The 57,671-nt window shown below is 70.8% G+C and carries 52 protein-coding genes (2 of these 52 cut by a window edge); 25 read left to right on the top strand and 27 right to left on the bottom strand.

Annotation, left to right across the window (positions count from 1 at the left end):
• Both ACXR2U_RS01805 and ACXR2U_RS01800 read left to right on the top strand, forming a co-directional pair.
• On the top strand, window positions 1-3,372 hold the 3' portion of the coding sequence (locus ACXR2U_RS01805; RefSeq protein WP_458823208.1) for a hypothetical protein. 2,247 nt of this gene lie to the left of the window's left edge; the window shows 3,372 of its 5,619 coding nt (coding positions 2,248-5,619); the start codon falls outside the window, past its left edge; the stop codon is at window positions 3,370-3,372.
• 49 nt (window positions 3,373-3,421) lie between these two features.
• On the top strand, window positions 3,422-3,946 hold the full coding sequence (locus ACXR2U_RS01800; protein ID WP_458823207.1) for a hypothetical protein: 525 nt from the start codon (window positions 3,422-3,424) through the stop codon (window positions 3,944-3,946).
• A gap of 1,389 nt (window positions 3,947-5,335) precedes the next feature.
• Here the strand turns inward: ACXR2U_RS01800 and ACXR2U_RS01795 are convergent.
• The gene (locus ACXR2U_RS01795; RefSeq protein WP_458823206.1) at window positions 5,336-9,523 is read right to left on the bottom strand and encodes an MBG domain-containing protein; all 4,188 of its coding nucleotides are present in this window, start codon (window positions 9,521-9,523) and stop codon (window positions 5,336-5,338) included.
• Window positions 9,524-10,326: 803 nt separating this feature from the next.
• Here ACXR2U_RS01795 and ACXR2U_RS01790 point away from each other — a divergent pair.
• Together ACXR2U_RS01790 and ACXR2U_RS01785 are read left to right on the top strand one after the other, a co-directional pair.
• On the top strand, window positions 10,327-12,234 hold the full coding sequence (locus ACXR2U_RS01790; RefSeq protein ID WP_458823205.1) for a collagen-like domain-containing protein: 1,908 nt from the start codon (window positions 10,327-10,329) through the stop codon (window positions 12,232-12,234).
• Between the two features lie 114 nt (window positions 12,235-12,348).
• Window positions 12,349-12,963 (top strand): TetR/AcrR family transcriptional regulator, encoded by a 615-nt coding sequence (locus tag ACXR2U_RS01785; protein ID WP_458823204.1) that lies wholly within the window; start codon window positions 12,349-12,351, stop codon window positions 12,961-12,963.
• Between the two features lie 390 nt (window positions 12,964-13,353).
• Here ACXR2U_RS01785 and ACXR2U_RS01780 read toward each other — a convergent pair whose 3' ends face one another.
• Window positions 13,354-13,578 carry a hypothetical protein gene (locus ACXR2U_RS01780; RefSeq protein ID WP_458823203.1) on the bottom strand — a complete coding sequence of 75 codons (225 nt, stop codon included), beginning with the start codon at window positions 13,576-13,578 and terminating at the stop codon, window positions 13,354-13,356.
• A 37-nt stretch (window positions 13,579-13,615) separates the two neighbouring features.
• Here ACXR2U_RS01780 and ACXR2U_RS01775 point away from each other — a divergent pair, with 37 nt between their 5' ends.
• Window positions 13,616-14,008 (top strand): hypothetical protein, encoded by a 393-nt coding sequence (locus ACXR2U_RS01775; RefSeq protein WP_458823202.1) that lies wholly within the window; start codon window positions 13,616-13,618, stop codon window positions 14,006-14,008.
• Between the two features lie 135 nt (window positions 14,009-14,143).
• Here the strand turns inward: ACXR2U_RS01775 and ACXR2U_RS01770 are convergent, their stop codons facing one another.
• Window positions 14,144-14,620, bottom strand: a complete 477-nt coding sequence (locus ACXR2U_RS01770) for a mycothiol transferase (protein WP_458823201.1) — start codon at window positions 14,618-14,620, stop codon at window positions 14,144-14,146.
• Between the two features lie 18 nt (window positions 14,621-14,638).
• Between ACXR2U_RS01770 and ACXR2U_RS01765 the strand changes: the two genes are divergently transcribed.
• Window positions 14,639-14,941 carry a helix-turn-helix transcriptional regulator gene (locus ACXR2U_RS01765; protein WP_458823200.1) on the top strand — a complete coding sequence of 101 codons (303 nt, stop codon included), beginning with the start codon at window positions 14,639-14,641 and terminating at the stop codon, window positions 14,939-14,941.
• A 290-nt stretch (window positions 14,942-15,231) separates the two neighbouring features.
• Here ACXR2U_RS01765 and ACXR2U_RS01760 read toward each other — a convergent pair whose 3' ends face one another.
• Entirely contained in the window at window positions 15,232-17,901 is a 2,670-nt protein-coding gene (locus ACXR2U_RS01760) for a glycoside hydrolase family 3 protein (protein ID WP_458823199.1), read from the bottom strand.
• A 454-nt stretch (window positions 17,902-18,355) separates the two neighbouring features.
• Between ACXR2U_RS01760 and ACXR2U_RS01755 the strand changes: the two genes are divergently transcribed.
• Complete coding sequence (locus tag ACXR2U_RS01755; RefSeq protein WP_458823198.1) at window positions 18,356-19,516, top strand: ROK family transcriptional regulator; 1,161 nt, start codon at window positions 18,356-18,358, stop codon at window positions 19,514-19,516.
• 318 nt (window positions 19,517-19,834) lie between these two features.
• On the opposite strand, the gene ACXR2U_RS01750 is transcribed toward ACXR2U_RS01755, so the two are convergent.
• Window positions 19,835-20,827 (bottom strand): LysR family transcriptional regulator, encoded by a 993-nt coding sequence (locus tag ACXR2U_RS01750; RefSeq protein ID WP_458823196.1) that lies wholly within the window; start codon window positions 20,825-20,827, stop codon window positions 19,835-19,837.
• A gap of 183 nt (window positions 20,828-21,010) precedes the next feature.
• On the opposite strand from ACXR2U_RS01750, the gene ACXR2U_RS01745 reads away from it, so the two are divergent.
• The 9 genes from ACXR2U_RS01745 to ACXR2U_RS01705 all read left to right on the top strand — a co-directional run bounded on the left by ACXR2U_RS01745 (window position 21,011) and on the right by ACXR2U_RS01705 (window position 30,028).
• Window positions 21,011-22,228 carry a cytochrome P450 gene (locus ACXR2U_RS01745; protein ID WP_458823195.1) on the top strand — a complete coding sequence of 406 codons (1,218 nt, stop codon included), beginning with the start codon at window positions 21,011-21,013 and terminating at the stop codon, window positions 22,226-22,228.
• On the top strand, window positions 22,225-23,097 hold the full coding sequence (locus tag ACXR2U_RS01740; RefSeq protein ID WP_458823194.1) for a fumarylacetoacetate hydrolase family protein: 873 nt from the start codon (window positions 22,225-22,227) through the stop codon (window positions 23,095-23,097). Before ACXR2U_RS01745 ends, ACXR2U_RS01740 begins: the two co-directional genes overlap by 4 nt.
• The gene (locus ACXR2U_RS01735; protein WP_458823193.1) at window positions 23,094-24,224 is read left to right on the top strand and encodes a cupin domain-containing protein; all 1,131 of its coding nucleotides are present in this window, start codon (window positions 23,094-23,096) and stop codon (window positions 24,222-24,224) included. Before ACXR2U_RS01740 ends, ACXR2U_RS01735 begins: the two co-directional genes overlap by 4 nt.
• Window positions 24,221-25,168, top strand: a complete 948-nt coding sequence (locus ACXR2U_RS01730) for an ornithine cyclodeaminase family protein (RefSeq protein ID WP_458823192.1) — start codon at window positions 24,221-24,223, stop codon at window positions 25,166-25,168. Before ACXR2U_RS01735 ends, ACXR2U_RS01730 begins: the two co-directional genes overlap by 4 nt.
• Window positions 25,165-26,115 (top strand): 4-hydroxy-tetrahydrodipicolinate synthase, encoded by a 951-nt coding sequence (dapA, locus tag ACXR2U_RS01725; protein WP_458823191.1) that lies wholly within the window; start codon window positions 25,165-25,167, stop codon window positions 26,113-26,115. The genes ACXR2U_RS01730 and dapA overlap by 4 nt, the downstream gene beginning before the upstream one ends.
• Complete coding sequence (locus tag ACXR2U_RS01720) at window positions 26,112-27,308, top strand: cytochrome P450 (RefSeq protein WP_458823190.1); 1,197 nt, start codon at window positions 26,112-26,114, stop codon at window positions 27,306-27,308. The genes dapA and ACXR2U_RS01720 overlap by 4 nt, the downstream gene beginning before the upstream one ends.
• Window positions 27,309-27,325: 17 nt before the next feature.
• Entirely contained in the window at window positions 27,326-27,529 is a 204-nt protein-coding gene (locus ACXR2U_RS01715; RefSeq protein WP_458823189.1) for a ferredoxin, read from the top strand.
• On the top strand, window positions 27,526-28,713 hold the full coding sequence (locus ACXR2U_RS01710; RefSeq protein ID WP_458823188.1) for an NAD(P)/FAD-dependent oxidoreductase: 1,188 nt from the start codon (window positions 27,526-27,528) through the stop codon (window positions 28,711-28,713). Before ACXR2U_RS01715 ends, ACXR2U_RS01710 begins: the two co-directional genes overlap by 4 nt.
• 454 nt (window positions 28,714-29,167) lie before the next feature.
• On the top strand, window positions 29,168-30,028 hold the full coding sequence (locus tag ACXR2U_RS01705) for an alpha/beta fold hydrolase (RefSeq protein ID WP_458823187.1): 861 nt from the start codon (window positions 29,168-29,170) through the stop codon (window positions 30,026-30,028).
• Between the two features lie 199 nt (window positions 30,029-30,227).
• Here the strand turns inward: ACXR2U_RS01705 and ACXR2U_RS01700 are convergent, their stop codons facing one another.
• Window positions 30,228-30,845: a TetR/AcrR family transcriptional regulator gene (locus tag ACXR2U_RS01700; protein WP_458823186.1), complete on the bottom strand. Its 618-nt coding sequence runs from the start codon at window positions 30,843-30,845 to the stop codon at window positions 30,228-30,230.
• Between the two features lie 92 nt (window positions 30,846-30,937).
• On the opposite strand from ACXR2U_RS01700, the gene ACXR2U_RS01695 reads away from it, so the two are divergent.
• Window positions 30,938-31,690, top strand: coding sequence for an SDR family NAD(P)-dependent oxidoreductase (locus tag ACXR2U_RS01695; RefSeq protein WP_458823185.1), 753 nt, complete (start codon window positions 30,938-30,940; stop codon window positions 31,688-31,690).
• Between the two features lie 832 nt (window positions 31,691-32,522).
• On the opposite strand, the gene ACXR2U_RS01690 is transcribed toward ACXR2U_RS01695, so the two are convergent.
• Genes ACXR2U_RS01690 through arsM form a run of 3 tightly spaced genes read right to left on the bottom strand, consistent with a single transcriptional unit; the run spans window position 32,523 to window position 34,887 of the window.
• Window positions 32,523-32,933 (bottom strand): arsenate reductase ArsC, encoded by a 411-nt coding sequence (locus tag ACXR2U_RS01690; RefSeq protein ID WP_458823183.1) that lies wholly within the window; start codon window positions 32,931-32,933, stop codon window positions 32,523-32,525.
• Window positions 32,930-34,048 (bottom strand): ACR3 family arsenite efflux transporter, encoded by a 1,119-nt coding sequence (arsB, locus tag ACXR2U_RS01685; RefSeq protein WP_458823182.1) that lies wholly within the window; start codon window positions 34,046-34,048, stop codon window positions 32,930-32,932. The genes ACXR2U_RS01690 and arsB overlap by 4 nt, the downstream gene beginning before the upstream one ends.
• Window positions 34,045-34,887: an arsenite methyltransferase gene (arsM, locus tag ACXR2U_RS01680; RefSeq protein WP_458823181.1), complete on the bottom strand. Its 843-nt coding sequence runs from the start codon at window positions 34,885-34,887 to the stop codon at window positions 34,045-34,047. Before arsM ends, arsB begins: the two co-directional genes overlap by 4 nt.
• Before the next feature lie 83 nt (window positions 34,888-34,970).
• Between arsM and ACXR2U_RS01675 the strand changes: the two genes are divergently transcribed.
• A complete protein-coding gene (locus ACXR2U_RS01675; protein ID WP_458823180.1) occupies window positions 34,971-35,351 on the top strand; it encodes an ArsR/SmtB family transcription factor in 381 nt (126 codons plus the stop codon).
• Between the two features lie 34 nt (window positions 35,352-35,385).
• Here ACXR2U_RS01675 and ACXR2U_RS01670 read toward each other — a convergent pair whose 3' ends face one another.
• From ACXR2U_RS01670 to ACXR2U_RS01610, 13 genes are all read right to left on the bottom strand, one after another.
• Window positions 35,386-36,606 carry an ATP-binding protein gene (locus tag ACXR2U_RS01670; protein ID WP_458823179.1) on the bottom strand — a complete coding sequence of 407 codons (1,221 nt, stop codon included), beginning with the start codon at window positions 36,604-36,606 and terminating at the stop codon, window positions 35,386-35,388.
• Between the two features lie 153 nt (window positions 36,607-36,759).
• Window positions 36,760-37,200, bottom strand: coding sequence for a MarR family winged helix-turn-helix transcriptional regulator (locus tag ACXR2U_RS01665; RefSeq protein ID WP_458823178.1), 441 nt, complete (start codon window positions 37,198-37,200; stop codon window positions 36,760-36,762).
• A complete protein-coding gene (locus tag ACXR2U_RS01660; protein WP_458823177.1) occupies window positions 37,197-38,192 on the bottom strand; it encodes an alcohol dehydrogenase catalytic domain-containing protein in 996 nt (331 codons plus the stop codon). Before ACXR2U_RS01660 ends, ACXR2U_RS01665 begins: the two co-directional genes overlap by 4 nt.
• A 104-nt stretch (window positions 38,193-38,296) precedes the next feature.
• Entirely contained in the window at window positions 38,297-39,034 is a 738-nt protein-coding gene (locus ACXR2U_RS01655) for an NAD(P)H-dependent oxidoreductase (RefSeq protein ID WP_458823175.1), read from the bottom strand.
• Window positions 39,035-39,036: 2 nt separating this feature from the next.
• Window positions 39,037-39,486: a VOC family protein gene (locus ACXR2U_RS01650; protein ID WP_458823174.1), complete on the bottom strand. Its 450-nt coding sequence runs from the start codon at window positions 39,484-39,486 to the stop codon at window positions 39,037-39,039.
• Entirely contained in the window at window positions 39,483-40,655 is a 1,173-nt protein-coding gene (locus ACXR2U_RS01645) for a pyridoxal phosphate-dependent aminotransferase (protein WP_458823173.1), read from the bottom strand. The genes ACXR2U_RS01650 and ACXR2U_RS01645 overlap by 4 nt, the downstream gene beginning before the upstream one ends.
• The gene (locus ACXR2U_RS01640) at window positions 40,652-41,710 is read right to left on the bottom strand and encodes an isocitrate/isopropylmalate family dehydrogenase (RefSeq protein ID WP_458823172.1); all 1,059 of its coding nucleotides are present in this window, start codon (window positions 41,708-41,710) and stop codon (window positions 40,652-40,654) included. The genes ACXR2U_RS01645 and ACXR2U_RS01640 overlap by 4 nt, the downstream gene beginning before the upstream one ends.
• Window positions 41,707-42,558, bottom strand: coding sequence for a DUF6282 family protein (locus tag ACXR2U_RS01635; RefSeq protein WP_458823171.1), 852 nt, complete (start codon window positions 42,556-42,558; stop codon window positions 41,707-41,709). The genes ACXR2U_RS01640 and ACXR2U_RS01635 overlap by 4 nt, the downstream gene beginning before the upstream one ends.
• A gap of 11 nt (window positions 42,559-42,569) precedes the next feature.
• The gene (locus tag ACXR2U_RS01630; RefSeq protein ID WP_458823170.1) at window positions 42,570-43,991 is read right to left on the bottom strand and encodes a class I adenylate-forming enzyme family protein; all 1,422 of its coding nucleotides are present in this window, start codon (window positions 43,989-43,991) and stop codon (window positions 42,570-42,572) included.
• A complete protein-coding gene (locus ACXR2U_RS01625; protein ID WP_458823169.1) occupies window positions 43,988-45,136 on the bottom strand; it encodes an acyl-CoA dehydrogenase family protein in 1,149 nt (382 codons plus the stop codon). Before ACXR2U_RS01625 ends, ACXR2U_RS01630 begins: the two co-directional genes overlap by 4 nt.
• Window positions 45,136-45,876 (bottom strand): enoyl-CoA hydratase-related protein, encoded by a 741-nt coding sequence (locus ACXR2U_RS01620; protein WP_458823168.1) that lies wholly within the window; start codon window positions 45,874-45,876, stop codon window positions 45,136-45,138. The genes ACXR2U_RS01625 and ACXR2U_RS01620 overlap by 1 nt, the downstream gene beginning before the upstream one ends.
• Window positions 45,876-47,033, bottom strand: coding sequence for an NAD(P)/FAD-dependent oxidoreductase (locus tag ACXR2U_RS01615; RefSeq protein ID WP_458823167.1), 1,158 nt, complete (start codon window positions 47,031-47,033; stop codon window positions 45,876-45,878). The genes ACXR2U_RS01620 and ACXR2U_RS01615 overlap by 1 nt, the downstream gene beginning before the upstream one ends.
• A gap of 129 nt (window positions 47,034-47,162) precedes the next feature.
• The gene (locus ACXR2U_RS01610) at window positions 47,163-48,176 is read right to left on the bottom strand and encodes a PucR family transcriptional regulator (protein ID WP_458823166.1); all 1,014 of its coding nucleotides are present in this window, start codon (window positions 48,174-48,176) and stop codon (window positions 47,163-47,165) included.
• 158 nt (window positions 48,177-48,334) lie between these two features.
• Between ACXR2U_RS01610 and pruA the strand changes: the two genes are divergently transcribed.
• Window positions 48,335-49,963 (top strand): L-glutamate gamma-semialdehyde dehydrogenase, encoded by a 1,629-nt coding sequence (gene pruA / locus ACXR2U_RS01605; RefSeq protein ID WP_458823165.1) that lies wholly within the window; start codon window positions 48,335-48,337, stop codon window positions 49,961-49,963.
• Between the two features lie 101 nt (window positions 49,964-50,064).
• Window positions 50,065-50,625 carry a hypothetical protein gene (locus ACXR2U_RS01600; protein WP_458823164.1) on the top strand — a complete coding sequence of 187 codons (561 nt, stop codon included), beginning with the start codon at window positions 50,065-50,067 and terminating at the stop codon, window positions 50,623-50,625.
• Window positions 50,626-50,789: 164 nt separating this feature from the next.
• On the opposite strand, the gene ACXR2U_RS01595 is transcribed toward ACXR2U_RS01600, so the two are convergent.
• Window positions 50,790-51,164, bottom strand: coding sequence for a MerR family transcriptional regulator (locus ACXR2U_RS01595; RefSeq protein ID WP_458823163.1), 375 nt, complete (start codon window positions 51,162-51,164; stop codon window positions 50,790-50,792).
• An 84-nt stretch (window positions 51,165-51,248) separates the two neighbouring features.
• Here ACXR2U_RS01595 and ACXR2U_RS01590 point away from each other — a divergent pair, with 84 nt between their 5' ends.
• The 3 genes from ACXR2U_RS01590 to ACXR2U_RS01580 are packed head-to-tail and all read left to right on the top strand — an operon-like array spanning window position 51,249 to window position 54,105.
• A complete protein-coding gene (locus ACXR2U_RS01590) occupies window positions 51,249-52,403 on the top strand; it encodes an acyl-CoA dehydrogenase family protein (protein ID WP_458823162.1) in 1,155 nt (384 codons plus the stop codon).
• On the top strand, window positions 52,400-53,923 hold the full coding sequence (locus ACXR2U_RS01585; protein WP_458823161.1) for an acyl-CoA carboxylase subunit beta: 1,524 nt from the start codon (window positions 52,400-52,402) through the stop codon (window positions 53,921-53,923). Before ACXR2U_RS01590 ends, ACXR2U_RS01585 begins: the two co-directional genes overlap by 4 nt.
• A complete protein-coding gene (locus ACXR2U_RS01580; protein WP_458823160.1) occupies window positions 53,920-54,105 on the top strand; it encodes a hypothetical protein in 186 nt (61 codons plus the stop codon). The genes ACXR2U_RS01585 and ACXR2U_RS01580 overlap by 4 nt, the downstream gene beginning before the upstream one ends.
• Before the next feature lie 18 nt (window positions 54,106-54,123).
• On the opposite strand, the gene ACXR2U_RS01575 is transcribed toward ACXR2U_RS01580, so the two are convergent.
• Both ACXR2U_RS01575 and ACXR2U_RS01570 read right to left on the bottom strand, forming a co-directional pair.
• Window positions 54,124-54,636, bottom strand: coding sequence for a MarR family winged helix-turn-helix transcriptional regulator (locus tag ACXR2U_RS01575; protein ID WP_458823159.1), 513 nt, complete (start codon window positions 54,634-54,636; stop codon window positions 54,124-54,126).
• 61 nt (window positions 54,637-54,697) lie between these two features.
• Entirely contained in the window at window positions 54,698-55,129 is a 432-nt protein-coding gene (locus ACXR2U_RS01570; protein WP_458823158.1) for an ester cyclase, read from the bottom strand.
• A gap of 198 nt (window positions 55,130-55,327) precedes the next feature.
• Between ACXR2U_RS01570 and ACXR2U_RS01565 the strand changes: the two genes are divergently transcribed.
• Together ACXR2U_RS01565 and ACXR2U_RS01560 are read left to right on the top strand one after the other, a co-directional pair.
• Window positions 55,328-56,116 carry an NAD(P)H-binding protein gene (locus ACXR2U_RS01565; RefSeq protein WP_458823157.1) on the top strand — a complete coding sequence of 263 codons (789 nt, stop codon included), beginning with the start codon at window positions 55,328-55,330 and terminating at the stop codon, window positions 56,114-56,116.
• A complete protein-coding gene (locus ACXR2U_RS01560; protein WP_458823156.1) occupies window positions 56,062-56,340 on the top strand; it encodes a hypothetical protein in 279 nt (92 codons plus the stop codon). The genes ACXR2U_RS01565 and ACXR2U_RS01560 overlap by 55 nt, the downstream gene beginning before the upstream one ends.
• Before the next feature lie 81 nt (window positions 56,341-56,421).
• On the opposite strand, the gene ACXR2U_RS01555 is transcribed toward ACXR2U_RS01560, so the two are convergent.
• Both ACXR2U_RS01555 and ACXR2U_RS01550 read right to left on the bottom strand, forming a co-directional pair.
• The gene (locus ACXR2U_RS01555) at window positions 56,422-57,138 is read right to left on the bottom strand and encodes a GAF and ANTAR domain-containing protein (protein ID WP_458823155.1); all 717 of its coding nucleotides are present in this window, start codon (window positions 57,136-57,138) and stop codon (window positions 56,422-56,424) included.
• Between the two features lie 161 nt (window positions 57,139-57,299).
• Window positions 57,300-57,671, bottom strand: the end of a protein-coding gene (locus tag ACXR2U_RS01550; protein ID WP_458823154.1) for a helix-turn-helix transcriptional regulator. Its footprint extends 1,407 nt past the window's final position; 372 of the gene's 1,779 nt are visible here — the last part of the coding sequence; its start codon lies off the right edge, out of view; the stop codon is at window positions 57,300-57,302.

The raw sequence follows: 57,671 nt of genomic DNA, 5'->3' as shown, positions 1-57,671 counted from the left end.
CCCGTTCCTGCGCCCAACGAGTTCCACCGCGGCGCCGCCGACTCGGTCCTGACGACCGGCACGGGCTCGTGGCTGGAGCGAGGCGCCGTTACATTCGCCGACGGCCGGGCCCCCCTGCCCGTGCCTGCGACCGTTGATGCCGCGATGCTCGCCGCCGGCGAAGGATTCGCCGCTGTGGTCGGAGTGCCGCGCGGCGTCAGCCCAACGCCTCCGGACCGGGGAATCGGTACCGACGCGACCCGGCTCGTCGTGCTGCGGGCTCCCCGCACGGGCGCGGACGAGCTGGTCATCACCCCGCTCGACGACCCGCCCACGTCGTCAGACGCCGGCGTCACTGCGGTCGCCTTCAGCCACCTCGACACAGTGGCGGTCGGACGTCTTGACGGCACGATCGAGCTGCTGATGGGGGACGGCGCGACGGCGAGCAGCGTCGCCGCGCTCCGAGAGCCGGTGCTCGCGTTGGCGTTCCGCGCAGACGGCCGCTCCCTGCTCGCCGTCGACGGGAAGGGCCATGCCGTGCTGATCGACCTGACGTCCGGCGGGACCACCCCGTGGGCATCGGCCGACACCTCGGATGTGCAGGCGGCAACGATCAGTCCGGACGGCGAGCGGGCGGTGCTGGTGACAGCGGAAGGTCGCGTCCAACTGTTCGAGGGTGGACGCCCGGACGGCGAGCCCCTACTGATGCCGGATCAGCCTTCCGAGGCCTTGGCATTCGCGCCGGACAGCGACACGGTTGCGGTCGGGTCGGGCTCGTCGGTCATGATCTTCGATGCCCGCGCGGGCCGAGCGCTCAACATGATTAAGGTCGGCTGGCAGGTGTCAGCCGTGGCCATGTCCGCCGGCGGGTTGCTCGCAATCGGACGCATCGATGGCGCGATCCAACTGCAGAGCGTCTCGGACGGGGAGGTCCGAGCCAACACCGTATCGACGGGCGCGCCCGTGAGCGACCCTTCCCTCCGGATTGGGCCGCATTACCGGGTCAGGGCCCTCGCGTTCTCGCCAGACGGCACGCTTCTCGCGACCGTGGTCGGGGACCTCGTGACGCTTTATGCCGTACCCGACGGAGCGCAGCTGACGCGACTAACGCACCCGAGTCCGGTCCTGGCGATCGCGTTCTCCCCCGACGGAGCCGTGCTCTTGATCGGTGGCGCGGACGGCACGGTCCGCACGTTTGGCCTTTCGCGCGAGAGCAAACCGCCTCCCACTACCTACGACCTGGGGGCTCCGGCGAGCTGTGTGGGGGTGGTCGCGGGCACCGTCGTCGTCGGCGGCCGAGACGGCGTCGTCACGTGCGTATCCCCGGGCGACCGGTCCGAACCCGTGTCGCGGCTGACCGGGCACCGCGCCGCGGTGACCTCGGTGGGCGCCGCGCCGGGGGCGCGCGTTGCCACCGCGAGCGAGGACGGCACGGTGCGCGTGTGGTCGCCCGGCGGATGGGGCCCGACGCACGTGCTGCGCCACCGGGGTCCGGTGCGACTCCTCACAACGACCGGGCTCCACCTCGTTAGCGCCGACGCCACCGGTGAGGTGCGCTGGTGGTCCGCGGCTCCCGGGTCCAAACCCGTTCCCCTCGCGCCGCCGTTCGCCCACGCGGCCGCCGCGACCGCCCTAGTCTCCCTCCTCGACGGCACGGTCGTCTCGTGCGCCGCGGACGGCTCTATCGTCGCCTCGTCGGTCGGCCGGGGCCAGCAAGTGACCACCGAGCACTGGGTCACGTCCGGCTCCGGCGTCCGACTGGCGGTCGCCGTCGGCGAACTGGTCGCAACCTGGCACGACGACGGTCTGCTGCGCTGGTGGGCGACCGGGCGTGGATACGGCGCCGTCGCCGTGCCGCGCGGCGTGCAGGCCCTCGTCGTGGAAGGAGTGTTGCCGCCTTCGGTCCGGGTCGTGCACGACGGCGGCACTTCGATTGTGTTCGCGCCGCCCACCGGCGCAGGTGACGACGACAACGCAGCGCTGCGCTGCCTCGCCGTCGATGATCCCGGCGGTGCGATCGCCGTCGGAGCGCCGTCGGGCGTCTGGCGCAGCGAGTCGACGGGCCACGGTGAGTGGACGCGGACGACGTCGACGCCGCCGCGCGCACTCGCTTTCGTGGGGGGTGGGCTGGTCACGGTCCTTCCCGACGGCTCGAACACGTGGGAGGACTCGACGCGGGGCTGGTCCGAGCTGTTGGCGATGGCCTCCGACTCAACAAACGGCGGCGGCGTCGCCGTGTCAGCGGCGGAGGTCCGCCGGCTGGACCGCTTCGATCCAAGCCAAGGCCCACGTTTCCCTGTCGGCAACCTGCTCGGACGCGGTGAGCAGCCGACGGCGGTCGCCATGTCGCCCGACGGCGAGACCGTGGCGGTCGGCACTGATCACGGTCGCGTGGTCGTCCTCGACGGACAGGGGACGCTGTCGGCGGACGCCACCCTCGGGCCGGCGCCGGTGACCGCGCTCGCCGCCCACGGCTCGGGATTCGTGATCGGGACCCAGGATGGCGCCGTGTTGCGCTGGGCGTCGCACGCCACGGCGCCGGTGCCCGTCGGCCGGCACGACGACCAAGTCGAAGGACTAACGACCGTCGCCGGGCGGGTACTCGCCGCGTCTGCCGACGGCACGCTGCGACTCTGGGACGCCGACCACGGCACGGAGCTGGGCCGCCTCGTGCACACGACCGGATTCACAGCTGTCGCGAGCATTCCGGGAGCCGGAGCGCGGGCGTACGCCCGCACCGCCGACGGCCTGTTGTGGCTCCTCGACGTCGAGGGATTCGAATTCGAGCCGCTCGCCCGTGACGTGCTCCAGGTCGAAGCGTTGCCCGGGCGCCCGGCCCTGCTCGTCGAGCCGCAACCGGAGCAGACGTCGGTGCGGCTCGGTGTGCAGCTCACGTCCGCGGTGGGCTTCGAGGTCCGCCGGATCACCGTGACCGTCGATCGACCGGAGCGTCCGCGCTCGACGGTCGTCAGCCTCGACTCACGGGCCGAGTTCGCCGAACCGCTCGATGTCGACGGGCGACTGCTCACGCCGTACCGGCATTCTGCTGACTCCGGACCGGTGGATCTTCACGTCTGGCTGGCCTTTCCGCCGATGACGGACGACCGGCGGCCGTGGGTCGTCACGGTCGATCTAGAGGTGGTGACGCGCGCGCGGGCCGACCCGTTGCCGTTCGAGATCACCGTGACCGCGCGCCCGGCAGCCGATGCTTCACCGTTCCAAAGCTTGCCGGAATCTGCGAGTCTCTCCTCGGAACCCGGCGATGAACCCGTCACCGTCACCTATCGAGGCCAGGAGGGACCCGACGATGTCGACACCCGCATCACCGCCGGACCGACCCCACGACGCACCCCCCGCCGGATCGACCCCGACGCCGCCCGCCGGGCAAAGTGAGCCGAGGGAACCGGGCGAGGAGCCGACCGCCACCGGCGCGCCCGTCGGCGTGCAGGTCGGTTTCGCGATCGGCCTCACGCTGCTGTTCATCACCCTGGTCGCGGTCATGCTCGCGTCGGCGCACGACGCGGACACGGTCTGGCAGAAGAAGGTTTACATCTACGGCTCGGTCGAGGCCGTCGTGTTCACCGCGATCGGGTGGGTCTTCGGACGTCAGGTCCAACGTGGCCAGGTCGCGGCCGCGGAGGCCACCGCGAAGGACGCGAAGCAGGACGCGAAGGAGGCCGCGGCCGAGACCGACGCGGCCCGGCATGAGATCGAGCAGGCGAAGGCCGAGACCGCCCGTCACCGCTCCGAGGTGGCCGAACTTGCCACCGCCACCCGGATCGCCACGCTGTCGCCGGTCGCGGCGGCTCCTGCACAGGACGACCGGTCGGGGTTGGCTACGGACGTCGGCTTCGGTGACGAGGCTCCACCCGCACCCGCACCCGCACCCGCACCCGCACCGGCCGCGGACGTGAGCCCGCAATTGGCCGCCCTCCGTGAGCTAGCCGATCGTCTGTATCCGACCTGACCCTGACGCCCGGCGAGCCGAGGTCCTCCCGGCCCTCAAACGACGTTTACCCACCATCGACTTGTACATATTCGACTGTTGCACACGCGGACCGTCATACGGGACAGTCCCCGACGGTCGCTTCCGGCCTACAAGTGTCCCGTATGACCCGCCCGAGCAAATGCCCGATGGTGGACCGCTCACCGGGACGCGCAGGTGCGCAGATCGAACGATCTACACACCCGGCGCGGGCGAGGTCAGGCGCACAGAACGAGGCGTCCGCGCGCCCTTCCAACGCAGGCCGCCCGGTCCAGACGCATCTGCGACCCTCGAAACGGCGAGTGATGCAACGCGCCGGGGACCAACCAAGTGAGCTCAGCCGGTGTGGGATGCACCCTGGGAATTCCGTGAGCCCCTAACGCTGCTTGGGGGTGAGGGCGCATGACGCTTCGACGGCACCGACCGGCGACCGCATCCCGGAGGTGCTCGACATCTGCGGTGGTGAGCCGGGTGGCGACCGGCCGGGCAGGTGTGAGTGGCGGCGGCGCGTGCGACCAACCCGTCGGCAACGAGGCCTGTCCCCAGCTCACTCATCGACTGCGGTGTCACCAGGACGGCCCTGACGAGTGCAGTGTTGGACTAGCCGGGTTCGCGGTCGAGCTGCAGCACGACTCCGAACTGCACGGGGTTCGGGCCGACCTCGCCCAGGATGCCCCAGGACGTGCGTCCGACGGCGTGGCCGACCTGGACGAGGGTTCAGGCCAGGGTCTGGTCGGGGACGGGTCCACGCCTCGCGTCTCAGTCGAGGTCAGACCCGGAGACACGTCCTGGACGCTCACGTGTCGTTCGAGCAGCGGGGCGGGCTCCATGCACCTGGCTCGCGATGAGCTCAGCCGGTCGTTGGGTGCGTGCCGGCGAGACCCTCACCCAGGAGTCGCCGAAGACGATGGACTGGGCGGTCAGCTCCCACCGGGAGTCGATGTCGAGGACCAGTCCGCGGCGGTGGATGACACCGAACCGCACGTGGGCGACGCGCAACCACCGCACGGTCGACCACGCCCGTTCCTGCAGATGCGGACCCGAAAGCGGACGAGATCCTAGGAATGTCGCCTTCATGATCAAGGCCGCGTCGGGAGCACTTGGCGCCTTCGTGACCCGGACGACGAGGTGGGCCCGACGTGGCGGGACTCCAGGCTAGGGAGGTGCCGGTTGCGCCACCGGACAGCCGCCGGGGTGACCGCCGCGATGAGGACGACGGCGATGGCGCCCCCGGGGGCGAATCGGGCGGCGTGTTCCACCGTCCTTTCCTCACCACCGAGGAGGAAGGGAGTTTCGCCTGTCGGGCGCGCTACGGCGACTCAACCCCCGTGGCCGCTCTGCGCCCGCGTGTGGAACCAGACCAGGACGAGGTCACAGCAACGTCATGGCGCCTGACCGGATCGGCGTCAGGGCCGAGGAGGGAAGCGGTCGCGATCCTGCCGGGGGTGTGTAGCCCAGTTGCACCCCGATCTGGCCGGGGGTCGAGCGCGACGTCGCCACTGCGGTGACGGTGAACGGGACGCCTGTTCGCGCGACCGCCCAGCCGCCGCGTCCGCGGTTCAGCGCCGCGTTCCACGACCAGAGCGTCCCGCTTCCGGTCAGCGTTCCCTGGGCCGCGCCGGTACGCGTGTACGTCGCGACGGCGCCGGTGAACCACCACGCGCCCGGCGTCGTCAGACTCACGCCGCCGACGTACTTGCCGGTCGTCCGGGCGACCGGCACCGCGGCGAGTGCGAAGGCCGTGGTACCCGCGGAGCTGACGAACGTTCCGGCGCCCACCGCCACCTGGCCCGCGGTCACCACCGCGACCGGCGTGGATCCGCTGGCTGCGAGGCAGTTGTCGGTCCCGGGCGTCGACACCGTGACGGTGCGAGCGCCGACCGACCAGCCCGTCGTCCTCACCGCGGCCGCGGTCGCGACACCGGTCGCGCCGGTGACCGCGGTGGCGATGACGTACGGGCCAGGGGCTCCTGTCACGGGGTCGGCGTCGAGGCTGAAGGTCACGGCTTGGCCGGCGGGGCAGCCGCGCGGGCCGGACGAGGTGGCGCTGGGAACGAAGGCGGTGCCGCTGGTGATCTGGGTCGGTCCGGTGTACGTGACCGTGGTGGTGGCCGGCGTGATCGTCAGTTGCCCCGGCGCGTTGCTGATCGTGTAGTTCGCCCCCGTAGTTCCCGAGCACGTCGTCGGGTACGTGCCGGCCGGGCTGCTGGCCGAGGCGGTGGTGGTGCACGACGGTCGGGTGGTGAGGGACGAGGGTGTGTCGCCGTTGACGAACCCGGTGTACGACGCCGTCGGTGTGAACGGTGTCTGGCCGTAGGAGATCGACGCGCTGGACGCCGTCACGGTGAGGGCGGCGGGGGTGACCGTCGTGTCACCGGGGGTGTACGCGAGCGTGTAGTTCGGCGCCACGAGACCGTTGCACCCGGACACGGTGGCGGGGTAGCGACCGACGTTGCTGCCGGCGCCGACCGTGGTCCAGCAGTTGAGGAGGGCGCCGGTCACGACACCCGAAGTGTCCCCGCCGACGAAGCCCGCGTAGTTCGCCGTGTACGTCGGGCGACCCGACCCGTACACCGTCGTGGCCGACACCGTCACGGCGAGGACGCTGGGCGCGACGGTGAAACCGCCGTCGGCGTAGGTGATCGTGTACCGGGTGCTGGTCAGGCCGGAGCACCCGCTGATGGTTCCCGGGTACGAGCCCGCCGCGGCGGTCGTGGCGGTCGAGGTCGTGCAACTCGGTGTCCCGGACACGGTGCCTGCCAGCGTGTCGGTGCCGGCCAGGCCGGTGGCGTCGGATGCGGTGAAGGTCGCCGGGCCACCCCTGGTGCGTGCGCCGGTGACGGTCACGAGTAGTGGTGCGGGTGTCACCGTGGTGCCGGCGTCGGCGTAGCTGACGGTGTAGTCGGCTGCGGACAGGCCGCCGCAGCCGGAGATCACGTCGGCGTAGACGCCGGGAACCGCGCCGGCGGTCGAGGTCGCGCAACCCGTGAGCGATCCGGTGACGACTGCTGCTGCGTCGTCGCCTTCGACCAGGCCGGCGTACGCGGTGACGCTGAAGGCGGGGGCGCCGCCGTAGACCCGCGTGGCCGCGACCGACGCGGTGAGCGGTGCGGGCGTGACGACCACGCCCGCATCGATGTAGGAGATCGCGTAGTCGGACGCGGCCAGGCCGGTGCAACCGGTGATCGTGCCGGCGACGGTGCCCGCCGCAGTGGCGGGCGTCTTGCTGCTGGTGCACCCGGTCAGGTTGCCGGTCACCGCCGTGGCGGCGGTGTCACCGTTGAGGAAACCGTTGTAGTCAGCAACGGTGTAGGCAGCGTTGTCGCTGCCGTAGCGAGCCGTTCCGGTGACGGAGACGTTCAACGGCGCCGGTGTGACCTGCTGGGTGCCGTCGACGTACGTGAAGGTGTAGTCGGGGTCGGCGGCACCGGAGCACGTCGTGGGATACGTGCCGACCGGGCTCGTCGCCGTGGCCGTGGTGGTGCACGTGGGGGGTGTGGCGAGACCCGCACGGGTGTCGGCTGCCGGTCGCGAGTACGCGGCGGTGACCGCCGCGGGAGCGCTGCCGTACCGGCTCGCGGCGTCGGACGCGACGATCACCAGCGGGGCGGGCGTGATCGTGGTGCCGCCGTCGCGATAGGTGATGGTGTAATTCGGCGAGGTCAGGCCGCCGCATCCTGAGATCGACGTCGCGTAGGTGCCGGCGTCGGTGCCGCTGGCGGTGCTCGAGCAGCCGGCCAGTGCTCCGCCGAGCGCCGTGGAGGCCGAGTCGCCGTTCACCAGTCCCGACACCCCCGCCACGGCGAACGCGACCGCGCCGCCGTATGTGCCCGCCGCGGTGACGGTCACGGCCAGGGTCCCGGGGTTCACGGTGTAGCCGCCGTCGACGTAGCGCAGGGTGTAGTCCGAGCCGGCGGACAGGCCCGCGCAGCCCGAGATGGTGCCTGCGTAGGTGTTGCTCGCCGCGGTGACGGGCGTGCTCGTGGAGCAGCCGGTCAGCGTGCCGGTCACCGAGGGGGCGCCGGTCACGCCGGCGACCGCGAACGTGGGCGTGCCGCCGAAGGTCTGGGCACCGGTGACGGTCACCGTGGCTGCCGCCGGGGCGACGGTGAACCCGCCATCGACGTAGGTGAACGCGTAGTTCGGCGCCTGGAGACCGGAACAGGAGGCGATCGATCCCGTGTAGGAGCCGACGTGGGTGGTCGCGGCCAGCGTCGTACGGCACGTGGGTGTTCCGGTCACCATCGAGCTGGTGTCGCCCGCGACGAACCCGGAGACGGTCGTCGCGGTGAACGCGTCGGCGCCACCGTAGCTGCGACTTCCCGCCACGGTCGCCTGCAGCACGACGGGCGCGATCTGCACGGTGTTCGCGGGTGCTGTGGCTGTCACGCCCGCCGTCACGGCGTTGACCGTGAACGTGAACGAACCCGCCTGCGTGGGGGTGCCGGACAGCACTCCGGTGGCCGGGTCGAGCGTCAGGCCCGGCGGGAGGGTGCCGGACGCGCGGCTGAACGTCGTGGAATCCGAGCCGGTAGCGTACGCATACCTGTACGGGGAGGCGTAGGTGCCACCGGGCGGGCTCGCCGCTTTGAACGCCGCGGACGCCGGTCGGTAGACCGCGAGCATGTAGGTGGAGAACTTGGTCGTCGCCAGCACGGTGGCGGGCCCGCCGACGAGCGGGAACGAGAGCACCTGGTAGCCGTCACTGGAGTAGTCGACCACCACCACGTTCCCGGCCCCGTCGAGGTCGAGACCACTGTCAGGACTCCTCAACCCCGACACCACCGTGCTCTGTGCGCCGCCGGGGCCGATGCGGACCACGGCGCGCTTCGACGGCTCGGCCAGATACAGGTTGCCCGTCGCGTCCACGGTGATGCCCTGCGCGTTCCCCGTACCGGTCACGAAGACGGCAGGCGCACCGGTGCCGTAGCCGGTGCTGCGCCACACCTTGTCCTCGGAGTACTCGGCGAAGTAGACGTTGCCCGCCCCGTCGACGGCGACGCCGGCGAGGCCGCGGTAGCCGGTGCCCACCGCCGTGAGGGCGCGGGTGCCGGCGGCGATCTTCCACACCGTGTGGTTGACGTTGTCGGACCAGAACACGTCGCCTCGCGCATCGACGGCCAGGCCACCGTTCATGAACGGGCTCCCTGCGGTCGACGGGCTGCGCCCGATCACGACGGACGCGCTCCCGTCGGCGGGGTACTCGGTGACCTCCTGGTGGTAGATCGTCACAGGTGGCATCGTGGTCGGGTCGCTCGGCGGAGTGGACGAATCCAGCACGTTGACCAGGCCGTAGACGTTGCCGAGACCGTCGACTGCCACGGCGAACCCGGCGGCGTTCCGGTACCGGGTCAGCGATCCGCCGGCTCCGACGGTGGAGATGGACGAACCCGCGACCAGGACGGCGCCTGGGCTGAGTGTGGCGACGTCTGCGGAAGCAGGCGCCGCGACAGCAACGAGCCCGGCCGCGGCGACTGCACCGACCACCGTCCCGCCGAGGACGCGTGCCACCGTGAAGCGGCGACGGATTGAGCGGTGGGTCGAGCGGGCGGCAGCCATCGTCGTCCTCTGGGGGCAGGGCGCGACGATGCTCACCAGGGGAGCCACCGTGCGACGTGTTGGACTCACCGATGCAGCGGTGAGCTTGGACAGGATGCGCGCTCCCAGCCCCTCGCCCGTCAAGGAGTGCGCAAGAGTTCAACAAGTTCGCTCCCACAAACGGCGCAAAAGCCTCGCCAACTCTGACGCGGTGTCAAACACGATGTCTGTCGTGCGTCCGGAACGCGCCGCACGCGGTGCGGTACGCCTGGGCCGACCGAGTCGCCAGAGCGGCGGGATGGCAGGTTCGGGCGCGAGCGAGTCGCCGCACTCGGTGACCACTACCCGGCCGCCCAACGGCTGCCGCAGCAATCTGGCCGCACAAAGCGGGGCGTTGGCGCACGGTCGTGGGCGCTGGGATGCCTGGCCGGCCGAGCCATCTCAGACGGCGGTCCACATCACTGCGCTCTCCGGACCGTCTGACATCCACCACTCGGGTGCGCCGACTTCATCTTCTGCGCTCAGTCTCGATTCTCCGCGTCAGGGACGGGCATGACCAGCCTCTCGCAGCCGGAACAGATCACCTGTGTTGCCAGGTCGGAGTTCACCGCTCGGCACGTGCCGAGGCCCGCGGGCGGTGGCAAACCGGACAACAACCTCAACGTGAGAACGTCGCTAGACGCGATGTTTGACACCGCGTCAAAGTGCTGCAACATTCACCTCGCTTCGACGATGGTCACAGCGGGTGAAGGGTGTCAGCGGTGAGGGTTCCGTTTTCTTCTTGGGCGCATCCGCGTGCCGCGCGAGTCGCGGCTGCGGCCGGCGTGATCGCGACCGTGGCCTTCGGCGTCGTCGCCATCAGCGGCGATTCCGCCGGGGCGTCGACCGTCGGACGGGGTTGCTTCAACATCCTGACCGGCACACTGCGGCAGGTTCCAGCAACCACCCCGTGCGGCAAGTACGAGGTGGCGCTGAGCTGGGTGCTCGACACGACGGCCGGGCCCGCCGGGCCAGCCGGCCCGACCGGAGCGACGGGCCCTGCCGGCGCAACTGGCCCGGTCGGCCCAGCTGGGGCCAAGGGGGACACGGGCGCGACAGGCCCACAGGGCCCCACCGGTGCGAAGGGTGAGCCCGGCGCGCAGGGCCCCACCGGCGCGCAGGGCCCGACCGGTGACACGGGTGCGCAAGGTCAGAAGGGTGACACCGGCTCGCAGGGCGATGCAGGCGCTACCGGCGCACAGGGGGACAAGGGTGACACCGGCTCGCAAGGCGAGAAGGGCGACACCGGCACGCAAGGAGCAACCGGCGCCAAGGGTGACACGGGCGCTGCCGGCGCCACCGCCTGGAGCACCGTGACCCCATGGGCCAGCAGCGCGTCGTACCAGGTCGGGCCGCCCTCGAGCGTGGTCACGTACGCGGGCGGAGCATGGGTCGCCGTCGCCGACAACACCGCGACCGTGCCGGGGTCCGACACGTCCCGGTGGATTCAGGTCGCCACGCCTGGGGCACAAGGCCCGCAGGGCATCCCGGGCGTGCAGGGACTACAGGGAGTGCAGGGACTGCAGGGAGTGCAGGGCGCGACTGGTGCCCAGGGACCGACTGGTACCCAAGGACCAGCAGGTGCCCAGGGACCGGCAGGTGCTCAGGGTCAGAAGGGGGACACCGGCGCCACAGGGCCTCAGGGCGCGACCGGCGTCGCCGGCCCGCAGGGCCCGGTCGGTGCCACGGGCCCGCAGGGGCCCGCTGGTGAGGACGCGGCCGACGCCGATCCCGAAGTCGCGTCCCTGCCGGCTGGCTGCGACGTCGCCAGCCAACCGCTCGTCACCATCAAGGACGACGCAGGGTCCGCGGTTTTCGACGGCCGCGCCTTCTGCATCCAGGGCACCACGACCAACCGGTGGAACTACGCCGGTCTCGACCTCAACCTGGGCGCCGCCGTCAACACCATCGAGTACTACTCCCTGGTCGGCACCTCGCTGACGATCACCGTGCAGCTCGGTGCCATCGGAACCTGCACGGCCGCCACGGCCCCGTGCACCCGCCCAGGCGGCCTGACCTACCAGTTCACCGGATTCTTGTACGACGTCCAGACCAACGACACGAGCGAGGCCCGCAGCATCATCAGCCTGGTGTGGAACGCCATGACGCTGACCCGGGACGGCGCCGTCCTGTACCAGACCACCGCGCGGGGCGGCGGAAACGGCACCGGTGCCTGTCTCGACACGTCGACCACCCGGTGGCTCACCGTGTCGGGCATCGACGGCCCCGCGACCCACGCCCCCGGAGTCAGCCGCGTGTTCGACGTGATCGGCAGCGGCTACTGCCGCCACGTGGGCCACGATCTGGGCTTGGCCCAGCCGGGTGCAGGCCTCGGCAAGACCGTCGTCGATCCGCTTGTCGTGTCCCTCGCCGCGGACGGCAAGACGATGCCGCTGCTCCGTGCCTTCACCACAGGTCAGACCGTCACCGTGACCCTGGCGACCGGCGGCACGCCCGACGTCGCGTCGACGCAGTACAAGGCGACCACGAAGGTCACCGTGACGGGAACGATCACCGGGTTGACGCAAGGCGCAGGACCTGCGAACGAAGGCGAGACACTGTCCATCACCTACAGCAGCATCACAGTGTCCCGGCCTTCATCGACGAACCCCGGCTCGACGCTTCTGACCGTGCCGGCCTACACCTACAACCTGACCAAGAACATCACATGCCGCTCGACCTCATGTGGCTGAGCGACGGTGACCCGGCACCCGTCGCCGGCTCAGTAGGATCCGACGTCAGGATGGGCTCTGGTAGCGGGGGGTGACGACGGCGTGACGGACCGGACGCGACCTCGGCGCGGTCCGGTGAGCCGTCGCGCGGAAGCACGCACCGGCCTGATGGCGGCGGCGGGCGAGCTCATCGAGGCCCGGCAGTGGGCCGGCGTCACGATCCAGGATCTGACGGCGGCGGCCGGCCTGTCGCGGACGGCCTTCTACCAGCACTTCGACGATCGGGAGGATCTGCTGATCGCGATGCTGAGCGAACTCGGCCCGGAGCTGCACCAAACGGGTGGCCAGTGGCTCGACGGTGGCACCGCCGAAGACCCGGTGGCCGTCCACCGCCGTGGGCTCACCCAGCTGGTCGCCCTGTTCGTCCGTCATGGGCGAGTTCTCAAGGCGGTGTCCGACCTCGCCCCGATCGACGCACGGGTGGGCGATGCATGGCAGGCGCTGACCCAGGCCATCGTGGACGCGACAACTGCAGCGATCCGCCGCGACGTCCGAGCCGGGCGCAGTGACGTCACCGACCCTGCGCAGATGTCACGGGCGCTCAGCGCAACGACCCGTCACTACCTGCTTGTCAGTTTCGGTCAACGTCCGTTCGCTCGCCGCGCCCAGGTCAGCGAGACCCTCGTGCGCATCTGGACGCACACGCTCTACGGGTCATTGCCGACCACAGGCGTAGACGCCGCCGAGTGACCTGCGCACGTTCGTGGTCCTCAACGCGTCAACACCACAGACGCGTATGTGACTGGTGACGTCCTTTCCACCTCCGTCCTGGTCGGCGTGGGCGGCCCGATTCGCACCCCTCAGGACGTCGTGGCCGGAGCCCCATGTGTCGACCGTGTGCACCATGGTGGACCAAGAGTCAGGGCGTGCCCGTTGTGGGTCTGCGCCGCCCCAGAGGCGCGTCAACAGAACAATCCGTCTGCGCGACCGTCCAACAGCAGCGAGTCTCTCCCGGGCCGCCCAGATCGACGCCTCTTCGTGTCAAGGGCGCGACGACGGGCTGGGTTCTAGTCTGACTTCGGGCCCGGGAGTGACCTGTCCGAAGAGCCGGTGTCGGGGTGTGAGCCGGTCGCGCTGGAGTCAGAGTCGTGCCCCGGTTGTCCTCCCGGGCTCCCCTCTCGGCGCGGGGGGGCAGGTGTCGTTGACCATGGCCCGGTAGAGGGCGCTGGTGATCTGCCGCTTCAGCGATCGCAGCGCCATCTTGGGGCTCTGACCCTGGGCGATCTTGCGGTCGTAGTAGGCGCGGCCGATGCCGTCGCGGTGCGCGATCTGGGTGACCGCGACCAGCTGGACGGCGTAGTTCAATTGCCGGTTTCCCCCGACGCGACAGTCGAAACACCTGGTGCCGCAGCACGAGCACGCGAGCGTTCTGGGCCTGATCGCAGCCCGCGTCGCGTTCGAGGACGGCGAACCGTGGCTCGACGCCGTCATCGACCAGCTCGACCGCAACCGGACGCTGCTCGGTGAACTGCTGCGGGAGCGGTTGCCCGCCGCCCGGTGGACCCCACCCGAGGCCACCTACGTCGCCTGGTTGGACCTGCGTGGCCTCGGCCTGGGCGACGAGCCCGCCGACACCGTGCTCCGACACGGGCGACTCGCTCTGGGGCGGGGCCTCGACTACGGCGCACCCGGCGCTGGTCACGCCCACCTGAACTTCGCCACCAGCCCCGACAACCTCGAACTCGCCGTGACCCGCATCAGCTCAGCCGTCACCACGAGCAAGAACCACGCCTGAACATCCTGTGAGACGTGCCGATCGTCGTTGGTCAGCAGCAGCTGGGCTCTCGTGCAGCGGTCTTGCCGCTCGCCGACTGTGTGGCCCAGCGGTTTCTGGCCGACAAGACGTCACCGTGAGCGCCATCGGGGCGTGTCAGTCCATGATCAGGTGCTGGTGCCCGTCGATCGCTTCCCGGACGATGTCCAGCTGTCCGGCGTGGGCTGCCGTCTCGCCGATCACGTGGATGAGGATCTGCCCGACACTCTGCACCGGGCCGAGGAACGCCGGCCAAGCTTCGGGCGTCGAGTCGAGGTCGCGGGAGGACACGATCTCGTCGGTCTTCGCGCACTCTGTTTCGTACAGCCCGCGCACGTCCACCCCGTCACCCACGCTCCACGCGCCGTGTGGGTTCTCTTCGAAGTACTCCCAGGCCCGCCGATCGTCGGCAATGACCGCCTGGAACCACCACCGTTCGACGTCGAGTGCGAGGTGGTGCACTGCAGCAGCCGGCGCCCAGGTGGTCGGCGGCACTGGATCAGTCAGTTGCTCGTGGCTCAGACCTGTCAGCGTGGCCAACACATGCCGCCGTTGAGACTGGAGTTCGGCAAGCAGCAACGCGGTCGAGACCATGTCGCGGAGCCTAAGCGCATGGTCGAGAGGTCGCTGACCGGCGACGGGGTCAGGTGTGGGCTGGATGATGGCCGGATGAACCGCACCGACCGGCTCTACGCGCGCGTCGGGAAGTCGCGGGCCGTGGACCCGCGCCCGCGAAGTTCGTCCTGGCTGGCTCGTCGTTTCGAGGTCAGCATCCGCGCGATCGAGCGCGACCTGGACGGGCTTCGCGACGCGGGTGTCCCGAACTGGTCCGAACCCGGCCGCGGCGGTGGCTACGCGCTCGACCCCACGCACACCCTCCCGCCGCTGGCGTTGACCGCCGCAGAGGCTGCGTGAGACCGGGGTCGCACCTGACCCTCCGACACTTCTGTCGCACGGGGAACCGCGTAACGGACCGGTGGGGACGGCGAAGGAGCAGATTGGAAGATCTGTGCGAAGCCACGCGCCGACACCTGCCGCTCACATCGAGGCGTACGTGCGCTCCCTGATGTGAGGGGGAACAGCGGTCGAGGCGATCGCGATCGCTTCGACGGGCGTTGCCAGCACGCACGCACGACGACGCGACCCGGTGAGGGACGAGAACTTCGTCCTCCGCCGGGCCGCGTCACCGGTGCGAGCCCAGCAGGTCAGTCTGTGACGATCCGACCGGTGCTGACCGGGTCCCCCGTGATGGCGACTGTCGCCTTCAACGCCGTGCTGCGCTCGGACGGGCCGACGATGAGCGCGCGCGAGCCGGTGGCCGTGGTCCACCCGGCGGTGTCACTCCAGTACTGCAGCTGCCGGACCGGGATGTGCAGTGCCACCGTCTTGGTCTGGCCGGCAGCCAACTCGACCCGGCCGTAGGCGGCGAGCGCCTTCTTCGCGAATTGCACACCGGCCGGGGCGTCCTCCGGCGTTCCGAGGTACACCTGAGCGACCTCGTCGCCAGCTGTTGATCCGGTGTTGGTGACGCGGAAACTCACGTTCAGTCCACCGTCCGCGGCCCCCGAGCTCTGCAGGGAGGCGTAGGAGTAGGCGGTGTACGACAGGCCGTACCCGAACGGGTAGAGCGGAGTCTCGTTGGCGGCGTCGAAGTACCGGTAGCCGATGTCGATGCCCTCGGAGTACGTCGTCTGGCAGCCGTTGTAGTCGATCGATCCGTGCGCCGGCGCATCGGCCGAGGTGCAGACGCGCCCGCTGTCGGTGACGCCCCAGGAGCCGCGTTCGGGATGAGCCGCCTGGTGCGCAACCTCCTGGCCGATGTTCGCGGGCCAGGTGAAGGGCAGCTTGCCACCTGGGTTGACCGAGCCGAGCAGCACGTTGGCCGCCGCGACACCGGCCTGGTCGCCGCCGTAGAAGACGTCGAGCACGGACTTGACCTTCTTCAGCCACGGCAGGGCGATCGGCTGGTTCGCCTGGAGCACCACGACCGTGTTGGGGTTGACCGCGGCGATGTCGCTGATGAGCTGGTCCTGGCCGTCGGGCAGAGGAGCCGAGAGGTCGCCGTCGCCGGTGTTCCACGCGAACACCACGGCGGTCGACGCCTTCTTCGCGGCGGCGACCGCCGCGTCGTGGTTCGCCTTCTGCTGGGCGGGCGTCACCCACGCGAGCCGGACCTGCACCGAACGTCCGGACACGTCGGCGTTCTCGGCCACCGAGAGCGTGTGCGCTCCGGCCGTGAGCGTCACGAGGGTGCGGCCGTTGGCGAGACCGTCCGTGGTGGACGTCGGGGCGTTGCCGTCCGTGGGGTGGACGACGCCGTACCGCGGCGCCGAGGAGAAGCCCGCTCCGACCGTGGTCAGGGACTTGCCGTCCACCGTGAGGTTCGCGGTGCCACCGAGCGCCTGGATGTTGAGCCAGTATTCGCCCGCGCGCGGCGCGGTGAGCGTGCCGGTCCACGTCGCGTGGGCACCGACCGGCAGGGTGTTGCCCCGCGCGGTCGTGAAGTCCAATGTGCGAGCGACGGAGGTGGCACCGGTGTCGGTGTCCTCCTGCACCAACCCGGGCTTGCCGTCGTGCGAGAGAGCTGACGCGGGGACCGGGGTGCCGGTGAGGTCGTCACCGACGGCGTAGCGGATCGAGGCGTCGGTGCCGGCCGTCGCCTTCTGCATCGTGGCCAGGGCGCTGGGCTGCTGGGCGAGCAGGCCACCCGCCGCCTCACCACCGCTGTTGGTGGCGATGGTCTGGCCGGCGCCCGGGCCGATCAACGCGACGTTGGCCAGCGATGACGTGGTCAAGGGCAGTGTGTTGTCGGTGTTCTGCAGCAAGGTCGCGGCGTCCTCGGCCGTGCGGAGCACGGTGGACTCGTCGGCCTTGGTGTTGAGCGGGGTGACGGTGTGCTTCGACGCGCCGGTCAGCAGACCGAACTGGTCCATCTCGTAGAGCACACGGCCGGCCGCCTGCGTGACGCGCGATTCCTGCACCGCGCCGGACGCGATGGCCTGCTTCATGGCCGTGCTGTTGAAGAACCCGTGGCCGGGCATCTCGACGTCCATGCCCGAGTTGATGTAGATCGTGCCGTGGCTCGCACCCCAGTCGGAGTCGACGAAGCCCTTGAACCCCAGTTCGTTGCGCAGGATCTGCGTCAGCGTCGTGGAGTTGTCGCAGGCCTGGTAGCCGTTGACGGCGTTGTACGAGCACATCACCGAGGAGACGCCGGCGTTCACGGCGTCGGTGAACGGCTGCAGGTAGATCTCGTGCAAGGTCTGCGAGTCGACCTCGACGTCGTTGCCGCCGTCGTACGCGATGTAGTGCTTCACCTGGGCCATCTCGCCTTGGCTCTGGATGCCGGTGATCTCCTGCGCCCCGGTCTGCCCGGTGAGCAGCGGGTCCTCGCCGAAGGTGTTGAAGCCCCGGCTCCAGCTGGTGTCGCGGTCCATGTTGACGAAGGGTTCGAGGACGACGTCCTGTCCGAGGTCCTTGCCGTCACGGCCGATGACCACGCCGTTGGCCTTGGCGTCACTCTGACTCCACGTCGCAGCGACGCCCATGGTCGAGGTCATACCGGTCGAGTCCTGCCGGGTGATGACACCGGGGGGTCCGTCGGAGAGTTTCAGCGACGGGATGCCCAGGCGCGGGATGCCCGGGAGGTACCCCGCCTGGTACTGGTTGTCGGGGTTCGCAGCTTCGGACTGTCCCTCGATGAGGGTCAGCTTCTCGTCCAGAGTCATCTTGGCGAGCAGGGCGTCGACGCGTGCGTCACCCGTCACCGTCGGTGGGCTCGAGGCGGCGACAGCCGGTGTGGCACCGGCGATGAGGGCGCAGACGGTGGCGGCACCGATTGCGGCGCTGCCGGCCAGCGCGCGGCGACGTCGCACGCGGCGCTGGGGTGTGGAAGTTCCCACGGTTCTCCTTCGAGAGGTTCGGTCCGCGTCGCCGAACGCACCAAGCGCAGGGCGCACGACACGGGGATGGACGCGCGGCACCGTTCCGGAGCCGCGGCGGGCTGACGTTATGACCGTCAGAGAAGTTCCGTCAAGAGCCTTAAATGCGACCGAATATCGTCTCTTGCAGGCCTAATCCGACCCTGATCGAATCGAGGGTGGTCCTCGAACCCGGGTCGTTCGTCGCAGTCCGACTCCGCCGGTCGGAAGCGGCCCGGGTCGTCGATTTCCCTGCCTTGCTCGGCATGTTCACGACGCGTTCGTTCGAGGATCGGTGCAGCGACGCCGGCCGGCCCACCAGGTCGAGTGACGAGGCGTCGACCGCGTGCCGCGTCCTGTCCGTTCGCATTTCTGCCGGACAGCGGAAGAAACGCGCTACGTTCTCCCCGTGGACTCGACGGCCGCCCTCTCCTCCCGCCGCGCCCGTTCGCGCGGCGCCCTGTTACACGCTGTCGAACGCGGCCCCGGCCTCACCCGCGCCGAGTTGGCGACCCGCACCGGCCTCTCGACCAGCGCGGTCGCCGCCGGCGTCGCCGACCTCATCGCCGCGGGACTGGCGGTCGAGCAGACGGTGCGCACGCCGGTCCGGGGTCGGGGGCGGCCACCGACGATCATCCGGTCCGCGCGACCCGACGGTCGTGTGGTGGGCGTGGACTTCGGTCACTCCCACGTCCGGGTGGCTCTCGCCTCGGCGGACGGGACCGTGCTGCAGGAGGCGGCGGGAGTCGTCGACGTCGACGCCCACGCCGAGCAGGCCCTCGACCTCGCCGGGGAGTTGGTCGAGACGGTCCTCGACCGGGCCGGTGTCCCTCGTGAACAGGTTCGTGCCGTCGGAGCGGGGATCCCCGGACCGTTGCACCCGACCGGGAAGGTCGCGTCACCCACGATCCTGCACTCGTGGGTCGACCTGGATCCCGCCGCCGAGCTGCAGCGTCGACTCGGCCATCCCGTCGCCGTCGAGAACGACGCGGACATGGGCGCCGTGGGGGAACGCCGGTTCGGGTCAGCCGCCGGGTTCCGCGACTTCATCTACGTCAAGGCCTCGCACGGGATCGGCGCCGGGATCGTGCTCGGCGGGCGCATCTTCCGCGGCGCGACCGGCACCGCCGGCGAGATCGGGCACACCCAGTTGTCCGGCTCGGCGAACCGGTGCCGCTGCGGCAAGCAAGGATGTCTCGAGGCGGCGGTCTCCGTCACGGAGGTGCGACGCCAACTCGAGCACACCCACCTGCGCCCCCTCGAAGAGGACGAAGCCATCCCGTCACGCGTCCTCGAGGACCCGGTCGGAGCCCGCATCCTCGTGGACGCGGGACGCGTGGTGGGACGGATCGTCGCCGACGGGTGCAACTGGCTGAACCCACAAGCCGTGATCCTGGGCGGGGAACTCGGGCTCAGCGGAAGTGCCTTCGTCGAAGGAGTGCGCGATTCACTCGACCGGTACGCGCAGTCCTCGGTGGCCGCCGCTGTCACGGTGCTGCCGGGCGCCCTCGGAGTGCGTTCCGAACTCATGGGCGCCATCGCCGTCGCCTGGGACCACGCGGCCCGGTGAGCGACCGGAGCGCTTCTCCCCCGGGCCCGATTCTCACCATTCGCGGGACGGGCGAACAGACATCTTCCGGCCGCGCTGAACCAGTGCCCGACACGCACACACACCGCGAGCGCCCGCCCACAGATGTTGCGATCTGTGCGGAGCAGGGTGTGGTGGGACCACCGCACAGATCGAGGCGTACGCGTGCGTTCCGTGCACGCGGCGCTCCCCCGGACCGAGGCGCCAGCGCGCTTCCGTGCACGGGCGGTGGCCAACGTCCAAGGGCCACCTCAGCCTGTGCCCGACCGCGTCTCGACGCAGAACGAGGAGGCGAAGTCCTCAACGGCCGCCTCGTGCGGCACGAGGTCGGTGAGTCGTGGACCGCGCGACCTGGGTGGTCGCAGCAGGATCAGCCTCTGCCTCGGCAGAGTGGGGAATGCCATCGCGAATGGCATCGATGGCGACGCGCGCGAGCGGCGTCAGATAGCCCCCATCGCGGGTGATCAGAGCAATGCCTTCGGCGAGGTGCATGCCACGGACCTCGACGGTGCGCAGACGGCCGGCGGCGACGTCGTCGGCCACGGCGTAGGCGGGAATCAACGCAACCCAGTGGTTCGCCGCGACCGCTCTCTTGATGGGTTCCGCGTGCCCCAGGCGCAGGACCACGTCGAGGTCGAGAACCCCGTGCGCGCGCAGCTGCCGAGCGAGCATCCGGTGGTACGTGACCGGTTGTGGGACCCCGACGAAGGGCAACGCCGCAAGCTCCGAGATGCCGATGGCCGCGCCGGTGGGTGGTCCGTCGGGGCTGGCGCACAGGACCAGGGGCTCGTCGCGGAGCCGTTGGGCGTGGAGGCCGCTGGTGTCGAGGTCGTCGTCCCACGTCACCACCGCGAGGTCCGCGGTCCCGATCGCGACCGAGCGCAACGCGGTTGCCGGTTCGCCGATGTGGACGGTGATGTCGGCACCGGGTCGATCCCGCAGCAGGCGGGTCATGATCGGCGGGAGCAGGTAGCTCCCTATCGCCATGCTCGAGGCGACCCGCAGCGATCCGGTCGTGCCGGCGGCCAGCTGCTGCACGTCACGACCGACCTGCTCGGAACCGGCGAGCACCTCCTCGGCCCACGCCGACACCCGGCGGCCGGCTTCGGTGAGTTCCAGGCGGTTGCCGGCGCGAACGAAGAGCGCGGCCCCCATCGCCTTCTCCAGCGACCGCAGCTGGGCGGAGACCGCCGGCTGCGCCACGCCGAGGATCTCCGCGGCCCGGGTGACCCCGCCGTTCTGCACGATCAGACGGAAGACCTCGAGCTTGTGGAGCGAGATGTGGGTGTCCACAGGGCTTCCCTTCGCCGTCGAGTGCGCTGCGGTCGACGCCGTCAGCATCGCACATCGCTTATGCCTATATCGAAGGATTGGTGCTGGCGTTATGGGCTTGGGGTTTCTACGGTTCGAGCAAGCGACGGCCGTGCCCTGACCACCAGCGCACACCTCGACCTTCCGACGAACCGGAGGCGCGCGATGACGCGTGCGGCAGAGCAGTTGTTCGACCCGACCTCGCCGAGCTTCTACGCGAACCGGCATGCGGTCTACCGGACCATCCGCGACGAAGCACCACTCCTGGAGCTCCCCGCGCCGGTCCCGATGGTGATGGTCTCCCGGTTCGCCGACGTCGACGCCACCCTGCGTCACCGCGACGTCCGCGCCCGGCCGGTCGACGCGGGCCCACCGCCGTGGCTCGGGACCGGCGCGGCAGCGGACATGTACGCGGGTCAGATGCTGTTCACCGACGCGCCCGAGCACACCCGGATGCGGCGGACCACCACACCCGCCTTCCGACCCCGCACCGTGACGGCGTTGCGTGACGCCGTCGAGAAGGCCGTGGACGAGCGCATCGACGTCCTGCGCGAGATGGGGACCTTCGACGCCGTCACCGATCTGGCCGAACACGTGCCTGCGGCGGCGGTGTGCAGCATCCTCGGGATCCCCTCGGCCGACTGGCCCCAGCTGATCCGCGGTGCCGTCGACTTCGTGGCGGTGCTCTCGCCGATCCCGCTCACCGAGGATCAGTTCGACCGGGCCGAGCGCATCTCGCGGTGGTACCTGGACTACTTCGCCGACTTGGTCGCCGACCGACGTCGTCATCCCCGCGGCGACGACGACTTCCTGACCGCGTTGACCCGCAGCGCCGACGAGACCGGGGACCTGACGGAGAACGAGCTGCTGGTGACCGCCCATTCCGTGCTGAACGCCGGCTTCGAGACCACCATGAGTGCGCTGGCCAACGGGTTGCAGGCGATGTTGTCGCAGCCCGAGCAGTGGGCGGCTCTGGTCGCGGACCCCGACCTCGCGCCCACGGCGGTCGAGGGGTGCCTGCGGTGGGAGGCGCCGGCCCAGTTGTTCACCCGGTTCGCACCGGACGACCTCGAACTGCCCAGCGGCACCGTGGCCGGGGGGACGTCGATCGTCGTCGCCGCGGCCGCGGCCAACCGCGACGAACGCCGGTTCGAGAACCCGGACGCGTTCGACCTGGGCCGCGACGACATCGCCCATCTCGCGTTCTCGGCCGGACGGCACATGTGCATCGGCGCGCACCTGGGCCGCATGGAACTCGACATCACGTTCCGCAAGCTCGCCGCCGCGTTCCCCGAACTGCGCCTCGCCGGCGACGACACCGGGACCCGCGAACCCAACCCCGTCTTCCCGACGCTGCGGCACCTGCCCGTCGCGACCGCATGAGGATCGCCCGGTTCCTCGCCGACGGAGCCGCGCACTTCGGCACCGTGACAGCCGACCGCGTGACCGCGGTGGACCACCGCGTCAGCAGGTTCGCCGACCTCGTCGCGCACCCGGACGAGGGTCACGCCCGGGTTGGCGACGCTCAGTGGGACGTCCACACCGTCCGCTGGCTGCCGCCGTTCGACAACGACGCCAAGATCATCTGCGTCGGCTTCAACTACGCGTCCCACGCCACCGAGGTGGGACGGGCCGGCGCTGCGCGCCCGACGCTGTTCCCACGGTTCCCGGACTCGTTCGTCGGCTCCGGTGAGGCGGTCGTGCGTGGCCGTGACGCCCACGCCCTGGACTGGGAGGGCGAGGCCGGTCTCGTCATCGGCACCTACGCCCGCCGCGTCACCCCGGAGACGGCCCTGCAGTACGTCGCCGGTGTCACCTGCCTGGCCGAGAACAGCGAGCGGGAGTGGCAACAGCACACGGCCCAGGTCACGGCGGGGAAGAACTGGCACGCCAGCGGCGGCGCCGGGCCGTGGATCACCACTCTCGAGGGCCTCGCGTTCCCACTGCGGGTGACGACCCGGCTGAACGACGACGTCGTCCAGGACGACAGCACCGACCACCTCAGCCACGACTTCGCCGCGTTGATCAGTTACATCAGCACGTTCACGCCGCTGCGGCCGGGCGACGTCATCGCCACCGGCACACCAGCCGGCATCGGGTTCCGGAAGGACCCACCCCGCTACCTGCGACCGGGCGACCGACTCGACGTCGAGGTCTCCGGTGTCGGCCGACTGCACCACACCGTCGTCGACGAGAGCACCTCCCACCCCGGCCCGTCCGTCCTCACCAGCACATCAGGAGACACCCGATGACCGCCACCGCCGCAGGCCACTCCACCGCCCGGTTCGACGACCTCTCCCACGAACACCTGCCGACTCCCACCCCGTGGGCGCCGCTGAAGGTGACCCGAGCCCAGATCGACGCGGAGATCGAACGCCTCGCCGCCGCACCCGCCGGCGTGGGCGGCCGACGGGTCTCGTCGATCGTGCACCCGGAGGCCACCGCGCCCGGTCTCGGGTTCGCCCCCGGGGTCCGCGTCACCCTCGAGGTCCTCAAGCCGGGGGAGTCGACCGTCGCCGTCCGCCGCAACAGCGGTCAGGTGTCGATCGGGATCCGCGGCACCGGCACCGTCACCACCGGCGAACGACGCATCACGCTGGGTCGCTGGGACGTCACCAACGTGCCCTCCATGCAGCCCCACACCAGCCGCAACACCGGCGACGACCTGTGGGTCCGCCTCACCTACTCCAACGAACCACTCCTGGAGAAGCTCGGCGCCGCGTACTCCGAGACCGTCACCGAAGGCGGGACCACCCGCACCTCCCTCGGCGACCCCGACGCAGCACCGCCCGGGACGTTCAACCGCCACACGGCACCGGACCACGAGGTCTCCCCGTTCGGCTCCCGGCTGCGCGGTTACGAGTTCATCACCGACATCGAGCCGGTGGACAGCAACGCCCACCACTGGCCCTGGGCCGAGGTGTCGAAGCACCTCTCGCACGAGGTCGGCGACGGAAAGCGGACCATCATGGCGTTGGTCAACCCGGCGACCCAACGCCGCAACGGCGCCACCCACAGCTTCTTCGTCACCGCGACGCTCATGCCTGCAGGCACACCGCCGCGCCCGGCGGACCTGCCCGGCCACCGGCACAGCTCGATGGCCATCAACTACCACTTCCTCGGCTCGGGAACGAGCGTCGTCGACGGGCAGATCATCGACTGGGAAGCCGGCGACCTGCTGCTGTCGGCCCCGAGCTGGCGCGAGCACGCGCACAGCTCGGGCCCGGAGGGCCTCGGCGCCTTCACCGTGCAGGACCACCCGTTGCACATCGGCATGGAATCGCTGATCTGGCAGGAAGACCTGAGCGGGCCCATCCTGACGCTGGGTTCCGAGCAGGGCCTCACCGGGTACGTCGGCCCCCGCGAGGCCGGCCGGTGACCGACACACCCGCCGTGTTCCGCGAGGCCGACGTCACGGCAGCTCTCGACCTCGCAGCGGTGACCGACGCGGTCGAGGCCGCGGTGGCGGCCGAGGCGGCCGGCCGGGCCCGCAACATCGACAAGACGATGACGACGTGGGACACCGCCAGCAGCGCCCACTCCCTCGGTGCGGTCGACACCGCGTCCGGGACGGTGGCGTTCAAGTCCTGGGTCAACACGCCGGCCGGCGCCTCGGCCGTCGTCACCGTCTTCGACGCCGCCGACGGCCGGCTGCTGGCCGTCGTCGAGGCGGGCGCCCTCGGAGCGTTGCGCACGGCAGCGATCAGCGCGGTCGCCACGCGGTGGCTCGCGCGACCGGACGCCACCGAGGCAGCGGTCGTCGGCAGCGGACGTCAGGCCCTGCGCCAGGTCGAAGCCGTCGTGTCGGCCCGGCCGATCCGCGCCGTGCGGGTGTGGAGTCCGAGCGTGGAGCACCGTGCAACGTTCGCCCGGCAGGTCACCGACCGGGTCGGCATCGCCGCCGCCGCGAGCGCCTCCCTCGACGAGGCCGTCGACGGGGCGGACGTCGTCACCCTCGTCACCCGGGCCCGCGAACCGTTCCTGCGCGCCGACGCGCTGTCCCCAGGCGCGCATCTCAACGCGGTGGGGGCCATCCTGCCGCGCAACGCCGAGTTCGACCCGGCGTTGCTGCACCGGAGCCGGCTGACCGTCGTCGACAACCTCCCCAACGCGCAGCGGTCCTCCCGCGAACTACGCGAGCACTTCGGCGAGGACTGGTCGACGGTGCGCACGCTGGGCGAGGTCGTCACGGGCGCCGCGAAACGCGCCGACGACGACCCCGGTCCCACCGTGTTCAAAGCCCTCGGCATGGGCCTGGCCGATCTGGCCGCGGTCACCGCCTTCCTCCGCGTGGTCCAGCCCGAGCGATTCGAGGCAGCATGAAGTTCCGTCACGACCCCGCCCGTCACCTGCGGGGATCCATCGCGCCACTCGTCACGCCGTTCACCGCGGACGGCGATCTCGATCTCGACGGCCTGAAGCGGCTCACCCGGTGGCAACTGGACTCCGGGTCGCACGGCATCTCCATCGGCGGATCCACCGGCGAACCGTCGTCGCAGTCGGTCGCGGAACGGATCGCCGCGATCCGCGCCGTGGCCGAGGAGGTCGCCGACTCCGTGCCGTTCCTCCCCGGCACCGGATCGGCCAAGCTCGACGAGACCCTCGAACTCACCGCGGCCGCGCGTGACGCCGGCGCCGACGCGGTCCTCGTCATCACGCCGTACTACGCCCGACCGACCCAGGAAGGCCTGTACCGCTGGTACACGACAGTGGCGCGTGACTTCCCCGATCTGCCGGTGATCGTCTACAACGTGCCGTCACGGACGGCAGTCGACGTCGCCCCCGACACGATGGCCCGGCTGTTCCGCGACAACGCCAACATCGTGGGGATCAAGGAGACGACGAAGGACTTCGAGCACTTCTCCCGGGTGCTGCACCTCGTCGGGCCTGAGTTGCTCGTGTGGTCGGGCATCGAGTTGCTCGGACTCCCCCTGCTCGCCCTCGGCGGGGTCGGCACGGTCAGCGCGGTCGCCAACCTCGCCCCCGCGGCGGTCGCCCGCATGTACGAACTGTGGACAGCAGGCGACCACGCCGGCGCCCGGGATCTGCACTACCGCCTGCACCCTCTCGTCGACGCGCTGTTCGTCGAGACGAACCCGGCACCGGCCAAGTGGGTGCTGACCGAGAAGCTCGGTCTGTTGGGGTCCGACCACGTCCGCGAGCCCTTGGCGCCGCTGAGCCCAGGGGGCCGCGCGCGCGTGGAGCAACTCCTGGCGCAGGCCGGGGACCTGCTGGTCCGACCCACCCTCGACGTTCTCGCGTCCCGTTGACCGCCGCCGAGAAGTCGGCCCCGAGCGGCTGCCCGGTGGTCACGTTCGATCCGTACGATCCCACGCTCACCCACCCCGCGGTGTGGCCGGCTTACGAGGACCTCCGTGACGCGGGGGCGGTCTGCCGGTCCGACAGCCACGGTGGCTTCCACCTGATGGGCCGGTTCGACGACATCCGCGCCGCTCTGCGGGACCCGATCACGTTCTCCTCCGCCTCCGGTCACCGCATCCCGACCGACGGAAGCCAGAAGTCCGTCCCCATCGACTTCGACCCACCGTTGCACACTGCATACCGCCGGCTGCTGACCCACGCGCTCGACCCCGCACGGGTCAGGGCGTTGCAACCCTTCCTGCGGGCGACCATCGAGCGCCTCGTCGACGACTTCATCGCCGCCGGTGGTGGCGACTTCGTGAACGCGGTCGCCCTGCCGCTGCCGTTGCAGGTCCTGGTCGAGGTGGTCGGTTTCTCACCGGACACCGTCGGCCGCTTCCGTCGCATCACCGAGGACCTGTGGGGCGACATGACCGCGATGACGTTCACCGAGGCGGCTGCCGCGATCTACGCGTTGATGGCCGAGGAGATCGCCGACCACCGGGAACGGCGCCCCGACGACTTCGTCACATGGCTGCTGTCGGCCGAGGTCGACGGCCGCCCCCTGCGCGACGACGAGATGGCCGGCAGTCTCGCGTCACTCGCGGTCGCCGGGCACGAGACGACGATGAACGCGGCCAGCACCATGGTCCACCTGCTGGCCGAGCGACCAACCCTGCAGGAGGCGCTGCGGGAGGCACCCGAGCGCGCCCCCGACTTCGTCGAGGAGATGCTCCGGCTGCGCAGCCCGGCGCAGAACTTCGCCCGCCGCACGACCCGTGACGTCGAGGTGGACGGACACGTCATCCCGGAGGGGTCCGGGGTGCTGCTGTCGTACGCAGCGGGCAACCGCGACGACCGCCACTTCCCCAGCCCGGACGAGTTCGACATCGACCGGGCGAGTCGCGGGCACCTGGCGTTCGGGTGGGGAATCCACCAGTGCGTCGGCGCGGCACTGGCCCGCTCGGAACTTCGTCTACTGGCGGAGACGCTCGCCGCCCGCGCGCCTTTCACGCTCGACGGCGAAGTCGTCTACAGCAGCCTCCAGGGCGGCAACCACCTCGGTCCGACGTACCTCCCGATCCGCTTCACGAACCACTGACCGCCGAGGAGACAACCGTGCCCATCACAGTCCGGATCGACGAAGCCGTCTGCAACGGTTACGGCAACTGCGTCATGGCCGCGCCCGCGGTGTTCGACCTCGACCCCGCGACCAACATCGCCGTCGTCCTGCCCGGCCACCCCGTCGAAGCCGACGAGCCAGCGATCGACGATGCGATCGCCGACTGCCCGGTACAGGCCATCCTGGCCAGCAGGACGTGACCGCACCGACGGTCATCGTCGGTGGCTCGGTCGCCGGGATCCGTGTGGCCCAACTGTTACGCCGTGGCGGCGACGACGGACCGCTCATCGTGCTCGACTCCGAGAGCGGCGATGCCTACGACAAACCGGCTCTGTCCAAGGCGGTGCTGGCTCCCGGCGGTGCGACACCGCCCGTTCTGGCGACGACGGTCGAGCTGTCCGCAGCCGGTGTGGAGCATCGGACCGGGGTTGCTGCTCGTCGACTGGACCTCACTGCGAAGCAGGTCGTGCTCGCTCACGGCGAGCGGGTGAGGTACGGCCGGTTGGTCGTGGCCACCGGCGCCTCGCCGCGACGACTACCGGCGTTGGAGAGTGAGTCCGGCGTGCACCACCTGCGCACCCGCGACGACGCACTCGCGCTGGCGGCCGCCTTCGACGGCGGGCCGAGGGTCGTCGTGGTCGGGGGCGGTTTCATCGGCCTCGAGGTCGCAGCCGCAGCCCGGTCCCGCGGTCTGCACGTCACGGTCCTCGAAGCGTCGTCGCACCTGCTGCAACGAGTCCTACCGCGCGCCATCGGCCACGAGTTGTACGGAACGCACCGCGACCACGGAGTGGACGTCCGCTGCGGGACAACCGTGGTCAGCACCGTCGGTGACAGGCGCGTCGAGGCCGTCGAAGTGGCCGACGGCACCGTCCTCCCCGCCGACCTCGTGGTGGTCGGCGTGGGGGCGGTTCCCAACACGGCCTGGCTCGAGGAGTCTTCGTTGCCGATCAGCGACGGCGTGATGTGCACCGAGCAACTGAAGGTGTCGGGGACCGACGACATCTGGGCTGTCGGCGACGTCGCCCGCTGGTACAACCCCCGGTATCGGACCCTCCAGCGGGTAGAACACTGGACGACCGCCCGTGAACACGCCTCGATCGTCGCGGCCAACCTCCTGTCGGACCGTGCAGGGACGCACCGATCGTGCGATGCCGTGCCCTACGTGTGGTCCGACCAGTTCGAACACCGGGTCCAGCACGTCGGTGTCATCCCGCCCGGCGCGATCACCACGGAAGTTCTGATCCACGACCGCCGCGGAAGGCTGTTCACCCATCACGGCGCTGACGGCATGATGCAGGCCGCCACTGCCATCGACGCGCCTTTCGAACTCTTGCAGATCCGTCGTGATCTGCAGCGGCAGCGGGGCTACGCGATCGCCTAGATCGTCGACAGCAGCGGTCGCTCCCCCAGATCGACCGCCGTCGTGTGCACTCTCCCCTCTCGCTCATCCTTCGCGTTCCACGGGTCTGTTGCCTCGCGTCGACACGCATCAGACCCGGCGCAGGGAGGTTGTTCCGACCGAACGTGCGACGGACGCACGACAACCCACATCCAGACGTCTGCGTGCGGAGGGCTCGTACACGTGGCGATGGCAGCTCGAGGTGGCCCCGGGGTGCAGTCTCGGTCGGCTCCGGTGGCGGATGTGCTCTTGGTGCTGCGTGACGAGCACGCCGTGCCGTCGTGAGGGAACAGCCTGATCTCGACGGTTGTGGTCCGTCCAGCCACTAGAGTTCGCGAAGGCGATCGTCGTTGCTGGGTCGCTCGACGCGCGAGCGCGTGCGTCGGCTCGCGGCTCGGTTCGCGGCCGAGCGTCGGTGGAAAGGAGCGTGTTCTCCATGGCGACGAGCGCCCCGGTCGACGGGTTCATCCTGAGTTTCGACCGTCTGGGAACGGTGGGTCGGCCGCCGGTGGTCCTGCTCCATGGTTGGCCTGGGGACCGGACGGACATGGCGTCCGTCGCCGAGAGGCTCGGGGACGAGTTCGACGTCGTCGTGCCGGACCTGCGCGGTTTCGGCGCCTCGGACAAGCACCTCCGCGACCCCGTCGACCACTACGGTCTGGCGGCCCAGGCCCGGAGTGTCACAGGACTGATCGAAGAGCTGGGGCTTTCCCACGTCGTGCTGGGCGGTTACGACATCGGCAGCAGGGTCGGTCAGCAGCTCGCGAAGGACAGGCCCGACCTGCTCAGCGCCATGGTCATCACGCCTCCAGCTCCAGGCGTCGGGTCACGGATTCTCAGCGAAGGCCCGATGCGCGAGTTCTGGTATCAGTCCTTCCATCGTCTCGACCTGGCCGAGAAGCTCCTCGACGGGAAACCGCATGTTGTACGGGACTATCTGGAACACTTCTGGACCCACTGGTCCGGCCCTGACTTCATCGTGGACGCCGCCCGGCTCGAGCACCTGACGACGGCATATGGCCCCGCCGGCGCGTTCGTCGCGTCGATCGGGTACTACCGAGCGGCCGGAGACGTCGTGGCGCGCTACCTGAGCGAGACGGTCCCCGACGAGAAGATCACGGTCCCCACGACGTTCCTGTGGGCTGAGCACGACCCCCTGTTCCCGAGCGCCTGGTCCGACCGTGTCGACGAGTTCTTCGCGCAGGTCACCGTGCAGCCCGTGGATGGGGTCGGCCACTTCGTCCCGGTCGAGGCGCCCGACACCTTCGCCGCCGCCATCGTGCGAGCAAGCACGTGAGCCTCGACCCGGTTGCGCCCGACCAGCACCCGCGACACGGCTGATTCGAGGTTGCCGTGAGCGGACGTGGACGGTCGGGACGCCGCCGAGCTGCTCGAAGGCGTGGACGTGCCCTCTGAGGAACGCCTCCCGGCCCGACAAGGTCCGTCTGATGCTGAACCACGCGCCGCAGAACCTGCTGCCCTGCGATCGTCGTGACTCAAGCGGATGGGGAGAACGAGCGGACGTAGGCCAGCGCCGCGGTCATCGACACGCGGAACGGCGTGACGTCACCCAGGGTCCGACTGAGGTTGACACCTCCCTGCAGGCCCGCGAGCAGCGCGTACGCGAGGTCGTCGAGGTCGGCGTCAGGGCGTAGTTCGCCTCGTGCCCGCATCCGGGTCAGACCTTCGAGCAGCACGCCTTTCCAGCGTAGGAACCCCGCGGTGAGGTCCTCGCGGGCGGCCGCGTCGCCGGTGGCGAGTTGGCCGGCGAGGGTGTTCAGGGTGCAGTCACCTCGTCCACCGTTCTCTTCTCCGCGTGCGACGGCGGCGTCGGCCCACGCCTGCAGAGCGTCGAAACTGTCGAGCGGGCCGAGATCGGGCACACCGCCGACCGCGTCGGCTTGCCGGGTGATCACCGCGCGGATGAGGGCCTGTTTGCTGTCGAAGTAGTGGTAGAGCTGTGACCCGCTGACGCCCGCAGCGGCCCGAACCTGTTCGGTGTTCGTCCCGGCGACACCGTGTTCGGCGATGAGGCGGGTCGCTGCCTCGACGATGCGGTCACGGGTCGCTTGCCCACGGGCGGTGAACCGCCGCGGTGCCGCTTCGTCGCTCACGCAGCCGATCGTACCGCGGTACTGGGTTGTCCAACCCAGTTTCGACTGCTACAACTGGGTTGTCCAACCCACTCCGGCCCGAAGGTCCTCGCATGTCGACACACACCACCCTGCACGGCCAGACCGCCCTGGTCACCGGTGCAACCGCGGGCATCGGCCGGGCCACCGCCCTGGAACTCGCCGGTCTCGGCGCGGACGTCGTCGTCCACGGCCGGGACGTCGCGCGGGGTACCGACGTGGTCGACGAGATCACGGCGCTCGGCAGTGCAGGCCGCTTCGTCGCCGCCGACCTCACCGACGCCGACGACGTCGCTCGCCTCGCCGCTGCGGCGGGCACAGTCGACATCTTGGTCAACAGCGCCGGGGTCTACGCGTTCACAGCCACACCGGACACCGACGTCGCGAGCTTCGACCGGCAGTTCGCGATCAACACCCGCGCACCGTTCCTGCTGGTCGCAGCGATCGCTCCCCGCATGGCGGAACGCGGACACGGGTCGATCATCACGATCAGCTCCACGGCCGCGACCTCACCGGCCCCGATCGGCGCCGCGTACGGCGGGTCCAAGGCGGCTCTCGAACTGCTGACCCGATCGTGGGCAACCGAGTTCGCACCCCACGGCGTTCGCGTGAACGCAGTCTCCCCGGGCCCCGTACGGACGGCCGGGACCGTGGCGATGCTCGGCGAACACGTCGAGATGCTCGGCCGCGGCAACCTGCGAGGACGGGTCGGCGAACCGGAGGAGATCGCCCAGATCGTGGGGTTCCTCGCCTCACCCGCCAGTTCGTACGTCAACGGATCGATCCTGGTCGCAGACGGCGGTGCACTGAGCACCATGCCCGCGTGATCGGGGCCGGCCGAGATCAGAACCGTTGATCTGCGCGGACAGTGACGCCCTCGACCGGCGCCCACAGCGAGGCGTCGGCGCGGCTGGGGCGTCATCGCAGACGCTGCCGGTCGAACGGGCGTCGGAGTTCGAAGCCAGACGCCCATCCCCCGAAAGCCACCGGGGCGAGCTGTCGGCGCCCCGAACGTCGCTCGCATCACCCGGGCAGCACCTCGGGGCCCGCTCGGGGCGGCGTGGCGGTCTCGAGAGGCGCGGTCGTCCGTGCTCGAGCCGTCCGACGACTCCCGTGGTGGCAACGTCCGTCCCCGACAACCGGCGCGGCCGGCGCTGGTGACACCGCGGCCGTGCAGGGATCGGACCGCGAGATCGCGCCGTCTCGGACGGTGCCGTCGTTCCGCGGGGGTCCGGTCGACGGCACCGCCGTCGTGATCATCGGCGCCAGGTCGAGGCCACGCGAGCGGAGAAGCGATGTCGGCCACACGCTGTTAGCTCCCTGTTACTCCGGGTATCACCTCTTTGCTGGCGTCGTTCGGGGGATCGAGGTTCCAGCGCACGGGGAAGAGGCTCGGCCGGTCGCCGTCGGGGGACCGCGACCGGCGAGCCCTCCCGATCTGGTCCCGAACTCCGACCGACGTGCTCATCGTGATCCGTGTGTCGGTCGAAGCCTGCACAGCGAGGGTCGCGCGATCCCCGAGACGCAGCAGCCGGCGTGGTCCACCCCGGGAAAACGGGGTGTCGCAGTCAGCCGTCGAGCGGCCCGGCGGCTTGGTGAGCCTGGTCCGGGGCTCGGCGTCGGCGGGACGGAGCGCCACCGGCGTGTGTCACCTCCCGGCTACCGGCCGGGCGGCCCGACCTCGGTGAGCAGAGCTCGGACGCGACGCTGGATGTCGTCGCGCACCGGGCGGACCTCTGCCAGCGGGAGACCGGCGGGATCGGTGAGGTCCCAGTCCTCGTAGCGCTTACCGGGGAAGACGGGGCAGGTGTCGCCACACCCCATGGTGATGACGACGTCGGCGGTCTCGACGGCGTCGACCGTGAGCAGCTTGGGCTGCTCGCTCGTGATGTCGATGCCGACCTCGGCCATGGCAGCGACGGCGACGGGGTTGATCTGGTCGGCAGGCTGCGACCCGGCGGAGCGGATCTCGACGGTGTCGCCGGCGAGGTGGGCGAGCCAACCAGCGGCCATCTGCGACCGGCCGGCGTTGTGGACGCAGACGAACAGCACGACCGGCTTGACGCTCATGACGGCTCCAGGTGGGCGGACCGGTCGACCGCGGTCGACCAGGTGAGAGCGCGTCGTAGCCGGAGCGCCACGTAGACCAAGGCGACGAGCACGGGCACTTCGATGAGCGGACCGACGACACCCGCGAGGGCCTGGCCGCTGGTGACACCGAAGACGCCGATGGCGACGGCGATGGCGAGCTCGAAGTTGTTGCCCGCGGCGGTGAACGCCAGGGTCGAGGTCTTGGCGTAACCGAGGCGCAGGCGGTGGCCGAGGGCGAAGCTGCCGCCGAACATGACCGCGAAGTAGACCAACAGCGGCAGGGCGATCCGCGCGACGTCCCACGGACGGCTGGTGATCGTTGCACCCTGCAACGCGAACAGCACCACGATCGTGAACAGGAGTCCGTAGAGGGCGAACGGGCTGAGACGAGGGAGGAAGCGGTTCTCGTACCAGTCGACGCCCTTGGCACGTTCGCCGATGATGCGGGTGGCCAACCCCGCAGTGAGCGGGATGCCGAGGAACACCAGTACCGACACCACGATGGTGCCGACGGAGAAACCGGCGGTGACCTGCTCGAGGCCGAGCCAACCCGGCAGCACCTGCAGGTAGAACCAGCCGAGCAGACCGAACGCGACGATCTGGAAGACCGAGTTGATCGCCACCAGCACGGCGCCGGCTTCACGGTCGCCGCAGGACAGGTCGTTCCAGATCAACACCATGGCGATGCAGCGGGCCAGGCCGACGATGATCAACCCGGTGCGGTAGGTCGGCAGGTCAGGCAGCAGCGCCCACGCCAGGGCGAACATCAACGCCGGGCCGATCACCCAGTTCAGGATCAACGAGGTGACGAGCAGGCGGCGGTCGCTCGTGACGCGGTCGAGCTGGCGGTAGCGGACCTTGGCCAGCACCGGGTACATCATGACCAGCAGGCCGATCGCGATGGGCAGGCTGACCGACCCGACACGCACGGCGTCGAGTCCGTTCGCGAGTCCGGGGACGGCCCGGCCGAGGCCGATTCCGGCGGCCATCGCGGTGACGATCCAGACCGGCAGGAACCGGTCGAGTCGCGAGAGTCGGGCGAGGACCGGGGCGGCGTCACCCGCGACCGGACGATCGGAGACGACGTCGCTCACGTGGTGCCCGACGCCCGGGGCTTCGTGGCGCGGACGATCGCCGAGTGCATCTGCGGCGCGGCCTCGTGGGTGTAGACGACCTCGGCGTCGACGAACCCGACCGCGGCGAGGCCCTCGAGGTACTCGGTCCGCAACAGGGCGCCGGCGATGCAGCCGACGTAGGAGCCGCGTTCGGCCCGCTCGGCGGGGGTGAGGTGGTCCTCGGCGACGACGTCGGAGATGCCGATCCGCCCACCCGGCGTCAGGACCCGGTACATCTCGGCGAGCACGGCGGGCTTGTCCGTGGACAGGTTGATCACGCAGTTGGAGATGACCACGTCGACCGTTGCATCAGGCAGCGGGACGTCTTCGATGGTGCCCTTGAGGAACTCGACGTTGGTGGCGCCGGCCTTGGTCCTGTTGGCCTCGGCGAGGGTGAGCATCTCGTCGGTCATGTCGACGCCGTAGGCGAAACCGGTCGGTCCGACCCGCTTCGCGGACAGCAGCACGTCGATGCCGCCGCCGGATCCCAGGTCGAGCACCCGTTCGCCCGCGCGCAACTCCGCCACGGCCATCGGGTTGCCGCAGCCGAGACTCGCCGCGACCGCCTCGGCCGGCAGCTCCCCCTGCTCATCGGCGCCGTAGAGGGCTGCCCCGAACGCGGCGTCGACCTCGGATCCCCCGCTGTCGCAGCACGACGCGTCGGCCGCAGCGACATCGTCGCCGGCGGCGGGGGTGCAGCGCAGGTCGGCGTCGACGACGCCCAGCGCGCTGCGGCCGGTGCTGGTGACCGCATCGGCGGCTGCCGCGTAGCGCTGGCGGACCAGCTCGCGGACGTCCGCGACGGTGAGGTCGGTCATGACACTCTCCTATCGACGTGCTTCGATGCATGGAGCCTGATCGACGGATCGACGTTTGTCAATCGGTGTGCCACTATGGCGACATGCCCACCGGCGTCCGCCTCCCGCTCGTGCCTGTTCCGGCCGCCGACGTCGACGCCCCGTGCTGCAGCACCATCACCAGCGGTGTGCTCGAGGCCGTCGAGGCCGAACGGCTCGCCCGCAGCTTCAAGGCCCTCGGTGACCCGACCCGTGTGCGGCTGCTGTCCCTCATCGCCGCAGCCGACGGTCGTGAGGCCTGCATCTGCGATCTCACGGAGCCGGTCGGGCTGTCGCAACCGACCGTCAGTCACCACATGCGTCAACTGGTCGACGCCGGTCTCGTGACCCGCGAGCAGCGCGGCAAGTGGGCCTACTTCGCCGTGGTCGACGACGCGCTCAGCTCGCTGAGTCGGGTGCTCGACCCGGCACGCCTCACCGCCTGACGAGGCTCACCGGTCAGGCTCGAGGACTCGCGCCTCACCGTCGCCGGTTGCGGTACTCCTCGCTGGCCCGTCGGACCTCGCGGTCGAGGCGTTGCAGGACGGGCAGGGGTTCGCCGTTGGCCAGGGCGTCGTCGAAGTCGGAGCTGGCCTCGGCCCAGCGGTGCCGTGCGATGGCGGCGGCTTCGGCGATCCGATCCCGGCGGTTGAGGGCCTGGGCGGCGTACCCGGCGACGATGGTCAACAGCGCACGGGTGTCGGCGTCGAACTCCTGCGGGTGCGCCCACGCCACGGCCAAGGTGCCGTGGCAGACCCGGTCGGCGAGCAACGGCAGGTGGGCGAGGGCTTGCGTGCCGGCGGTGCGCATGTGGTCCGCGAGGCCGGGATGCTCGGCTTCCGCGGCGGCGGGGTCGGTGTGGAACTCCGCAGTGCCGGTGCGGGCCACGTTCGCGACCGGGGCGTCGGTGGCGAGGTCGAACCGGGCCCACTGGTGTCGGGTCGGTTCGGGGAACGCCGAGAGGTCGAGGTACCGCATCGTCGGGTGCGGGCCGGTGAGCGACGCGACGTCGATGAGCGCGATGCCCGTGAACATCGCGCCGAGGTGCTCGCCGAGCACGGTGGTGACGGCGTCGCTGACCTGTTCGGCGGTGGTGGCTGCGCTCAGGTGTTCGGTGATCCGCAGCAACATCTGCGTGCGGCGCAGGCCTGCTTGCACCAGTTCGAGTTCGGCGGCGGCCCGGGGACTGACGACCGAGAGCGGCAGGGTGGTCGCCGGGACGAGCGCGAACCAGGTCGAGGTGCTGGCCTGCGCGCGGCTGATCCCCCACTCGACCGCGAGGGTCTCGATGATCGCCAGCCCTCGGCCGTGCACCGCGGTCGACGCCGGCGCCGGCTGGGTCTGGAAACTGGTCAGGGTCTGGGTGTCGGGGACCGGCAGGGGGCTGCTGGCCGACTCCTGCACGCTGATCGCGATCCGGCCCTCGCTGCCGTCGACGATCACGCCGAAGCTGTCGGCTTCGGTGTGGGCGACGACGTTGCCGGCCAACTCCGACACCAGCAGTTCGGCGTCGTCGCGACAGTCGTCGTCGACTCCCCAGGACGTGAGTACCGCCGTGACGTGATGCCGCGCGGCGGACACCGAGAGCGGGTCGACCTTGAACCACGTCGTCGCGGCGTGACCGTCACCGCGGGAGCCCGCGAGCGCGGACGGCGGGCGGCCTGCAGCGCCTCGGACGAGGACACGTTCGGGGGTGGGCACGAGCATCTCCTCGCTGGTAGCTGCGGTCTCAACCACCGGGGTCGACACGCTCGTACCCGCGCCGGTAGCTCGAATATCGAGCAATGAGGTCAAGACCACGTAAAGACGCCAGGGAAGACCGCCAGGTTGCCCGCACCGGGTCCTCCGTCGTGGTCAGGGGCCTGCGTCGGCCCGGTGGCGCAGCCGTCGGAGTGCGTGGGCGAGGGCGGCGAGCTCCTCCCCGTCGAGCAGTGCGCCGAGTTGCGCCTGGAGTTCGGTTTCCACGGTGCCGGTGGCGGCCCGCAGCACGCTGCGTCCGCGTCGGGTGAGGGTGATGACCGACGACCTGGCATCGGCGGGGTTCGGGCGACGCTCGCCGTGTCCCGCGGCCTCGATCCGGTCGACGACCTTGCTGGCGCCGCCCCACGTGATCTCGAGCCGGCCGGCGATGTCCAGGACACGACACGGCGTGGACGCCGCGATGACCTGCATGACCTCGAACCGGGCCAGGGTCAGCTGGTGCTGCTCACCGAGGCGGGCGTCCACGGCGTTCCACACCGTGGTCTCGACCCGCACCAGGTCGTGGAACAGCAGGCCGAGGTCCGGCGAGCTCACCCGATGTCGACGAGGACGCGGCCGGCGGCGCCGGCCTCGACCATCTCGTGCGCCTCGGCGATCCGGTCCAGCGGCACGCGAGCCGCGATGGTCGAGCGCAGGTCACCGGCGACCAACGCCGCCGTCAGCTCCGCCGCGGCCGCGGCCTTCACCGCCGGACTGAAGTCGTCGCTCCCGAGGAACCGCACGCACGTGTCGGCGAAACCCAACGTCCAGTACGGGATCTGCGGCCGTTCCACCGACGTCGCGTAGGCGCTGATCGTGGCGCCCGTGGCCACGATGCCGGCGTTGAGATCGACGTGCGCGCCGAAGTCGACGTCGGCGATGCGGTGCACGCCCGCCGGGGCGACCGCACGGATGGCATCGCCGAGGTCCGGGCGGTCGGCGGTGAACACGTGCGCCGCGCCGAGAGCGTGCGCGCGGTCTTCCTGACCGTCGCGGACGACCGCGATGACCTCGGCACCGCCACGCCGGGCCATCTGGGTCGCGAACGCCCCGACACCGCCGACCGCGCCGTGCACCACCACCTGCAACCCGTCCACCGGTCCGTCCGCGAACACGGCCCGGTACCCGGTGATCCCGGCGATGCCGAGACAGGCGGCCTGATCGGCCAGCCAGTGGTCGTCGTGCGCGCTCGAGGACGGCAGGTCGACCGCGAGCGTGTCCGGCACGACGACGTACTGCGCGGCCGTCCCGAACGGGCGGTACGACTGCGCCCCGTGACACCACACGCGCGTACCGAGCCGAGCCGGCGACACCCCGGCGCCGACCGCGTCGATGACGCCCGCGCCGTCGCTGTGCGGGATCACCCGGGGAAACGCCATCGCGTCGTTGCCCTGCCACACCCCGCGCTTCTTCACGTCGCCCGGGCTCAGACCCGACACCTCGACCGCGATGCGGACCTCGCCGGGCCCGGGGTGAGGATCAGGCAGCTCACCGACCACGAGCACCTCACCGGCCGGCCCCCGCCGATCGAACCACGCAGCCCGCATCATCCGCCCCCACGCCCGACAAAGTACGTTCCACAGAACGTACATGAGAGCGGTGTCGGCCGCGGCCGACCCCGGACCACAGCGCCGACCAGCCCGACGTCACGTCAAGGACGACGTTGGAAGCCGGACTTCGGCCTGACCGCGGGAGCGAGTCGCTCGTCCGGTCCGTAGTCGGACGCGGGGTGGAAGAACAACCGCGGGAGATCCGCCAGCCCCGAGAGATGCCGGTCGTAGGCGACCAACGCCTGCTGCCGAGCTTCGTGGTCGAGCTTGCCGGGCATGTGCACCGCGAACGGTGTGGCGACGTCGAAGCCGGCGTAACGGAGCAGACCGTTGTGCACGGGCCAGAGGATGTCCAGCAGCGAACCGTCGATGCCGTCGGGCATGTACGTGTCGGCCGACGTCCCGGTGGTCACCGACACCAAGGCGAGTTTCCCGCGCATCATGCCGGTGTCGTACTTGCGGCCGGGCAGGTAGGCGAACCCGCGGGTGAAGACCCGGTCCGCCCAGCCCTTGAGGATGGCGGGCATCGAGAACCACCACATCGGGTACTGCAGGACGACACAGTCGGCCCGGGCGATCTTGTCCTGCTCGGTCACGACATCCGGTGACACCAGGCCGAGTTCGTGGGCGTGGGTCTGCTCGCGGTCGACCCGCAGGTGGTTCGGGTCCTCCCGCCGGACGAAGTCGTCCGCGTCGGCGACCGCCTTCCACCGCATCGCGTACAGGTCGCTGGTCTCGACGGTGTGGCCGTGGGCCGTCAGCGTGTCGACCGCCTGACGCGCCATCGCCGCGTTGAACGACCGCGGCTCGGGGTGGGCGAGGACGACGAGGACGTGCACGGTCAGGACGCCGCGGGGGTCTTGCGGGCCATGAGGTACGCACCGGTCTGCGCGAGGGTGTCGAAGTAGACGAACCCGCTGCCGTTGTCACGCTTCCCGCGCATCAGCACGTCCAGGCCGAAGCCGGTGCCGGCACGCGTGGCGTCGTCGAGATCGGACTCGAACCCGATCTGGAAGACGCCCTCGCCGTGGGTGTCGAGGAAGCGACGCTGCGGGCAGTCCAGCTGCGGCGGTTGGCAGAGCTGGAGCTGGAAGTTCGCCAGATCGGCGTACCGGTAGCGCAGCTGCGCGAACGCCTCCGGTGACGGCGTCTCGAGTTCGGTGTACTCGGTCAGCGGCGGGTAGTCGTGCCACGGCCCCACCCCGACGGACTCGTAGAACGCCTGGGTGGCGTCGAGATCGTGCACGACGACGCACAGGTGGTGCAGGGAGCGGAACGGGGTGGCGGTCACGGGTGCTCCAGTCGGGTGAAGGCATCGTGCAACCGCTCGACGCCGTGGGTGATCGCCCGCCTGTCGGCGGCGAAGGACAGTCGGAGGTGCCGCTCGCCGGCGGCACCGAACTCGCTGCCGGGGCGCACGGCGACCCCGTGTGCGTGCAGGTAGGCCACCATCTCGACGGCGGTGAGGTCGGCGTCGTAGCGCGGGAACGCGTAGAAGGCACCGTCGGGCGTCGTGAGGTGCAGGCCGGGGACCTGCTCCAGCCCCGCCACCATCAGGTCACGCCGGGCCCGGTACTCCTCGCGCATGGAGGCGACGTGACCGTGCGTGGAGGCACTGTCGAGCGCGACGAGCGCCGCCCGTTGCACCACGGTGTTGACCGGACCGGCGGTCAGCGCGTGCACCCGCGCGCAGGCGGCGACGGTCTCCCGGTCGCCGGCCAGGTAGCCGACCCGCCACCCGGTCATGGCGTGGGCCTTCGAGAAGGTCTGACACAGCAGGGTGCGAGGGCGCAGCGCGTCGACGTCCAGGACGGACGTGAACGGTTGGTCGCCGTAGACCAGAGCGCTGTAGGCCTCGTCGGCCAGCAGCCACACCGTTGTGTCCTGCAACAGTTCGGCGATCAGCTCGAGTTCGGCGCGGGCGTGGACCACGCCCGTCGGGTTCGACGGGTTGCAGAGGATCAACCCCTGCGCGTCGCGCACCGCGTCGGCCAGGACGTCCGGGTCGAGGTGCAGGTCGGCGGCGAGCGGGACCGGCACCGGGATCCCACCGGCGAGACGGATGAGGTCGGCGTAGAGGGAGTACGTCGGGTCGGCGATGACGATCCGGTCGCCGGGATCGACCAGCGCGAACACGGCGGCGGTCAGCCCGCCGGTACCGCCGTGTGTCACCAGGACGTTCTCCGTCGTCCAGCGGGTGCGGTGTTCGCGGTTGCACTGTGCAGCGATGGCGTCGCGCAGCTGAGGATCCCCCGCCGGGTGGGCGTAGTGGGTGAGGCCGGCGGCGAGCGCTGCGGTGGCGGCGGCGCGGATGTGGTCCGGCGTGTCGAACCCCGGCTCGCCCATCGCCAGCGAGACCAACTCGGGCGTGCCGGCCGGTTGCGCGGTCCGCAGGGAAGCGGCCGCGACCCGTCGGACCGCCGCCGAGGTCCTGAAGACGTGCGGAACGGTTCGTGTCATGCCGGGACCTCGGCCAGCGCGCGGATGACCCGCTCGTTGAACTGGTCCAGGTCGAGGACGTCCCCGTCGCCGGGCAGGTCGTACGTCGGGGCACCGGCGTCGAGAACCTGGTCCAGCGCCCGGCGCAGGGTGGTGTCGAGGCCGAGCGCGGCGAGGTCGGGGCACCATGCGAACAGGTCGACCAGCGCGAGCCACGCTCCGGTCGGGTTGGACCGCCGGCTGCCGGTGCGGTGCGGCGACGAGCCGTGCGCCGGCTCGAACAGGGCGGTGACGCCACGTCCGGCCGGCTTGTCGGGGTTGACGGTGGCGCTGCCGCACAGCGCGGGTGACCCGGCGCGGGCACAGACGACGTCGGACAGGATGTCGCCGAAGAGCCCCTCGGTGACGATCACCGCGGGCAGGTCGCTGTCGCGGACCAGTTCGTAGGCGGCGCGGTCGACGTTGACGTCGGCGATCGCGAGGCCGGTGGCCGCCGCGGTGGCCCGCGCGGTGCGTCGCCACAGTCGGGACGTGGCGTAGACACTGGCCTTGTCGACGCTGACGACGCGGCGTCCGGGATGGCGGCGGGCGTGGTCGACGGCGATGTCGAACACCTCCTGGACCTGATCCGGTCGCAGCACGATCCGGTCCTCGGCTGCGGTGACGCCGTCGCTCTCGGTGCGGTGGTCGGGTCCGGCGTAGGCGCCGCCGGTGATGTTGCGGACCACGGTGACGTCGTCGCCGCCGGGCACGCGCACGGTGCGGACGCTGATGCGCAGGTCGAACAGGTGACGCAGCGCGATCAGCGCGGCCTCGGGGTTCGGGCAGTCGGTCGAGCTCACGCCCGGGTGCGATCCGACCGCGCCGGACAGCACGACGTCGGCGGTGCGGCACGCCGCAATCGTCTGCTCGGGCAACGTCGAACCGGTCTGCTGCCACCCGGTGGTGCCGTACGGCCACGGGCCGGTGAGCGTGATCGGAGCGCCGTCGGCCGCGAGTCGGCGCAGGTGGGCGACGGGGCCGTCGAGGATCTCGGGTCCGATGCCGTCGCCGGGCAGGAGCGCGATGGTGGTCATGGCAGCAGCAGGCTCCGGGTCTGGGTGGTGGTGATCGCGCGGGCCCGGTCGGGCCCGACGCAGGCTTCGAGCTCCCGCAGCCACGGGCCGACGGCATCGTGCGGGCCGGGATGGTGGGCGTGGCCGAGGTCGCCGCCGAACGCGAGCAGTGACGTGGGGTAGCTGTCGGCGAGCAACAGGCTGCTGTGGTCGGCGTCGCCGAGCAGGTCGGGCAGGATGCCGAGCTCGAGGTGGGCGTCGAGGTGCTGCAACGCGCGGGCAGCGGTGTCGTCCCAGTGCAGGAACGCCATCATCGGGTGGTTGACCAGCAGTCGCCGGACTCCGCGCTTCCGGGCCTCCGTGAACAGCAGCACCGTCTCCCGCGCTGACAGGTGTCCGCTGGCCAGCAGCAGGTCGTGGGCGGCGACGACGTCGAGCACGTCGTGCCACCCCGGGGCCAGGGTGTCGTCGGGGAGGACGACGTCGACGGTGCGCAGGGTGAAACCGCGGTGCACCGACAGCTCCGGCGAGGTCGCCCCGGCGGCGTGGTTCGGCGCCGACACCGTGGGCAGCCAGACCACCCGGCCACCGAGCCGGGCGGCGACCTCGACGGCGTCGGGGTTGGCGCCGCCGACCGGGCTGTTGAGCACGATGCCGCCGTACACGTCGTCGCCGGCGAGCGCGGCCCGCTCGACGGTGCTGCCCTCGTGGGCCTTGAGCACGACGGTGTGGAACCCGACGGCGCGTTCGGCGGCGACGGTGTGCGCGTCGTCGCCGTGGCGCGGCAGCAGGCTCGGGGAGGCGTGCACGTGCAGGTCGGTCATCCCGTCGGCCCAGTCCGGACGGCCGGTCGTGCCAGTTGCGGTCATCCCGGTTGTGGTCACCCCAGCTCCACCCACGCGAGTACCGGTTGTTCGCCCAGGAGACGGCGCTGCACCTTGCCGGCGGCGGCGTCACGGGGAAGTGCCGCCACGTGGGCCACCGCGACCGGACGCATGAAGGCGGGGAGGCCCGCGATGCGGGTGCGCAGTTCCTCGAGCGGGAGACGGTCCGCGACCGCGTACAGGACCACCTCGTCGTCGACGAGCGCCCCGCGTCGCTTCCAGAGGGCGTGGTCGGTCAGGCCGGGGGCGCCGGCGAGGTGGTTCTCGACGAACGGGATGGGCACGAACTCGCCCTTGACGCGGATCGACTCCGCCGCACGCTCGAGGAAGACGAGATGGTCGCCGTCGTCGACCCGGCCGAGGTCACCGGTGGCGAACCAGCCGTCGTCGTCACGGGCCGGGTCGAGTCCGTGGTCGGTGACGTACCCGTCGAACAGCGCGGCGCGGTCGGTCTCACGCACCTCGATGAGGCCGTGCGCGTCGAGCCGCCAGGCGACGTCGCTGCGGGCTCCCCCGCCGTGGCGGCTGGCGTCGTCGGGGATCTCGTCGTCGCGGCTCCACCGGTGCAGGTGGGTGACGCCGCCGGCCTCGGTCGAGCCGTACCCGGACACGGCCCGGTCGACGCCGAAACGGTGCATGAACTCGCGGTCCGCGTAGAACATGGTGCGGACCTGGTGTCCCGCGGCATCGGACGTGGTGGTGGCGCGTTTGAGGATCTCGACCGGTGGCGCGTGCAGCACGAGCACCGACACCTGCTCGTCGAGGACGGCCGGCCAGAACCCACTCGCGGAGAACCTCGGCACGGTGAGGGCGTTCGCACCGTGCAGGAGCGCCGTGACCGTGCCGTAGCCCATCGGGTTGATGTGGAACATCGGCAGCGGTGCGAGCACGGTGTCGTCCGCGGTCAGCTCGAGCGCTCCGCCCATCGCGTCGCTCAGCCGGCGGAAGTACTCGTGGGTCTGCGCGCAGAACTTGGGGACACCCGTGGTGCCCGAGGTGTGCATGTACGACACGACGTCGTAGCGGTCCGCGGCCAGGCCCGGCAGGGTGTCGACCGACGTCTGACTCGAGGTCCGGGCGCGGGCGATCTGGGCGTCGGTCCACAGCGCCGCGGGCGCGAGCGGGGTGAGCATCTGATCGATGAGCGGGCCGGGGTAGGTCGGGTTGACCAGGGCGGCCGGGGTCCCGGCGAGGACACAGGCCAACCACGAGACCAGGTAGTCGGTCGAGGTCGGCGCGAGCAACGCCACCGACTCGCCGGGGCGGATGCCGCTGTCGAGCAGCGACCACGCCCGCGCGGCGGCGTACCCGACCGCGTCGCGGAGGGTGATGACGTCGCCGACGCAGCCGAACCTCAGATCGGGGCGGTGCTCGGCGACCTCGACGATCCGGCGGGCGAGGTTGTACGTGTCGCTCATGCCACGCCCTCGTGGCCCGCGTCCTTCAGGATCCGGCGGGCGATGAAGTTGCGCATGATCTCTGCGCTGCCGCCTGCGACCTTGAGGACCTTGATGTCGCCGAGGATCTCGGTGAACGGGGTGTCGACGTACAGGCCGTGACCGCCGACGAGGCTGAACGCGGTGTCCGAGGCCAGCTCGGCGGCGGTGATCGACAGGTACTTCGCGGTGGAGGTGCGCAGCGCCAGATCCTCGCCGCGGGCGTGGGCCAGCGCCGCCTCGTCCCGGGCCAGCGACGCCGCCTGCAGGGCCGTCCACGCGTCCGCGAACGTCCACTGGATGCCCTGGAAGTCGGTGACGACACCGTCGCCGACCCGGCGACCGGTCGCGTACTGCAACCCCAGTTCGAGCGAGCGACGGCCGAGCCCGATCAGTTCGGACGCGTTGCCCAGCCGGCTGATGTTGAACGTGGACAGGAACGTCTGCAGTCCGGCGCCCGCCGGTCCGAGGCGGGCGGCGTCGGGCACCCGCACCGCGTCGAACTCGACGTCGGCCGTGCGGATCAGGCGCAGGCCCACCGCGCGGGTGACGTGCGTGCGGATGCCGGGTGAGTCCATGTCGACCAGGAAGCAGGTCAGCCCCTCTTCGGCGACGGCGTAGAACAACGTGACGTCGCAGTCGGCGCCGAGGTTGATGTGGGTCTTCGAGCCGGTGAGGATCCAGTCGTCACCGTCGCGTACCGCGGTGGACTTCATCTCCTTGAACGACGAGCCGGCGTTCTTCTCGCTGATGCACTCGGAGAACACGATCTCGCCGGTGGCGATACCCCGCAGGTACCGCGCCTTCTGTTGCTCTGTGCCCCAGTCCAGCAGCCAGCGTTGGCCTTGCGCCGCGATCTGCCCTGACACCAGCCCGTGCCGGCCGACCTCCTCGGCGATGACGGCGTACTCGGCGACACCGCCGCCGAGCCCTCCGTACTCCAACGGGACGAGCGGGCCGAGGTGACCGCGGCGGCCCAGTTCGCGGTACAGCTCGGCGGGGAACTGGTTGGCCCGGTTGGCCTTGTCCAGCTCGGAACGGTGTTCCTCACCGAACGCCGCGAGCTCGGTGGTGGTCGCCTCGATCCAGGCGGTCTTGACCGGATCGGCCTGCAGCAGCGGGTACATCAGCGTTCCTCCGTGTGGGTCAGCGACCACATCTGTCGGGCGCGTTCGATCTCCACGGCGCGGTCCCAGTCGGCCGTGTCGAGCACGGTGCACCGCAGGGTGTGGGTGATCGCGCGGGCGAGCGGCGGGTCCGCGGCCAGGTGCTGCACGGCCGCCGAGACCGCCCCGTGCAGGTCGGCGCCGGCGACGACGTCGTGGGCGAGGCCGGCGGCGAGGGCCTGCCGGGCGTCGAGGGGCTGGGCGAAGACGCCGACCGCCGCGGCGGTTCCCGCACCGGCCGCGCGGGCGAGCAGGTGCAGGTGACCGCCGCCGGGGTGCAGACCGACGCGCGCGAACCCGGAGACGAATCGGGCGGTGTCGGTGACGATGCGCAGATCGGTGGCCAGCGCGAGGTTGACCCCGGCGCCGACAGCTGCCCCCTCGACGGCCGCGACGGTGGGCACCCGCAGGGTGCCGACGCGACGGAACGCCGCGTACAGACGGTCCAGGCCGTGGTAGACCTCGTCGGGGCGCCGGGCGCGCAACCCCTCGAGCACCCGTGTGTCCGCGCCGGAACAGAACGCGCCGCCGGCTCCGGTCACGACCGCGACGCCGACGCCCGGGTCGGCGTCGACCCGGTCGAGCGCGTCGACCAGCGCCCCGGCGGCGGTGTCGTCGAGGGCGTTGCGCGTGGCCGGTCCGTCCAGGGTGATCCAGGCGGCGCCGTCGGCGACGTCGAGTCGAACGGTGGTGCCGGACATCAGAACACCAGGGCCACGGCGTGGGCGTCGCCGTCAGCGCCGGCGAACCGGTCGAGCCGCAGCGCGGACACGTCGATGCTGGTGATGGATCCGGTGGTGACCTGTTCGGCGGTGAGCCGACCGATCTCCGGAGCCTGCATGAGCCCGTGCCCCGAGAAGCCGCATGCGTTCACCCAGGTGGGCGCGGCGGGGTCGGCGCCGAGGATGCCGTGGTGGTCGGGGCTGTTCTCGTAGGTGCCCGCCCAGCATCCGGCGCGGTCCAGCGGCAGGTCCGCGAGCCACGGGAACCGTTCGGCGCCCAGCGCCATGAGGTCGTCCCACCAGGCCCAGTCGACGTCGGTGCGGTAGCCGTCGACCTCGTCCGGGCGAGCACCGCCCATCAACAACCGGTCGCCCTCGCTGCGCAGGTAGAAGCCGGAGGTGAAGTCGATGGTCATCGGCAGCGGGGAACCAAGAGCGCCCGGTGCGGACGAGTACACGTTGCGGCGTGAGTGCACGACCGGCACCGCGAGGCCGGCCAACGCGGCGAGTTCACCCGCCCAGCCGCCGCCGGCGTTCACCACGTGCGCCGCACGGATGTCGGTGTCGCCCGCCTGGACCCGCCAGCTCCCGTCCGCCTCGACCGGTTCGACGGCGCTGACCCGCTGACGGAACCGGACGGTCGCGCCCCGCGCTCGGGCGAGGTCCAGGTACACACTGCTGACCAGGTGCGGGTCGACGACGCCGTCAGCCGGGCCCCAGGTCGCGCCACCGAGGCCGTCGACGACGAACGGGGTGATGGCCGTCGCCTGGTCGAAGTCGAGGACGTCGACCGGAACGCCGTGGCCGCGTTGCCGCTCGACCGCCTCCAACTGCGCAGCCCAGCCGGCCTCCGGAACGAGCATCAGGTAGCCGGACGGCCGGTACCCGACGTCGACGCCGTGCACCTCGGGGAAGTCCCGGAACGCGCGGATGCTCCGCCACGACAACTCGATGTTGAGGTCGTCGACCCACTGGCCGCGGATCGAGGCGAACGACCGGCCGGTGCTGCCGGCAGCGGGACCCTCCAGGGCGTCGACGACCACGACCCGCAGCCCGGCGTCGGCCAGGTGGAACGCGGCGCTCGCGCCGATGGCGCCCGCACCGACGACCACGACGTCGGCGTCCAGGTGCTCCACGTCGATCTCCTCGCGTCGGTGGGGCCGGCGGTCGCCGGTGCCAGAACGCTAGGAGTCGCAGGGCCGCTGACGCTTCGGCCGGGACGCGGAACAACACCCCGACTTGTTCGACAGTTGTCGAAGGTCGGGTCAGGCGACCGCGCGGAACGCGGCCAACCGCAACGCCAGGTTCAGGTCGTCGCGGCCACCCGCCTCGCGGAGGTTCACCCCGGTCAGGGCCTCGATGCGGTCCAGGCGGTAGTAGAGCGTCGTCCGGTGGATGTGGAGTTCGGCGGAGGCGGCGGCGACGTCGCCACCGTGGTCGAGCAGGGCGCGGGCCGTGACGGTCAGGTCGGGACGCGGTTGCTGGAGCAGGACCGTCGCGCCGACGTGCAGGTCGGCCGGCTGCAGTTCGGGTGGGGCGTCGACGATCAGGTGCCACGAACCGAGCGCGGCCCAGGTCGGTGCCGACAACCGAGCCCCGGCCCGGAGGGCCTGCAACGTCTGGTGAGCCCGTGCGACGGCGTCACCGAGCCGTTCGAGCGGAAGCGGTGGTCCGCTGGTCGCGGCGGCACCCGGGGCAGGGTTGACGTGCACGCTGATCCCGTCGGGCAAGGCCCACCCGCCGGTCTGCAGCGGCGCGTTGACCACGACCACGCTGTCCGGCGACAGGTCTTCGAGTTCGGTCAGCCGCGCGGCGGTGTCGGCGTCACGCCCGGCACGCAACCGCGCCAGCAACCCGTCGCGGCGCCGTTGCCGTTCCTCCCCGCTCGGGCGCGTCCTGCCCAGAACCCGCCCGGCGAGGTCCGCGAGCTCCCCCAGCGCCGGCAGGTCCGACTCACCGACCCGGCCGGCCGCGTCCTGCACCCACACGTAGCCCAGGAGCTCCCGCCCGTGTCGTACCGGGGTGCACCACCGTTCGGACATCGCGAGCTCGTCCAGTGCGGGGGTACGCACCGGTCCGGTCGCGTCCGCCAAGCCGAGCCGCACCACCAACGCCGCTGCCGCCGGAGGCGCCTGCCGCTGGAGGATCGTGGTGGTGCGCACGGCGTCGACGTCGCCGTGGGTGGACCACCACAGCGGCCGGTGACCGGCGTCCTCGACCAACACGGCGCAGCCCAGCCGCGCCGCGAGCGCCTCCACCTCCTCCTGGACGTCCGGCACCTCACCCCTCCTCGTCCCGACCCCGCCACGGCCTGCCGGCCGTTTCGACAAGTGTCGAAGATAGAGCGGGCAGGTTCCGCGTCGCAGCCGAAGAACCGGACGACGCGCGGCCCTAGCGTCGACGCGACCCACCCGCCGCGAGATCCGAGGTTGTCCCGATGGCCGTTCCCGCCGCCCGTACCCCGTTGTTCCCCGTCGGACCGACCACGCCGCTGTCGTTCGCGGCCGGCTCGCCCGAGCGGGCGCGTACCGCGGCGGCGCTGGAGACCGTGCGCTCGGCGGGCTACGACGTCGCCAACATCATCGCCGGCGAGGAGGTCCGCACCGGCCGGCGCGTCCCGATCCGGGTCCCCCACGACCACACCGCGCATCTCGGCGAGGTGTCGTGGGCCGGACCGGCCGAGACCCAGGCGGCGATCGACGCGGCGCTGTCGGCGTCGACCTGGTGGAGCCGGCTGCCGTGGGAGCAGCGGGTCGCGCCGTTCCTGCGCGCCGCCGACATGCTCGAGCACGGCCCGTGGCGCGACCTGCTGAACGCGGCCACCATGGTGGAGTTGTCCAAGACCACGTACCAGGCCGACATCGACGCCGCGTGCGAGACGCTGGACTTCATCCGCGCCAACGTGTCGAACATGGTCGACATGTACGGCACCCAGCCGGGTTCCCGACCCGGGGAGTGGAACTCCGCCGAGTACCGACCGCTCGAGGGTTTCGTCTTCGCGGTCACCCCGTTCAACTTCACGTGCATGAACAACCTGGCGTTCGGCCCGGCCGTCCTCGGCAACACCGTGGTGTGGAAGCCCGCCGAGAGCGCGTCGTTGGTCGCTCACCTGTCGCTGCAGTTGCTGCGTGAAGCCGGCCTGCCCGACGGTGTCGTCAACATCGTGTACGGCGACGGCGCCGAGATCGGCTCGGTCGCGCTGGCCCACGAGGACCTCGCGGCCGTGCACTTCACCGGGTCGACCGGCACGTTCCAGCACATCTGGCGAACGGTCGGTGCGAACGTCGCCGGCTACAGGAACTACCCGCGCGTCGTGGGGGAAACGGGCGGCAAGGACTTCATCGTCGCCCACACCTCGGCCGACGTCGACGCGCTCGCGGTCGCGGCCGTCCGCGGCGCCTACGAGTACCAGGGACAGAAGTGCTCGGCGGCATCACGTCTCTACGCGCCCCGCAGCCTCTGGCCCGCGCTCAGGGACAAGCTGGTGGAGCTCACGGAGTCCGTCGTCGTCGGCGATCCCACGCAGGCCGAGACCTACGTCGGCGCGGTCATCAACGGCAAGCAACACGCCAAGCACGCCGCCGCCCTCGCCGAGGCACGTGCGAACGGGATGGTCGTGGTCGGCGGCAACACCGACGACTCGGTCGGGTGGTTCGTCGACCCGACCGTCCTCGAGGTGATCGACCCGTCGTCGCCGTTCATCACCCAGGAACTGTTCGCGCCCGTGCTCACCACGTACGTCTACGAGGACTCCGACTGGGAGAGGACCCTCGACCTCGTCGACACCTCGACACCGTACGGACTCACCGGTGCGGTCTTCGCACAGGACGAGCAGGCCGTCGCCCAGGCCGACGACGCCCTCCGGTACACGGCCGGCAACTTCTACGTCAACGACAAGCCCACCGGCTCGGTCGTCGGCGCCCAGCCCTTCGGTGGCGCCCGTGCATCCGGCACCAACGACAAGGCCGGCACGGTGTGGAACCTGATCCGGTTCGCGAGCCCGCGATCGGTCAAGCGCAACCACCTACCGGTGCACGACTACCGCTACCCGCACCTGGACTCCTGACCCGAGCCCCCGGGTCGACGACGAGCTGAGGAGCGCAGGTGGAACCGACCGGGCTCCACCGACCACCGCGCGCGCGGCGGGACGACCCGGAGTCGTGGCCGGTGAGGCTGGCCCGTTCACCTGCCACGCTCCGGTTCGCCGACTGGATCGAGCTCGCGGTGCTGCTCACGGGCGAGAGTCGCGTGACCCGTGAGTTGCGGTGCGCGGTGGCCACCCGGTTCGCGGCACGGCGCGCGTTCCACCTCGCGATGACGCACGGGTACCGGGTGCAGGTCGACTTCCGCCCCGGTTCGGGGCGGCACCGGCTCGCGCTGTACGACGTCTGCATCGACGCCGCCTACGGCGACGGCTTCCTCCGCCGCGTCGAGGCCGCGCACAGGATGGTGACCGTGGGGCGCGGGTGGTTGGCGGGGGCGAGCGACGACGTCGCCCACGAGTGGGCGAAGGCGCTGTGGCGTTCACAGCTGCTCGCGAACGGTCCCGGCGTGACGCGCGACGGACACACGGTCGCCTTGCGGACGTTCACCGCCGCACGTGTCGAGGCGCTGGTGGCGGCGGGTGCGAGGCTCGGTCTCACCGTGCAGCAGCCACGCGCTGACCGCAAGGAGCTGCGGAACAGACTTCTCGTGCACCGCGACGAGCTCGGAGTTCTCCGGGCGTGAGCTGTCGCGGTCCCGACGATGGGTCCGGGGTCACGATCCTGTGACGGGCGCCGAGCAGCATTCGCGTGGACGTGCTGTGTGCAACGTTCGACGCGTTCCAATCCCGCTCACCTCCGAGGACGTCGGGTCGACGCCGACCTGCTCAGGACCTCGACGCCGCCGCGTCAGGCCCGAGCGGCACCGAGGTCGCGGAGGCGCGACCGGCACTGCTCGGCGACCGTGTCCACCTCGGCCTGGATGCGGCGCAGGTCGGTGGCCCGCTGCCGGAGATCCTGCTGGATCTCCCCCAGGCGACTCAGCAGCCGCTCCAGCTGACGGCGCTCGGAGGTGGACGCGCCGTCGTACATCTCGACGATCTCGCGGATCTCCGGCAGCGACATCCCGAACCGCTTGCCGCGCAGGATCAGCCGCATCCGGGCGTGGTCCCGGGGGTGGAAGATCCGAGACGTGCCCCGCCGTTCCGGCGCGATGAGCCCTTCGGCCTCGTAGAAGCGCAGCGTGCGGGTGGTGACGCCCAGCTCCTCTGCGAGCTCGCCCACAGTCCAGGTGCGCTCTTCCGTTCTCGCCGGCACCTGCCTAGAGTGCTTGACGTCGACGTCAACGTCAATCCCCAGGAGCCGACGATGTCTGCCTTCGAACTGTCCGAGGACCACGAGACGTTCCGTAAGGTCGTCCGCGACTTCGCCGAGCGTGAGATCGCGCCGCACGTGGCCGAGTGGGACCGCGAGCACCGCCTCCCGCTCGACGTCGTGGCCGCGATGGGAGACCTCGGGCTGTTCGGCCTCGCGGTGCCGGAGCAGTACGGCGGGGCCGGCGCCGACTTCACGACGCTCTGTGTCGCCATCGAGGAACTCGGCCGGGTCGACCAGTCGATCGGCATCACCCTCGAGGCGGGCGTGGGCCTCGGCATCAACCCGATCCTCACGTACGGCACCGAGGAGCAGAAGCAGACCTACCTGCCCGATCTGGTCGCCGGGCGCGCCCTCGCCGGGTTCGGACTCACCGAACCCGAAGCGGGATCGGACGCGGGCGGCACCAAGACCCGGGCGGTGCTCGACGGTGACGAGTGGGTCGTCAACGGCGCCAAGGCGTTCATCACCAACTCGGGAACCGCGATCACCTCGGTCGTGACCATCACCGCCAAGACCGGCGAGAACGAGATCTCCAGCATCCTGGTGCCCGCCGGCACCGAGGGGTTCATCGTCGAGCCGCCGTACTCCAAGCTCGGCTGGCACATCAGCGACACGCACGGGCTGACCTTCGACAACTGCCGCGTCCCCGCGGCGAACCTGCTCGGCGAGCGGGGTCACGGCTTCCGCCAGTTCCTCGCCGTGCTCGACGACGGCCGCATCGCGATCGCCGCTCTCGCCGTCGGGCTCGCCCAGGGCTGCCTCGACCTCTGCGTCGACTACGCGAAGACCCGCGAGACGTTCGGGGTACCGATCGGCGCCCGCCAGGGCATCGCCTTCCAGCTGTCCGATCTCGCGGTGTCGGTCGAGGCGTCACGGCTGCTCACCTACAAGGCGGCCGCGCTGAAGGACGCCTCGCGCCCGGCGAAGGAGATCAAGCAGGCGGCGTCGATCGCCAAGCTCTACGCCACCGAGGCCGCCGTCACCGCCACCCGCGTGGCGACCCAGGTCTTCGGCGGTAACGGGTTCATGGAGGAGTACCCGGTCGCCCGGTTCTACCGCGACGCCAAGATCCTCGAGATCGGCGAGGGCACCTCCGAGGTGCAACGCATGCTCATCGCGCGTGGGCTCGGGCTGCCCGTCCAGTGAGCACCACCGACGACATCGTCGCCGCCCGCACGGCCACCCTCGCGCCACCGGAACGCGCCGCGGCCAAGCTCGCCGACCAGCACAAGCTGTACGTCCGCGAGCGCATCGCGCTGCTCACCGACGAGGGCAGCTTCGTCGAGGACGGCCAATTCGCGAACGCACTCGCGGTGGGCCTCCCGGCCGACGGCGTGGTCACCGGCCAGGCGCTCGTCGACGGCCGGCCGGCGCTGCTGGTCGCGAACGATCCCACGGTGAAGGCGGGGTCCTGGGGCGCGCGCACCGTCGAGAAGATCATCAGGATCACCGAGCGGGCCCTGGTCGAGGAGCTGCCGATCTTCTGGCTCATCGACTCCGCCGGCGCCCGCATCACCGACCAGGTCGCGCTGTTCCCCGGCCGCCGCGGCGCCGGCCGCATCTTCCACAACCAGGTGAAGCTCTCCGGGAAGGTCCCGCAGATCTGCTGCCTGTTCGGCCCTTCCGCCGCCGGCGGTGCGTACATCCCCGCCTTCTGCGACGTCGTGATCATGGTCGACGGCAACGCGTCGATGTATCTGGGTTCCCCCCGCATGGCCGAGGTCGTGGTCGGCGAGAAGGTCACGCTCGAGGAGATGGGCGGTGCTCGCATGCACACCGAGGTGTCGGGGTGCGGTGACCTGCTCGCCTCCGACGACGCCGACGCCATCGAACAGGCGCGGATCTTCTTCTCCTACCTGCCGACGTGCTGGCGCGAGCCCGCCCCCGAGGTCGACGCGCTCCCACCCGCGGCGGTGCTCGACGAGAACACCGTTCCCGCGGCCGAGTCCCTGCCGTTCGACATCCACACCGTGCTCGACGGCGTGCTCGACGCCGACAGCTTCTTCGAGATCAAGCCCCGCTACGCCGCCGAGGTCGTGGTCGGTTTCGGCCGGGTCGACGGCGCGCCGGTCGGTGTCGTCGCCAACAACTCGGTGGTCCGGGGAGGTGTCCTATTCGTCGACTCCGCCGACAAGAGCGCCCGGTTCATCGAACTGTGCGACGCCTTCAACGTTCCGCTGCTCTACTTCGCCGACGTCCCCGGTTTCATGATCGGGAGCGACGTCGAACGTCAAGGCATCATCCGGCACGGCGCAAAGATGATCACCGCGATGGCCTCGGCCACCGTGCCGCAACTCTCGATCATCGTGCGCAAGGCGTACGGCGCCGGGCTCTACGCCATGAACGGCCCCGGGTTCGAACCGGACATCTGCATCGCCCTACCGACCGCCAAGATCGCCGTCATGGGCCCGGACGCCGCGGTCAACGCCGTCTACGCGGGCAAGCTCGCGACCATCACCGACGCCGACGAGCGCGCCGCGTTCAGCGCCGCACGGCGCGCGGAGTACGAGGTCGACGTCGATCTGCTGCGCCTGGTGTCCGAACTGGTCATCGACGACATCGTCGAGGCCGCCGACCTGCGGGCGCAGATCTCCCGACGCCTCGCCGTGCTGGTCGGGAAGTCCCGCGCCCAACCCGAGAAGCACCACGGGGTGCGACCGGTGTGACCGACATCCAGGTCCGCGGCACCACCGATCCGACGGCGATCGCCGTCGTCGTCGCCCTGCTCAGCAGCCGGACCGACGACGACCAGACCTCAGCGCGCACCGGTGTGGCGGCGTGGCGGCAGGTCCGCCGCGCTGCCCTCGCCGAACGGGCCGCCCGTCGAATCCGTCCGGCGATCCGCTGATTCCGCGGCGGGACGCGTTCACGCCGACGGTCGGGCCCGCTCCCCCTTGACCCGCTCGACGATCCGGTTCGAACTCGCCGCCATCGAGCGCAGCTGAGCAGGACTGAGCGCGTCCACGACCAGTCGCCGGACGTTCGCCGCATGGGCGGGCGCCGTCGCGACGACCTTGGCGTAGCCGTCCTCGGTGAGGATCGCGATCGTGGCCCGACCGTCACGCGGATCGGTCTCGCGACGGACCCAGCCGCGACCCTCCAGACGTGTGACGAGGTGGGACAGCCGGGACAACGACGCGTTCGTCACCTCGGCGAGCTCGCTCATCCGCATCGTGTGCGCGGGCGCCTCGGACAGCATCGCCATCGTCATGTACTCGGGCCAGCTGATCCGGGCGTCGCGCTGCAGCTGGCTCTCCAGCGCCCAGGGCAACTCCACCGTCAACCTGGCCACCGCCAACCACTGCTCGACCTGCTCGGGCGTCAGCCACTCCGCCTCGGCCACGGGGTCGAAGGGGGTGCGGTCAGACCGGGCGCTCATGCCACCAACAGTAGCCGTGACTTGAGTGTTCAAGTGAAGAACCGCACGGGCGGCAGAGGAGTCAGCCCAACCAGGGCGGGGTGAAGACCCCCAGTTGGTAGCAGATGGCGGCCATGTCGTCGGCTGCCCACTCCTCGCTGATCCGGCCGTCGCGGACGCGGTAGATGTCCACGGCGTCCCACCGGATCTGTCGGCCGGAGGCCGGCACACCGAGCAGATCCCCCTGCTGGGTGGCTGTGACCACCAACCGAACCGTCACCAGATCGCCCTCGGCGATGACGTCCTGCTCGGCAGCGTGCAGGTCCGGCAGCGCACCGATGAACCCGGTCAACAGGTTGCCGACGTTGTCGGCGCCGGCGACGGTGCCCAGAACGCCGCCGTGCCAGACGACGTCCGGAGTCACGTAGTCCGCCGAACGATCCGGACGGTGCTCGTTGAAGACCCGTTCGATGTACTCCCGGGCGACCTTCTTGTTGTCCTCGATGGTGCTCACGGCCGTGTCCCTTCGTCGTGACGATCCAGCGGATTCACTTGATCGTTCAAGTGAAGGGAACACCTCGATGACTTGAAGCGTCAACTAACTGCGACGTGCTCGTGGTCACAGGCGGCGGTCAGGCGACCCTCCTGTGCATCCTGCGACGCTTCTCCGACGGCATGGCGGAGAGGTGCCCGAACTGGGCAGCCTGATCAGGTGACACCACCTCTGACCCGAACACGCGCGCTGGTCACCGGAGCGACCGGTTACATCGGCTCCCGCCTGGTGGCCGAGCTCGCCCGCCACGACCAGGCGGTGGTGGCCACCGCTCGTGACGTCGACAAGCTGGACCACTTCGGCTTCCCGGAGCAGGTCGGCCGGGTGACCCTCGACGTCTCGTCACCGCAATCGTGCGCCGCCGCCTTCGCCGCCGCGGCGGAGCACCCCGACGGCCCGGTCACCACCGCCTACTTCCTGGTCCACTCGATCGGAGAGGGCGATTTCGCCGCTCAGGACCTCGACAGCGCGCGGGCCTTCGCCGCCGCGGCGAACGAGGCGGGCGTGGAACGCATCGTCTACCTCGGCGGGTTCGTGCCGCGCGACGAGGACCTGTCCGAACACCTGGAGAGCCGCGCCGACGTCGGCGACGCCCTCGGCGAAGCGGGTGTCGAGACGGTCCGGCTGCAGGCAGCGGTCATCCTCGGTGCAGGGTCGACGTCCTACGAACTGGTCCGCCACATCACCGAGCGGGTGCCGGTGATCCCGATACCGCGGTGGATGAACCCCCGGTGTCACCCATCGCCGTCGACGACGTGCTGCGGTACCTGCGGGCTGCCGCTGACCCCGCCCGACTTCCGGCCGGTTCCTACGAGATCTCGTGCGGCGAGAACCCCACGTACGCCGAACTCCTCCGGGCCTACGCGGAGTCTCGAGGACTGCGGCGGCGGTGGGTGCCCTCGCCGCCCGTCCCGCCGGCGTGGGCGGCGCGCATCGCCTCGTGGCTGACACCGCTGCCCCACGCCCTGACCGCCGACCTCGTGCTCAGCCTGCCCAACTCGATGGGAAGCCGCGAGAGTCGCATCCGGGGCTACGTCACCGACCCGGACGGCGGCTTGACCTCCGTCGAGGAGGCGCTGCGCCGGTCGACACGGCCGGAACCGTTGCACGACGTGTGGCAGACCGCGGATCCCCTGCAGCTGACGTCGACCGACCCGGCGTGGGCCCGGTGACGTCCGGGCGCCGGCTCGGACGCCGCGACGCCGACGCGCGCTCGTCCGGCCCGCGCCGCTGCGACCGTCGGCCGGGCCGGGTCAGTCGCGCTGTCCTCGTGAAGGGACCGCGCCGGTGTGCACGACGTCGTCGGCGACGTCGCGCAGTTTGCGGTTGGAGTTCTGGCTGACCTGCCGCAACACGTCGAACGCCTGCTCCTGGGTGAGCCGGTGGTGCGCCATGAGGATGCCGGTCGCTGCGCCGATGAGGCGGCTGCTGTCGAGCGCCCTCTTCAGGTTGAGGTTCTCGTCCTGCTCGTCGGCGTTGGACAGTGCCAGCGCGGCGTGGGCTGCGAACAACGCGCCGGCCTCGGCGATCGTGTCGTCGAACGCCCCGATCCGGTGGGAGTAGAAGTTGAGGGCGCCGAGGGTGTCGTCCTGGACGAACAGCCGCATCGACAACATGCTGTGGACGTCGAGCTCGGCGGCGGCCCGGCGGCTGAACCGCGGCCAGCGCTCGGTCTCGGCGGCCAGGTCGGCGGTGCGGAACGTCCCCTCCTCGGAGATCGCACTCAGGCACGGGCCCTGTCCGGTTTCGTACTGCAACGCGTCGACGTCCTCAGGCAACCGGCCGGAGGACGCGGGCGTGCTGAACTCCCCACGCCTCACGACGGTGATGCCCGCGTGGTCGACGCCGTCGAGCTGGGCGACGGCGAGACGCGTGATCGCGTTCCAGGTGTTCTGCACCCCCACCTCGTGGTGGAGGAGGCGGGCCACGTCGACCATCGTGTGGGCCAGGGTGTGCGGGGTGATCGTCACGGCGCAGGGCTCCTCGTGTCCGACCGGACACGAGGCGCCGCCGAGATGGCTGGAGGCGCGTTGATTCGGCCCGGTTGACGATGGTGCTGCTGTCGAACGACCAGGCGTCTGAGTCGCGTGATACCCACCCGGCGCGGAGTGCAACCGCGGAGGACGAGGCGTCAGCGACGCGTCGACTCGGCGTCGGGTCCGCCGGTCACGTCGATCCGCGACTTCCGGAGACGGTTCTGGTGCGCGCGGGCGACGAGTGTCACCCCGGCGTCGGTGGCGGTACGCACGGCGAGCCCCCACTGCGTGGAGTCCGCCCGCGCAGGGTGCGACGCGGCGATGAGGGCGTCCGCGGTGCGCAACGCGGCGTCGGTCTCGTCCGCGGTGACCACCGTGGCGAGCAGGTCTCCCGACACCCGCCCGACGAACTCCGCGAGCTGCGTGGCCTGCGGCGGGAGGGGGACGCGATCGGTCACCATCACGACGACGGCGGGCCGGGTCGGACCGGTGAGCCACTCGTCGACCGCCAGGAGCAGACCGGTCTC

The organism is Jatrophihabitans sp. YIM 134969, from assembly GCF_054456675.1.
The sequence above is the reverse complement of the archived record's forward strand: the minus strand, read 5'-3'. Positions and strand labels throughout refer to the sequence as shown.

What these genes read in the sequence shown, in the direction of transcription:
- ACXR2U_RS01795 (WP_458823206.1), bottom strand. Translation starts at nt 9,523, where the DNA reads ATGGCTGCCGCCCGCTCGACCCACCGCTCAATCCGTCGCCGCTTCACG.
- ACXR2U_RS01770 (WP_458823201.1), bottom strand. Translation starts at nt 14,620, where the DNA reads ATGGTCTCGACCGCGTTGCTGCTTGCCGAACTCCAGTCTCAACGGCGG.
- ACXR2U_RS01765 (WP_458823200.1), top strand. Translation starts at nt 14,639, where the DNA reads ATGGTCGAGAGGTCGCTGACCGGCGACGGGGTCAGGTGTGGGCTGGAT.
- ACXR2U_RS01745 (WP_458823195.1), top strand. Translation starts at nt 21,011, where the DNA reads ATGACGCGTGCGGCAGAGCAGTTGTTCGACCCGACCTCGCCGAGCTTC.
- ACXR2U_RS01740 (WP_458823194.1), top strand. Translation starts at nt 22,225, where the DNA reads ATGAGGATCGCCCGGTTCCTCGCCGACGGAGCCGCGCACTTCGGCACC.
- ACXR2U_RS01735 (WP_458823193.1), top strand. Translation starts at nt 23,094, where the DNA reads ATGACCGCCACCGCCGCAGGCCACTCCACCGCCCGGTTCGACGACCTC.
- dapA (WP_458823191.1), top strand. Translation starts at nt 25,165, where the DNA reads ATGAAGTTCCGTCACGACCCCGCCCGTCACCTGCGGGGATCCATCGCG.
- ACXR2U_RS01705 (WP_458823187.1), top strand. Translation starts at nt 29,168, where the DNA reads ATGGCGACGAGCGCCCCGGTCGACGGGTTCATCCTGAGTTTCGACCGT.
- ACXR2U_RS01695 (WP_458823185.1), top strand. Translation starts at nt 30,938, where the DNA reads ATGTCGACACACACCACCCTGCACGGCCAGACCGCCCTGGTCACCGGT.
- ACXR2U_RS01690 (WP_458823183.1), bottom strand. Translation starts at nt 32,933, where the DNA reads ATGAGCGTCAAGCCGGTCGTGCTGTTCGTCTGCGTCCACAACGCCGGC.
- arsM (WP_458823181.1), bottom strand. Translation starts at nt 34,887, where the DNA reads ATGACCGACCTCACCGTCGCGGACGTCCGCGAGCTGGTCCGCCAGCGC.
- ACXR2U_RS01675 (WP_458823180.1), top strand. Translation starts at nt 34,971, where the DNA reads ATGCCCACCGGCGTCCGCCTCCCGCTCGTGCCTGTTCCGGCCGCCGAC.
- ACXR2U_RS01660 (WP_458823177.1), bottom strand. Translation starts at nt 38,192, where the DNA reads ATGCGGGCTGCGTGGTTCGATCGGCGGGGGCCGGCCGGTGAGGTGCTC.
- ACXR2U_RS01645 (WP_458823173.1), bottom strand. Translation starts at nt 40,655, where the DNA reads ATGACACGAACCGTTCCGCACGTCTTCAGGACCTCGGCGGCGGTCCGA.
- ACXR2U_RS01640 (WP_458823172.1), bottom strand. Translation starts at nt 41,710, where the DNA reads ATGACCACCATCGCGCTCCTGCCCGGCGACGGCATCGGACCCGAGATC.
- ACXR2U_RS01635 (WP_458823171.1), bottom strand. Translation starts at nt 42,558, where the DNA reads ATGACCGCAACTGGCACGACCGGCCGTCCGGACTGGGCCGACGGGATG.
- ACXR2U_RS01630 (WP_458823170.1), bottom strand. Translation starts at nt 43,991, where the DNA reads ATGAGCGACACGTACAACCTCGCCCGCCGGATCGTCGAGGTCGCCGAG.
- ACXR2U_RS01625 (WP_458823169.1), bottom strand. Translation starts at nt 45,136, where the DNA reads ATGTACCCGCTGCTGCAGGCCGATCCGGTCAAGACCGCCTGGATCGAG.
- ACXR2U_RS01620 (WP_458823168.1), bottom strand. Translation starts at nt 45,876, where the DNA reads ATGTCCGGCACCACCGTTCGACTCGACGTCGCCGACGGCGCCGCCTGG.
- pruA (WP_458823165.1), top strand. Translation starts at nt 48,335, where the DNA reads ATGGCCGTTCCCGCCGCCCGTACCCCGTTGTTCCCCGTCGGACCGACC.
- ACXR2U_RS01590 (WP_458823162.1), top strand. Translation starts at nt 51,249, where the DNA reads ATGTCTGCCTTCGAACTGTCCGAGGACCACGAGACGTTCCGTAAGGTC.
- ACXR2U_RS01575 (WP_458823159.1), bottom strand. Translation starts at nt 54,636, where the DNA reads ATGAGCGCCCGGTCTGACCGCACCCCCTTCGACCCCGTGGCCGAGGCG.